This is a genomic window from Pseudomonas sp. RIT-To-2 (assembly GCF_029623465.1).
GTDB classification, from domain to species: Bacteria; Pseudomonadota; Gammaproteobacteria; order Pseudomonadales; family Pseudomonadaceae; genus Aquipseudomonas; species Aquipseudomonas silvicola.
In genome coordinates, this window is record NZ_JAPYKM010000026.1 from 1 (window position 1) to 55767 (window position 55767).

At 63.4% G+C, this 55767-nt stretch carries 54 protein-coding genes, 1 tRNA gene and 2 pseudogenes (1 of these 57 only partly in view); 29 read left to right on the forward strand and 28 right to left on the reverse strand.

Going from position 1 to position 55767, the window contains the following annotated elements; all coding sequences use genetic code 11:
• From QBK88_RS20930 to QBK88_RS20955, 6 genes are all read right to left on the reverse strand, one after another.
• Positions 1 to 1099: nitrilase-related carbon-nitrogen hydrolase (locus QBK88_RS20930; RefSeq protein ID WP_277963556.1), on the reverse strand; the 1099-nt coding region annotated here is incomplete at its 3' end.
• Positions 1100 to 1110: 11 nt separating this feature from the next.
• Complete coding sequence (locus QBK88_RS20935; RefSeq protein ID WP_277963557.1) at positions 1111 to 2592, reverse strand: cytosine permease; 1482 nt, start codon at positions 2590 to 2592, stop codon at positions 1111 to 1113.
• 94 nt (positions 2593 to 2686) lie between these two features.
• Positions 2687 to 3289, reverse strand: a complete 603-nt coding sequence (locus QBK88_RS20940) for an ANTAR domain-containing response regulator (RefSeq protein WP_268151152.1) — start codon at positions 3287 to 3289, stop codon at positions 2687 to 2689.
• 7 nt (positions 3290 to 3296) lie between these two features.
• On the reverse strand, positions 3297 to 4433 hold the full coding sequence (locus tag QBK88_RS20945; RefSeq protein WP_277963558.1) for a transporter substrate-binding domain-containing protein: 1137 nt from the start codon (positions 4431 to 4433) through the stop codon (positions 3297 to 3299).
• 371 nt (positions 4434 to 4804) lie between these two features.
• On the reverse strand, positions 4805 to 6910 hold the full coding sequence (locus QBK88_RS20950) for an EAL domain-containing protein (RefSeq protein ID WP_277963559.1): 2106 nt from the start codon (positions 6908 to 6910) through the stop codon (positions 4805 to 4807).
• A 124-nt stretch (positions 6911 to 7034) separates the two neighbouring features.
• Positions 7035 to 7637 carry a TetR/AcrR family transcriptional regulator gene (locus tag QBK88_RS20955; RefSeq protein WP_277963560.1) on the reverse strand — a complete coding sequence of 201 codons (603 nt, stop codon included), beginning with the start codon at positions 7635 to 7637 and terminating at the stop codon, positions 7035 to 7037.
• 88 nt (positions 7638 to 7725) lie between these two features.
• Between QBK88_RS20955 and QBK88_RS20960 the strand changes: the two genes are divergently transcribed.
• Both QBK88_RS20960 and QBK88_RS20965 read left to right on the forward strand, forming a co-directional pair.
• Positions 7726 to 8322, forward strand: a complete 597-nt coding sequence (locus tag QBK88_RS20960) for an NAD(P)H-dependent oxidoreductase (RefSeq protein WP_277963561.1) — start codon at positions 7726 to 7728, stop codon at positions 8320 to 8322.
• A 620-nt stretch (positions 8323 to 8942) separates the two neighbouring features.
• The gene (locus QBK88_RS20965) at positions 8943 to 9590 is read left to right on the forward strand and encodes a histidine phosphatase family protein (protein WP_277963562.1); all 648 of its coding nucleotides are present in this window, start codon (positions 8943 to 8945) and stop codon (positions 9588 to 9590) included.
• On the opposite strand, the gene QBK88_RS20970 is transcribed toward QBK88_RS20965, so the two are convergent.
• Positions 9569 to 10582, reverse strand: coding sequence for a GntR family transcriptional regulator (locus QBK88_RS20970; protein ID WP_277963563.1), 1014 nt, complete (start codon positions 10580 to 10582; stop codon positions 9569 to 9571). The genes QBK88_RS20965 and QBK88_RS20970 overlap by 22 nt on opposite strands.
• A 309-nt stretch (positions 10583 to 10891) precedes the next feature.
• On the opposite strand from QBK88_RS20970, the gene QBK88_RS20975 reads away from it, so the two are divergent.
• The 8 genes from QBK88_RS20975 (at position 10892) to QBK88_RS21010 (ending at position 18693) form a co-directional block, all read left to right on the forward strand.
• Positions 10892 to 12250, forward strand: a complete 1359-nt coding sequence (locus QBK88_RS20975) for an amidase (protein WP_277963564.1) — start codon at positions 10892 to 10894, stop codon at positions 12248 to 12250.
• An 86-nt stretch (positions 12251 to 12336) separates the two neighbouring features.
• A complete protein-coding gene (locus QBK88_RS20980) occupies positions 12337 to 13218 on the forward strand; it encodes a polysaccharide deacetylase family protein (RefSeq protein ID WP_277963565.1) in 882 nt (293 codons plus the stop codon).
• Between the two features lie 24 nt (positions 13219 to 13242).
• On the forward strand, positions 13243 to 14601 hold the full coding sequence (locus QBK88_RS20985) for an MFS transporter (RefSeq protein ID WP_268151143.1): 1359 nt from the start codon (positions 13243 to 13245) through the stop codon (positions 14599 to 14601).
• Between the two features lie 13 nt (positions 14602 to 14614).
• Positions 14615 to 15388 (forward strand): SDR family oxidoreductase, encoded by a 774-nt coding sequence (locus QBK88_RS20990; protein ID WP_277963566.1) that lies wholly within the window; start codon positions 14615 to 14617, stop codon positions 15386 to 15388.
• 6 nt (positions 15389 to 15394) lie between these two features.
• Positions 15395 to 16168, forward strand: coding sequence for an SDR family NAD(P)-dependent oxidoreductase (locus QBK88_RS20995; protein ID WP_277963567.1), 774 nt, complete (start codon positions 15395 to 15397; stop codon positions 16166 to 16168).
• Between the two features lie 58 nt (positions 16169 to 16226).
• A complete protein-coding gene (locus tag QBK88_RS21000; protein ID WP_277963568.1) occupies positions 16227 to 16526 on the forward strand; it encodes a hypothetical protein in 300 nt (99 codons plus the stop codon).
• On the forward strand, positions 16523 to 17512 hold the full coding sequence (locus QBK88_RS21005) for a CobW family GTP-binding protein (protein ID WP_277963569.1): 990 nt from the start codon (positions 16523 to 16525) through the stop codon (positions 17510 to 17512). The genes QBK88_RS21000 and QBK88_RS21005 overlap by 4 nt, the downstream gene beginning before the upstream one ends.
• Positions 17509 to 18693 carry an extracellular solute-binding protein gene (locus tag QBK88_RS21010; protein ID WP_277963570.1) on the forward strand — a complete coding sequence of 395 codons (1185 nt, stop codon included), beginning with the start codon at positions 17509 to 17511 and terminating at the stop codon, positions 18691 to 18693. Before QBK88_RS21005 ends, QBK88_RS21010 begins: the two co-directional genes overlap by 4 nt.
• A gap of 31 nt (positions 18694 to 18724) precedes the next feature.
• Here the strand turns inward: QBK88_RS21010 and QBK88_RS21015 are convergent, their stop codons facing one another.
• Positions 18725 to 19627, reverse strand: coding sequence for a LysR family transcriptional regulator (locus QBK88_RS21015; protein WP_268151131.1), 903 nt, complete (start codon positions 19625 to 19627; stop codon positions 18725 to 18727).
• A 106-nt stretch (positions 19628 to 19733) separates the two neighbouring features.
• Here QBK88_RS21015 and QBK88_RS21020 point away from each other — a divergent pair, with 106 nt between their 5' ends.
• Together QBK88_RS21020 and QBK88_RS21025 are read left to right on the forward strand one after the other, a co-directional pair.
• The gene (locus QBK88_RS21020; RefSeq protein WP_277963571.1) at positions 19734 to 20717 is read left to right on the forward strand and encodes an aldo/keto reductase; all 984 of its coding nucleotides are present in this window, start codon (positions 19734 to 19736) and stop codon (positions 20715 to 20717) included.
• A 197-nt stretch (positions 20718 to 20914) separates the two neighbouring features.
• The gene (locus QBK88_RS21025; protein WP_277963572.1) at positions 20915 to 21688 is read left to right on the forward strand and encodes a carboxymuconolactone decarboxylase family protein; all 774 of its coding nucleotides are present in this window, start codon (positions 20915 to 20917) and stop codon (positions 21686 to 21688) included.
• 90 nt (positions 21689 to 21778) lie between these two features.
• Here the strand turns inward: QBK88_RS21025 and QBK88_RS21030 are convergent, their stop codons facing one another.
• A complete protein-coding gene (locus tag QBK88_RS21030; RefSeq protein ID WP_277963573.1) occupies positions 21779 to 22114 on the reverse strand; it encodes a hypothetical protein in 336 nt (111 codons plus the stop codon).
• Between the two features lie 272 nt (positions 22115 to 22386).
• On the opposite strand from QBK88_RS21030, the gene QBK88_RS21035 reads away from it, so the two are divergent.
• The 4 genes from QBK88_RS21035 to QBK88_RS21050 all read left to right on the forward strand — a co-directional run bounded on the left by QBK88_RS21035 (position 22387) and on the right by QBK88_RS21050 (position 25907).
• A complete protein-coding gene (locus QBK88_RS21035) occupies positions 22387 to 23007 on the forward strand; it encodes a transglycosylase SLT domain-containing protein (protein ID WP_277963574.1) in 621 nt (206 codons plus the stop codon).
• Between the two features lie 245 nt (positions 23008 to 23252).
• Positions 23253 to 24251 carry a DUF1852 domain-containing protein gene (locus QBK88_RS21040; RefSeq protein ID WP_277963575.1) on the forward strand — a complete coding sequence of 333 codons (999 nt, stop codon included), beginning with the start codon at positions 23253 to 23255 and terminating at the stop codon, positions 24249 to 24251.
• Positions 24248 to 25276, forward strand: coding sequence for a methionine synthase (locus QBK88_RS21045; RefSeq protein WP_277963576.1), 1029 nt, complete (start codon positions 24248 to 24250; stop codon positions 25274 to 25276). The genes QBK88_RS21040 and QBK88_RS21045 overlap by 4 nt, the downstream gene beginning before the upstream one ends.
• 328 nt (positions 25277 to 25604) lie before the next feature.
• The gene (locus QBK88_RS21050; protein WP_277963577.1) at positions 25605 to 25907 is read left to right on the forward strand and encodes a hypothetical protein; all 303 of its coding nucleotides are present in this window, start codon (positions 25605 to 25607) and stop codon (positions 25905 to 25907) included.
• 14 nt (positions 25908 to 25921) lie between these two features.
• Here the strand turns inward: QBK88_RS21050 and QBK88_RS21055 are convergent, their stop codons facing one another.
• Complete coding sequence (locus QBK88_RS21055) at positions 25922 to 26344, reverse strand: hypothetical protein (protein WP_268151116.1); 423 nt, start codon at positions 26342 to 26344, stop codon at positions 25922 to 25924.
• Between the two features lie 260 nt (positions 26345 to 26604).
• Here QBK88_RS21055 and QBK88_RS21060 point away from each other — a divergent pair, with 260 nt between their 5' ends.
• Positions 26605 to 27072, forward strand: a complete 468-nt coding sequence (locus QBK88_RS21060; protein WP_277963578.1) for a DUF1203 domain-containing protein — start codon at positions 26605 to 26607, stop codon at positions 27070 to 27072.
• A 77-nt stretch (positions 27073 to 27149) separates the two neighbouring features.
• Here the strand turns inward: QBK88_RS21060 and fabI are convergent, their stop codons facing one another.
• The 7 genes and pseudogenes from fabI to araD1 form a co-directional block, all read right to left on the reverse strand.
• Positions 27150 to 27944: an enoyl-ACP reductase FabI gene (fabI, locus tag QBK88_RS21065; RefSeq protein ID WP_277963579.1), complete on the reverse strand. Its 795-nt coding sequence runs from the start codon at positions 27942 to 27944 to the stop codon at positions 27150 to 27152.
• A 289-nt stretch (positions 27945 to 28233) separates the two neighbouring features.
• A complete protein-coding gene (locus QBK88_RS21070) occupies positions 28234 to 28971 on the reverse strand; it encodes an NUDIX domain-containing protein (RefSeq protein ID WP_277963580.1) in 738 nt (245 codons plus the stop codon).
• Positions 28972 to 29275: 304 nt separating this feature from the next.
• Positions 29276 to 30086, reverse strand: a pseudogene (locus QBK88_RS21075) (transposase); the annotation flags it as partial.
• Positions 30087 to 31667: an aldehyde dehydrogenase (NADP(+)) gene (locus QBK88_RS21080; RefSeq protein WP_445764974.1), complete on the reverse strand. Its 1581-nt coding sequence runs from the start codon at positions 31665 to 31667 to the stop codon at positions 30087 to 30089.
• 33 nt (positions 31668 to 31700) lie between these two features.
• Positions 31701 to 33254 carry an altronate dehydratase family protein gene (locus QBK88_RS21085; protein WP_277963581.1) on the reverse strand — a complete coding sequence of 518 codons (1554 nt, stop codon included), beginning with the start codon at positions 33252 to 33254 and terminating at the stop codon, positions 31701 to 31703.
• A gap of 30 nt (positions 33255 to 33284) precedes the next feature.
• Positions 33285 to 34598, reverse strand: a complete 1314-nt coding sequence (locus tag QBK88_RS21090) for an MFS transporter (RefSeq protein WP_268151106.1) — start codon at positions 34596 to 34598, stop codon at positions 33285 to 33287.
• A 71-nt stretch (positions 34599 to 34669) separates the two neighbouring features.
• Positions 34670 to 35668, reverse strand: a complete 999-nt coding sequence (gene araD1, locus QBK88_RS21095) for an AraD1 family protein (RefSeq protein ID WP_277963582.1) — start codon at positions 35666 to 35668, stop codon at positions 34670 to 34672.
• 129 nt (positions 35669 to 35797) lie between these two features.
• Between araD1 and QBK88_RS21100 the strand changes: the two genes are divergently transcribed.
• Positions 35798 to 36721: a LysR family transcriptional regulator gene (locus QBK88_RS21100; protein ID WP_277963583.1), complete on the forward strand. Its 924-nt coding sequence runs from the start codon at positions 35798 to 35800 to the stop codon at positions 36719 to 36721.
• Between the two features lie 96 nt (positions 36722 to 36817).
• On the opposite strand, the gene QBK88_RS21105 is transcribed toward QBK88_RS21100, so the two are convergent.
• From QBK88_RS21105 to QBK88_RS21125, 5 genes are read right to left on the reverse strand one after another with little or no spacing between them, the layout of a single operon-like run.
• Positions 36818 to 37729 carry an SMP-30/gluconolactonase/LRE family protein gene (locus tag QBK88_RS21105; RefSeq protein WP_268151100.1) on the reverse strand — a complete coding sequence of 304 codons (912 nt, stop codon included), beginning with the start codon at positions 37727 to 37729 and terminating at the stop codon, positions 36818 to 36820.
• Positions 37730 to 37743: 14 nt separating this feature from the next.
• Positions 37744 to 38700 (reverse strand): ABC transporter permease, encoded by a 957-nt coding sequence (locus tag QBK88_RS21110; RefSeq protein ID WP_277963584.1) that lies wholly within the window; start codon positions 38698 to 38700, stop codon positions 37744 to 37746.
• Positions 38697 to 39695: an ABC transporter permease gene (locus tag QBK88_RS21115; protein WP_268151096.1), complete on the reverse strand. Its 999-nt coding sequence runs from the start codon at positions 39693 to 39695 to the stop codon at positions 38697 to 38699. The genes QBK88_RS21110 and QBK88_RS21115 overlap by 4 nt, the downstream gene beginning before the upstream one ends.
• Positions 39692 to 41143 carry a sugar ABC transporter ATP-binding protein gene (locus QBK88_RS21120; protein ID WP_277963585.1) on the reverse strand — a complete coding sequence of 484 codons (1452 nt, stop codon included), beginning with the start codon at positions 41141 to 41143 and terminating at the stop codon, positions 39692 to 39694. Before QBK88_RS21120 ends, QBK88_RS21115 begins: the two co-directional genes overlap by 4 nt.
• A gap of 12 nt (positions 41144 to 41155) precedes the next feature.
• On the reverse strand, positions 41156 to 42178 hold the full coding sequence (locus QBK88_RS21125) for an ABC transporter substrate-binding protein (protein WP_268151092.1): 1023 nt from the start codon (positions 42176 to 42178) through the stop codon (positions 41156 to 41158).
• Between the two features lie 242 nt (positions 42179 to 42420).
• On the opposite strand from QBK88_RS21125, the gene QBK88_RS21130 reads away from it, so the two are divergent.
• The 3 genes and pseudogenes from QBK88_RS21130 to QBK88_RS21140 form a co-directional block, all read left to right on the forward strand.
• Positions 42421 to 43656 (forward strand): GAF domain-containing sensor histidine kinase, encoded by a 1236-nt coding sequence (locus QBK88_RS21130; RefSeq protein WP_277963586.1) that lies wholly within the window; start codon positions 42421 to 42423, stop codon positions 43654 to 43656.
• 16 nt (positions 43657 to 43672) lie between these two features.
• Positions 43673 to 44410 (forward strand): response regulator transcription factor, encoded by a 738-nt coding sequence (locus tag QBK88_RS21135; protein WP_277963587.1) that lies wholly within the window; start codon positions 43673 to 43675, stop codon positions 44408 to 44410.
• 358 nt (positions 44411 to 44768) lie between these two features.
• Positions 44769 to 44945: pseudogene (locus QBK88_RS21140) on the forward strand (IS3 family transposase); the annotation flags it as partial.
• On the opposite strand, the gene QBK88_RS21145 reads toward QBK88_RS21140, so the two are convergent.
• Entirely contained in the window at positions 44876 to 45106 is a 231-nt protein-coding gene (locus QBK88_RS21145) for a hypothetical protein (RefSeq protein WP_277963588.1), read from the reverse strand. The pseudogene QBK88_RS21140 and the gene QBK88_RS21145 overlap by 70 nt on opposite strands.
• 273 nt (positions 45107 to 45379) lie before the next feature.
• Positions 45380 to 45467 (reverse strand) — tRNA-Ser (locus QBK88_RS21150).
• A gap of 134 nt (positions 45468 to 45601) precedes the next feature.
• On the opposite strand from QBK88_RS21150, the gene QBK88_RS21155 reads away from it, so the two are divergent.
• The 8 genes from QBK88_RS21155 to QBK88_RS21190 all read left to right on the forward strand — a co-directional run bounded on the left by QBK88_RS21155 (position 45602) and on the right by QBK88_RS21190 (position 51437).
• On the forward strand, positions 45602 to 46273 hold the full coding sequence (locus tag QBK88_RS21155; protein WP_158156940.1) for a Bax inhibitor-1/YccA family protein: 672 nt from the start codon (positions 45602 to 45604) through the stop codon (positions 46271 to 46273).
• Positions 46274 to 46544: 271 nt separating this feature from the next.
• Entirely contained in the window at positions 46545 to 47918 is a 1374-nt protein-coding gene (locus QBK88_RS21160) for a uracil-xanthine permease family protein (protein ID WP_277963589.1), read from the forward strand.
• Positions 47919 to 47988: 70 nt separating this feature from the next.
• On the forward strand, positions 47989 to 48381 hold the full coding sequence (gene tusD / locus QBK88_RS21165; RefSeq protein WP_268150861.1) for a sulfurtransferase complex subunit TusD: 393 nt from the start codon (positions 47989 to 47991) through the stop codon (positions 48379 to 48381).
• Between the two features lies 1 nt (position 48382).
• The gene (gene tusC, locus QBK88_RS21170; RefSeq protein ID WP_277963590.1) at positions 48383 to 48742 is read left to right on the forward strand and encodes a sulfurtransferase complex subunit TusC; all 360 of its coding nucleotides are present in this window, start codon (positions 48383 to 48385) and stop codon (positions 48740 to 48742) included.
• Entirely contained in the window at positions 48742 to 49014 is a 273-nt protein-coding gene (gene tusB, locus QBK88_RS21175; protein ID WP_158156932.1) for a sulfurtransferase complex subunit TusB, read from the forward strand. The genes tusC and tusB overlap by 1 nt, the downstream gene beginning before the upstream one ends.
• Positions 49011 to 49346, forward strand: coding sequence for a TusE/DsrC/DsvC family sulfur relay protein (locus QBK88_RS21180; protein WP_268150854.1), 336 nt, complete (start codon positions 49011 to 49013; stop codon positions 49344 to 49346). The genes tusB and QBK88_RS21180 overlap by 4 nt, the downstream gene beginning before the upstream one ends.
• Positions 49343 to 50344 carry a glycosyl transferase family protein gene (locus tag QBK88_RS21185; RefSeq protein WP_277963591.1) on the forward strand — a complete coding sequence of 334 codons (1002 nt, stop codon included), beginning with the start codon at positions 49343 to 49345 and terminating at the stop codon, positions 50342 to 50344. Before QBK88_RS21180 ends, QBK88_RS21185 begins: the two co-directional genes overlap by 4 nt.
• A 94-nt stretch (positions 50345 to 50438) precedes the next feature.
• Positions 50439 to 51437, forward strand: coding sequence for a glutathione S-transferase family protein (locus QBK88_RS21190; RefSeq protein WP_277963592.1), 999 nt, complete (start codon positions 50439 to 50441; stop codon positions 51435 to 51437).
• A gap of 72 nt (positions 51438 to 51509) precedes the next feature.
• Here the strand turns inward: QBK88_RS21190 and cysG are convergent, their stop codons facing one another.
• The 4 genes from cysG to lolA form a co-directional block, all read right to left on the reverse strand.
• Entirely contained in the window at positions 51510 to 52904 is a 1395-nt protein-coding gene (gene cysG, locus QBK88_RS21195) for a siroheme synthase CysG (RefSeq protein WP_268150848.1), read from the reverse strand.
• The gene (gene serS / locus QBK88_RS21200) at positions 52905 to 54185 is read right to left on the reverse strand and encodes a serine--tRNA ligase (protein ID WP_268150846.1); all 1281 of its coding nucleotides are present in this window, start codon (positions 54183 to 54185) and stop codon (positions 52905 to 52907) included.
• A gap of 129 nt (positions 54186 to 54314) precedes the next feature.
• Positions 54315 to 55640, reverse strand: a complete 1326-nt coding sequence (locus QBK88_RS21205) for a replication-associated recombination protein A (RefSeq protein ID WP_277963593.1) — start codon at positions 55638 to 55640, stop codon at positions 54315 to 54317.
• 18 nt (positions 55641 to 55658) lie between these two features.
• On the reverse strand, positions 55659 to 55767 hold the 3' portion of the coding sequence (gene lolA, locus QBK88_RS21210) for an outer membrane lipoprotein chaperone LolA (RefSeq protein ID WP_268150843.1). 515 nt of this gene lie beyond the right edge of the window; 109 of the gene's 624 nt are visible here — the last part of the coding sequence; its start codon lies off the right edge, out of view; its stop codon occupies positions 55659 to 55661.

Here is a 55767-nt window from a genome sequence, read left to right on the forward strand (position 1 = left end):
CCGCTACCAGGTGGACTCGCAGCTCTATGGCCAGGTTCAGCAACGCGCGGACCTCGGGGCCATCCACTGCCAGTGCGCTGGTGTCATCGACATAACCGCCACTGAGCGACAGCTCTGGAAAAACCACCAACTCAGCACCCTGGGCCTTGGCGGCCTGAGCCTGCTCGGTGATGGCACGCAGATTCGCGGCGGTATCGCGGCCTGGCGCGAACTGCCCCACTGCAACAGCGGACACCTTGCCCCTGGCCCGCGGCGACAGGCCGTACAGGCCGAAGAAATCCAGCGGGTTCCAGGCGTAGGCCGGCTGCGCCAGTTCTTTGTACAACGCCGGCCGACGCGCTGCCATTAGCGTGGGCTGGCGGTCACGCACGCGCGCCAGGTCCAGTTTGCCAAACAGCAGACCGTCGCCTTTATCGAGGATGCCCTGCACATGGCCATCGGGCTCGATCACACAGGTGCCACCGCTGAATTGCACACCGCGCTCCTGGCCCCAGCGGTTACTTTCCACCAGGTAGCAACCGTTTTCGAACGCACGGTTGATCCAGTAAGGCGCCGGCGTGCGCTCAGCCAGCCAGTTGCTGACGTGGCAGATCACGTCTGCACCGCCCAGGCCTGCCACCCGGGCGGTTTCCAGAAAGTGGATGTCCATGCAGATCAGCAGCGCGATGCGGCCAATGGGGGTGTCGAACACCTGGTGGCCCAGGTCACCGGACGCGGCCCATTTCGGTTCGCTGATGTAGGGGTGAGTCTTGCGGTGCTTGCCGACCACGCCCTGGGGGCCGATCAGCACGGCGGCGTTGTAGTAGAGGTCGTCCACCGGGTCGACCTCGGGCATGCCGATGACGATGTGGCAACCGTACTGCCGCGCCAGGCGGGCAAAGCGTTCGGTGGTAGGGCCCGGAATGGTCTCCACGTAGGGCGCTACTTCCTCGCGGTCCTGCCAGCAGTAGCCAGTGGTGCCCATTTCCGGGGTGACGATCAGTTGCGCACCGGCGCGGGCAGCCTCCTCCACCCATTCACTGAGGCGGTCCAGGTTGCGGGGTTTCTCGAACAGGGTGGGTTCGAATTGCACGGCAGCGACATTGAGCAGGTTATTCATGGTTGGCTTCCTCAGGCAGCAGTCGAACGGGTGAGCGGCTGCGGGCCGCTGTAGGTGTGGGACGGTTGCCATTGGGTGGCCATGTCCTGGGGAAAGCTGCTGAAGTAGTAGCGGCCACGGGTCATCAGGCTGAGCGCTACGTGCAGCACCGGGCCCACCAGCATGGCGATGAAAGACGCGTAGTACATGGGGTAGGCGCCGAGGATGCCTGCGGCGCCGATGGCCACGGCGATCAGCAGGCTGAACACGCCGCAGGGGTTCCAGGAACGCAGGTGCTCACGGCGGAACTCGACGAAGTCACTGGGCGCCAGGTTCAGCATTTTGCGGCACACCAGGTAGTCGGCGAGGATGATGAACACCCAGGTGTTGGTGAGAATGCCGGTGATGGCCAGGAAGGTACCGGTGTACTGCAGCACGTTGAACACGTAGAACACCACGCCCACGAGCCACACCACCAGCATCCACCACTGGCGACCGGGGCGGTAGTTGAGGGTCATGTCCATGGTGTTGGACAGGGCGATGGAACCCGAATAGAGGTTCATCACGTTGATGCGGATTTGCGTGACGATGGCGAAGATTACCCCGATCAGGCCCAGCACCGTGGGGAAGATGAAGCCGGGGTCCATGGCCTGGGCGAAGGCGTCGCCCTGGGTGATGTGTGGAATCAGGGTATACGCCAGATAGGCACCGCTGAGCATCACCGCAACGATCGGCAGCAGCATGCCCAGCATGATGGTGGCCGTGCCCTTGTGGCTGATGGTCGGCTTGGCGAAGCGGCCATAGTCAGTGGCCATCAGGCCCTGGAACACGATCTGCCCGTTGGCCATGTTCATCACCATCCACAAGGCGGTGGCGCTATCCTGGCTGTGGGGCATCCAGCCAGCCGGGCCCACGGCGTCATAGTTGTGGGTGAGCTGGTACAGGCAGAAGGCGAACAACACCACGAAAATCGGCACGCCCCAGGTCTGCAGGAACTGCATGGACGACATGCCCTTCCAGGCGAACAACACGGTCACCAGGCCAATGCCGGCGAAGATCGCCACCCCGGCCAGCGAGCCGACCTCCACCCCCGCGTAGTGGGCGATGGCATGGGAGACGATAGTGCCCTCGAACAGAAAGTAGAAAATGAAGTTCACCGCGTAGATCAGCGAGGTGAACGCCGAGCCCATGTAGCCAAAGCCCAGCCCGCGGGTCAGCAGGCTCAGGGACAACCCTTCCTTGGCCGCAAGCTTCATCACGCAGGCGCCGATGAGGGTGGCGAACACCACCATGTACAGGATGGGAATGAGGATCTTCGGCCAGCCCACCTGGTAGCTCATGTCGGCGCCCAGGCTGAACCAGAACATGGCGGTGGAGTTGCCCAGCAGCACCAGGATGATCGCCGGGATGGGCCAGCGGTAGCGGCTGGGCACGCGGCCCACCGCGTAGTCTTCCACGGCTTCGGCTTCGGTGATGTCCTGGGGGCCCTGGAACCAGTCTTTCAATTTGCTCATGGGGTAAACCTCGTTTTTCGGGCGTGCGAAGGCCCGGACCGCGGCTGGCCGCGATGGAGTGTGTGGGGTCAATCAAAGGGGTGACGCGTGGGTATCAGGGGGGCGCGCGTTCGGGGCTGTCGTTGTCGATGATCTGCTGGGCAACCACGTCCATGCTGCAGCGCTGGGCCATGGCGTCTCGCTGGATGCGCTGGTGCGCCTGAGGCTCGCTGAAGCCGTGGCGGGCCATCAGCAGGGTCTTGGCCATGGAGATGCGCGACACCGCGGACTGGCGAATTTCCAGTTTGCGGATCTCCGCCAGCATGGCCACGCGCCGGCGCCAGAACGAGCGCGCGATCAGCAGTTGGGTGAGCAGGCCGAAGGGTTTCAGCGGCCGTTCGATGACCGCCGCGGGCTGGCTGAGCAGCACCAGTTGCAGCATCGAGGGGTTTTCATAGCCGACGATGGCGATGATCGGCGGGGCTTGTTCATCCAGGCTGTCCACCAGGCGCTCGATGGCCTTGCGCTGGTCCAGCTCGATGGACAGCAGCACGACGTCGACGCCCGGGGGCAGGCGTTCGGGCACCGGCCATTGTTGCTGCACCTCGCAGCCGATACGTTGCAGGTGGCCCAGCACGATCTGCGCTTCCGTGTCCTGCGGGTGCAATACCAGCACGCGCAGGCCCTTGAGTTCACCCAGCAGGTTGGCAGTGGTCATGGCCGCCTCACTCGTTGCCGTCGAGCAACAGTTCGATCAGGTACGGGCTGGGGTGCTCCTGCTGTTCAGCCTGTTCCAGTACCTCGAAGCGGCCGTTGGCATCAATGCGCGCCAGCCGTGGCCACAGCCAGGTGTGGTGGTTCTCGGCGTCGATGCGCACCGGGCCTTGCGGAGCCTCGAAGGTCGAACCGGCCAGGGCCGCGCGCAGGGCATCGAGGTTGTTCGGCTGCGCCTTGCGCGCCGCCTGGGCGTAGAGGTGAACCTGAAAATACGCCGCTTCCGCGCCTGCGGTGATCGGTGCATCGGCGCCATGGCGCTGACGATAGCGGCTCACGAACTGACGGCTCAGCGGCGTGTCCACCGTGTCGAACCAGGGCGCGGCGCAGATGTGCCCGGCACTCACGTGCGCGGGCATCATCGCCACTTCGGCTTCGGTGGTCGACAGGCTGATGATGGGCTGCCGCGCCGGGTCGAAACCGGCTTCGTGGTAGGCGCCGTACAGGGCCGGAATATCGCCGCCCACCACCGTCGAATAGATCACGTCCGGGAGGGTTTCACGCACCCGCGCCATGACCTGGCGGCAGGCGTCGAGACCGGCGCCAAAGGGCAGGTAGATCTCGTCGACGACTTCCCCACCGGCCTGCTCGAACAGGTCACGCATGATGCGGTTGGACTCGACCGGGTACACGTAGGGCACGCCGACGAACAGCACACGGCGGCCAAAATGCTTCAACGCGTGGCGGGCCAGTTGCAGGGAATTCTGGTTCGGTGCGGCGCCGGTGTAGTACACAAAGGGGGAATATTCGAAACCTTCATATAAGGTTGGGTAGAACAGCAACCGGCGGCGGCTCTCTACTACCGGTAACACTGCCTTGCGGGTGCTGGACATATGTGTGCCGAACAGCACCTGCACGCCATGGCGGTCACATAACTCCAGAGCGGCCTGGCGATAGCTTTCCGGGGTGGCGCCAATGGGCAGGCTGACCGCCTCAAGGGGCACACCGTTGATACCGCCCTGTTCGTTGACTTCATCAATGGCCAGCAGGGTCGCCTGGGCTTGGGTGGCCTCCACGGCGGCGGTCATGCAGGTACTGGAAAACAGCAGGCCGACCTTCAGGGTGGCGGGTCGCGGGGATGCGGGCATCGGGGGTCTCCGTCATACCAGTCAACGGTGCCCAAGCGTTGCGCGGCAGGCGCACGCAGGCGGAAAGCGACCAGTATGGGGAATGGAACCGGGCAGGAACATGCCTGATTCAAAACCGACGACGTTGTCGGCAAACGAGGTGTCGGCACCGGCGAGGAATATCTGCATCGTTGGAGATATTCAGCCTGGCGGAGCAGGCCGGGTGCGTCGATGGGAATTGAAAAGCAAGTTGCGGGCCAACAGCCTCGCAGCCCCGCCTGCAAGGACAGTTGCGGCTACTTGGTTTGTGGGCGCCGGGCCCACGCGCATCCAAATGGTGCGCGCCCGCACCGGCACGCCCGAATCGGGACCACGCCTGTCGAGCAGCGGCGCTAAGCGCTCGCTGGCAAACCGGCGCCGGCGCTGCGCCGCTGGTTCGCGGGTGCCGGGCGGCCAAAGTAGTAGCCCTGGAAATGCGAGCAGCCTTCCTTGATCAACTGCTCCATCTGCTCGGCCGTCTCGACGCCCTCGGCAGTGGTCTTGATCAGCAGGCTGTTGCTCATACCGGTAATGGCCCGGATGATTGCCAGGGCCTCCTTGCTGTTCTTCATTTCGCGCACGAACGACATGTCGATCTTGATCCGGTCGAACGGAAACGAGCGCAGATACCCCAGCGACGAATACCCCGTGCCGAAGTCGTCGAGCGATATGGCCACGCCCAGTGCCTTGAGTGCCCGCAGGGTGTCCAGGTTGCCTTCGTTGTCCTCCAGCAGCACCGACTCGGTAATTTCCAGCTCAAGGCGCGCCGGCTCAAGCCCGGCATCACTGAGCGCCAGCGCCACGGCATCCACCAGGCCCGGGTTCTTGAACTGCACCGGCGACAGGTTCACCGCCACGGTCTGCGGCGTGCCCCACGTGGCGGCCTCCTTGCAGGCCAGGTTCAGCGCGCGGTTACCCACTTCATGGATCAAGCCCGTCTCTTCCGCCATGGTGATGAAGTCCATGGGCATGATGGTGCCCTTGGTGGGGTGCTGCCAACGCAACAGCGCCTCGTACCCTGAAACCTCGTCGCCACCGTGGGTCACGATCGGCTGGTAATGCAACTGCAGATGCCCCAGGTGCAGTGCCGTGCGCAGGTCAGTCTCCAGGGTGCGGCGGTGGCGGGCCGCTTCGTCGAGTTGAAACTTGAAGCGCTCGAAGCGGTTGCGGCCATTGCGCTTGGCTTCATACAACGCCATGTCGGCATAGCCCATCAGTTGCTCCGGACTGTCCTGGTCCTGCGGGGACAATGCGATACCTACGCTTACCCCCACCGAGCAGCTATGGCCATCAATCAGAAATGGCGGCCGTACGGCCTGGATCAGGCGCTGCGCCATCAACTCGGCCGCCTCCGCTGTCTCCAGTTCAGGAAGAATCACGGCGTACTCATCCCCGCCCAGGCGGGCCAGGGTGTCGACCTCCCGCAGTTCCATTTCCAGGCGGCTGCTCAACGCCCGCAGCAACTTGTCGCCAATACCATGGCCAAGCGAATCGTTGACGTTCTTGAAGTCGTCCAGGTCCAGGCACAGCGTGGCGGTGATCCTGCCCGAGCCCTCAGCCTGCAGCAGCGCTTCCTTGAGCTTCTGATGAAACAGTACTCGGTTCGGCAACCCGGTCAGTGCATCGTGGTGGGCCATGTGATGGATCCGCGCATTGGCCTCCAACTCCACCGTGACGTCCTCCGCCACGAACAGCACGTATTCCGAAGCATTGCCGGGGTCCTGGTTGAGTACCGTGCGGCTTCTGAGCGTGCGAGGCCCGCGGTTGGTGCCGACCAGCGCCTCGACCGTCTTGATGGCGCCTAAGCTCAGGTCCTGGCCCATCTGCTGTTCGATGTACGCTGCGGTATCCGCCGACAGTGCCTCGCTCATCAATTGGCCCACCATGCTGGCTCCGTTGGGCACGAACAACGCCTCGGCCTGATGGTTCGCCAGGAGGATGCGGTTGGTCTGCACGTCCTTGACGATGACACTGGCCGGAATATTGGAAATCACCGAATCCAGGAACTGCGACAGCGAAGCCATCTCGGCGCTGTACTGCTCGGCACGCACATTGGCCTCAAGCAGTTGCAGCTCTTTCTCGCGCCGCTCGGTGATATCGCGCGTGACCTTGGCGAAGCCGATCATCTGGCCGTCGTCATCGTGAATGGCGTCGATGACCACATGCGTCCAGAAATGCGAACCATCCTTGCGCTGCCGCACGCCCTCGGCCTGGAAGCGCCCCTCGCGCCGCGCCGTTTCAAGGCCATGGGCGGGCATCCCCGCCGCCCGGTCTTCTGGGGTATAGAACAGCGAAAAATGCTGGCCGACGATCTCAGCCGCCTTGTAGCCCTTGGCGCGTTCAGCGCCCGGGTTCCAGTTCGTCACGATGCCTTCTGGCGAAAGCATGTAGATCGCGTAGTCCACGACGCTCTGCACGAGCAGGCGGTACATGGCATCGGAGGCGTCGGTGAACTGCATCTGCGGGTCTCGAGCGGGATCGGAGGGGCCTGACTAATTGATGGCATTATGCCGTCTCGCGCAACGACAGGGTATTGCCCAAAAGTACCGGTCGAGGGCGCTACAGCGGGGAGGCCAGCCCTCCTCACCTGCACACGATGGAAATGATCACCGCCATCAGTTCGTCCTTGGCCTCCTCGGGGGAAATCTCCCCCCCGGCCGCTGCGGCTGAAAGTGCCTCAGCCGCCCCCAGCAGCACAAGCAGGCTTGCCACTGCCAGTTGCCCACCTGCCACGAACGGCGCCAGCCAGGCGCGGAGTTTGCCCAGAAACACGGATTCATATTCACGCTTGGTCGCTTGCAATTCCGGGGTGCTGGCCAACGCTGCGATTACCCCGGGTATTTCACGCCCCTGCACCAACACACAATCGACGTAGGCCGAGGCGATGCCCCTGGCTTTATCCGGCAATGTCGTGGCGCACGCCTCTATCGCCGCATCCATCACGGTCGTCTGGCGCTCATCGAAGTCGCGATACAGCGCCGCCAGCAACGCGGGGCGCGTTGGGAAATGGTCGTACACCACCGGTTTGGTGACCCCAGCCCGCTCCGCCAGCCGCCCCAGCGTCAATGCGTCGGAGCCCTCTTCCCCCACCAATTTCCAGGCAACGTCCAGTAGTTGCCGCCGGCGCTCTTCCCTGCCCAGACGACGTCGCGGCTTGGGTCCATCGGCAGTCTCAGTCATTGACATCGCTATATACCATTAGTAAGTTATACACAACCTACTAAAAGTATATCGCCAGCCCGCAGCACCCGACAATCAACTGGAGACACGCCTGATGCACACACTCATCGTCACCGCACACCCCGAGTCCGAGTCGCTGACGCACGCCGTTGCTTCGCGGGTCGCCAAAGGCATTCAAGGAAGAAACCATGCTCACACCTTCGAGTTCGCCCACCTGGCTCAGGAGGGGTTCGACCCGCGCTTCACCGAGGCAGACCTGGCCGTGCACCGCCACAAGGCCTCGCCGATACCGGATGTACAACGGGAACAGGCACGAATAGAGCGCGCCGACGCGTTGGTGCTGGTGTACCCGGTGTACTGGTGGTCGATGCCGGCGCTGCTCAAGGGCTGGATCGACCGCGTGTTCAGCAACGGCTGGGCGTTCGACTTCAGCCCGCAGGACGCACTGATCAAGCAGTTGGGGCACCTGCGTGTCTATCTGCTCGGCGTGGGTGGGGCTGACGCATCCACGTATGAGCGGCATGGATATGGTGCGGCGATGAAGACCCAAATCGATCATGGGATTTTTAACTATTGCGGCGCGCCGGTGGTGGGCGCTGAGTTGCTGCTCGACAGTGAGAGTGCGGGAGCGTCGCAGGCGCTGGAAGCGGCAGAGGCGTTGGGGGGTAGGTTGAGCGTGGCAGTTTCATAGACCGCAATTGGCCGGGGCAACCGCCACGGTGGCGCATGGCGGGCTCGGCTTGAGCGCTCGCTTGCCTCCACCTTCGACAAAAAACAATTGCTCTACAAGCACCCTGCCGCCCTGCAGCCCCTGTCTTTTGTAGGCGCTCATCCTGCGATATACCTGATACTGTGCGCCGTTCGTGACGGTGCCAGCTCCGTTGCAGGTGGCGCGCGTGCCGTTGCAGGACCGGGCGCAAGCTCGGGAAGCGGATAACGCGCTCGATCTGGCGGCCCTTCTCGAGCTTCGCCTGGTCGTGCAGGGTTGCCACGGCCCTGCAGCGGACCTGGCCGCGTCACAGGCGCCATGCAGTAACAGGCATACCGCCTATAGCAGCTGCGGCTTTCGCGCTCTGGCCTGGTCCGCTTGCCACAGGCAGCGCATGTCATTGAGGGGAACATCAGCAACGCGCCGAGCCAGGCAACGTGGCCTGCAGGAGGGAGGGCTTTGAAGAACCACACCAGGGAGTCAGGCATGGTAGCCAGGCTGCTGTCAGGATCTGCACGAAGTATACGGTTTCGGTTCAGAATCGTCTGTGGCAGCTGGCTTGCCAGCGAACGTCCAGACACGGCCAAAAGACAAGGAAGCCCATGAAACATATCAGACTGATTCGCCACGGGGAAAGCGCCGCAAACGCCGGTGCCCCTAGCCAGGATCACGCCAGCATTCCCCTCACCGCCAAGGGGCGCGAACAGGCGCTAGGCGTGGCGGGGTCTTTCGCCCAGGCTCCCGAACTGATCGTCACCTCGCCGTTCTCCCGGGCCCAAGCCACCGCGCGCGCGACTGTGGCGGTATTCCCCGGCTCCCCACTCGAGACATGGCCCGTTCAGGAGTTCACTTACCTGGCACCTGCGAAGTGCATGAATACCACCGTGGCGGACCGGCGACGATGGGTCGAGGACTATTGGTTGAAGGCGGCGCCGGCTCATGTCGACGGCGCCGGGGCCGAGTCGTTTGCCGAATTCATCGCGCGTGCGCAATCGCTGCTGGCGCGCCTCGCCGAGCATCCGGCCGACGACGTCGCGGTGTTCTCACACGGGCAGTTCATCAATGCCGTCGCCTGGTTGCTCGAACGCCGCCCGGCCGAGCTCGACAGCGATGCCATGGGTGACTGGCGTGCGTATGACATCGCACACCCCGTGGAGAACGGTGGGGGGTGCCAGCTATTCAGTATCGCTGGCGAGCCGGCCTGGGCGCTGGGCACCCGTTCAGCGTTTCAACTGAGCCGAGTCAGATAAGGAGGCAACTCCGGCTCCGGCAACACCGACAGCACCTTCAGCCGTTGCAGCGTCCGCTCGCGGGCGCGCAGCAGGTGGTCACGCAGGCTCAGCGCCGCTGAATCGACGTTGCCATGCAACAGCGACTCGATCACCAGCCGGTGCTCCACCAGGGTGGCTTCGTCGACACCCAGGCCCAAGGCGTCGTTGAAGATGCGGCTGACGTTCATGGGGCTCTGATAGAGCTGAATCAGCGCCGCCATCTTGCGGTTGCGCAGCCCGGCCAGGCAGCACACGTGCAGGTCGTGTTCCAGTTTTTCAACCCCGGCAGCCGTGGCCTGGGTCGGTGCCTGCTGCAACTGGTTGATGTGCTCCAGCATGGCCAGCAACGCCTCACGGCTCAGGCCCGATGCGGTCTGCTGCAGGGCCTGGGGCTCCAGCAACGCGCGCAGTTCGTAGTCGTCGGTGATTTCCCGTGCGGTCAACGGCCCGGCCAGCCACTGCCCGTAGGGTTCCTTCTCAACCAGGCCACGGTCACGCAAGCGCATCAGCGCCTCACGCACCACGCTGCGGCTGACGCCGAAATGCTCGGCCGCCGCGTGCTCGTCCAGCCGATAGTGCCCGAACACCATCACAGTCGATACGCACGTGGCGATCTCATCGTAGACCCGCTCGCTGAGCGGGCGCAGGTCAATCAGGTCCTCGCCCGACTCCAGACCCAGCAATTGCCGCGTCAGGGTGACGCGCACTGGCGGCAGGTCCAGCCCCTGTGGGTTGATCAGGTAGCCACGGCCCTCGAAGCGGCGCACCAGGCCCTCTTCGCACAGCAGCGCCAGTGCCTGGCGCACAGGCACGCGGCTGGTGGCGAACAGCTCGGCCAAGGGGGCTTCCAGCAACACCAAGCCCGGCGCGGCGCGGCCCTGCAGGATGGCGTCACGCAAGGCACTGCGAATCAGCCCATAACGCGGGGCACTGCGGCTCTCTTCGGTTACAAGGTCGTCGGCGACCAACATCAGCGGCATTTCCTTTCAAGGGCCTGGAAAAAATTCTCTCACACCTGGCCTTGGGTGTGGGGCGGTTGCGCAGGCACCAAAGTGGGGCCATTTACCCGCACGTGTTACTTTTTCGCTCACAAATGGATATTTAAAAAATAGATCCATTTTTAGGTCTCGACTCCCCCTGCCCCTTTGAACGTATCAAGAACGCCTTTGCTTGTGCATTCTGCGTGCCTGATCTGCTGGTTGGCATGATGCATGCTTCATAAAAATGTATTGATATCGCAAATGTACATTTTTAATGAAGCCCTGTTTTAGGAGCCGTTCATGAACGACCTTCACGCCCCGCTCGATGGGTCCACCCTCGCCGCAGCCTATGCCGACGGCACCCGAGACCCTGTCGACGTGTTCGAGGCAGCCGCCGAAAGGGCTCAGGACAGCGACGCGGTCTTCACTGCCCTGACGCTGGACCGGGGCCGCCGCGAAGCCCACGCCTCCCGTGCGCGCTGGCAGGCCGGTGCGCCGCTGTCCGCCCTGGACGGCGTGCCCATGGCGTGGAAGGACCTGTTCGACATGGCCGGCACGGTCACCACCGCAGGCGCCGCGTTTCGTCGCAACGCCGCCCCCGCGGCACACGATGCCACGCTCGTGCAACGCTTGACCCAGGCAGGGCTGGTCAGCGTGGGCAAGACCAACCTCAGCGAACTGGCCTATTCGGGGCTGGGCCTGAACCCCCATTTCGGCACCCCCACCCTGCCCGGCCACTCGGGTGAAGCCCGGGTGCCAGGCGGTTCGTCTTCGGGCTCGGCCATTGCCGTTGCCACCGCGATCGTGCCGATCGCCATGGGCACCGACACCGCGGGGTCGATCCGCATTCCGGCCGCCTTCAATGGCCTGGTGGGTTACCGCAGCAGCCGCCAGCGCTACAGCGCACACGGCGTGTTCAGCCTGGCCCGCAGCCTCGACGCCTTGGGGCCGATCACCCGCAGCGTGCGCGATGCGCTGGCTATCGACCAGCTCCTGACAGGTGGCCCAGCGGTGCAACCGGCGGACCTGCGCAACCTGCACTTGCGTGTCGACGATACAACCCTGAACGACCCGCGCGTGGACGCCGCCGTCAGGGACAACCTGCTTCATTGCCTGCAGCGGCTAGGCCAAGCCGGGGCGCGCATCGACCGTCGCCCGGTGCACGCCTGGCAAGCGACCCTGGACTGCATCGCCGAACACGGCTGGCTGGGCGCTGCCGAGGCCTTTGCCCGCCATGAGGCGCTGCTCGACAGCCCCGAGGCCGAACAACTCGACCCACGGGTACGCAAGCGCCTGGAAGCGGCACGCACGCTGCCCGCCAGCGTGCAACTGCACCTTTACGAACGTCGCGCCCTGTTGCAGGCACGGCTCAAGGCAGAGCTGGACGGCGCCCTGCTGGTGACGCCTACCGTGGCCCACGTGGCGCCACTGCTGGCGCCCCTGGCCCAGGACGATGTGCTGTTCGCCAGCACCAACCTGGCCACGTTGCGCCTGACCATGGCCGGCAGCCTGCTGGACATGCCCGGCATCGCCCTGCCCAGCGGCGTCGACCGCGCCGGGCTGGCCACCAGTTGGCTGCTGGCCGGGTGCAGCGGTGACGACACCCCGGTACTGCGCGCGGCCCTGGCCGTGGAACAGCTGTTCGCCCACCCCGCCTGACCCGCTTCATTCAGACGGCTTCTTTCAGGGGCGCCGGGGGCCCGGCCCAAGCGCTCATCCGTTGTCACCGGGAGGAGGATGTACCCATGGCTAAAGAGATTCTGGTATCGATCGGCGTGGACGTTGACGCCGTCGCCGGCTGGTTGGGTTCGTATGGCGGCGAGGATTCGCCGGACGATATCTCCCGCGGCCTGTTCGCCGGTGAAGTGGGCGCCCCGCGCCTGCTCAACCTGTTCAGGAAGTACGACCTGCGCACCACGTGGTTCATCCCCGGGCACTCGGTGGAAACCTTCCCCAAGGAAATGAAAGCCGTCGCCGACGCGGGCCACGAGGTGGGCATCCATGGCTACAGCCATGAAAACCCCATCGCCATGACCGCCGAGCAGGAAGAAATCGTCCTGGACAAGTCCATTGCGCTGATCACCGAACTGACCGGTCGCCGCCCCACCGGGTACGTCGCACCGTGGTGGGAATTCAGCCGCGTCACCAACGAACTGCTGCTCAAGAAAGGCATCAAGTACGACCACAGCCTGATGCACAACGACTTCACTCCCTACTACGTGCGCGTGGGTGACGAGTGGACCAAGATCGACTACAGCCAGCACCCCGACACCTGGATGAAACCGCTGGTGCGTGGCCAGGAAACCGACCTGGTGGAGATCCCGGCCAACTGGTACCTGGATGACCTGCCCCCGATGATGTTCATCAAGAAATCACCCAACAGCCACGGCTTCGTCAACCCGCGCCACCTGGAAGAAATGTGGCGCGACCAGTTCGACTGGGTATACCGCGAGCACGACTACGCCGTGTTTCCCATCACCATTCACCCTGATGTGTCCGGGCGCCCCCAGGTGCTTCTGATGCTCGAACGCTTCATCGAGCACATGCAAGGCCATGCCGGCGTGCGCTTCGTGACCATGGACGAGATTGCCGACGACTTCATCAAACGCCACCCCCGCCAGCGCTGATCTTTATCCCGCCGAGGATTGACCATGACTACGCCCACCGCCGTTTTCGCACCTGAGCAGGTGCCTGCCGCCGAATGGAAGCCACAGTACCTGACGTCAGGAGATGTCAAATACGCCACCTGGATCGCGTTCTTCGCGTGGGTGTTCGCGGTGTATGACTTCATCCTGTTCGGCACGCTGTTGCCGGTGATGGGTGAGCACTTCAGCTGGAACCAGGCTACCCAGGCAGAGATTGCCACCTGGGTAGCCCTGGGCGGTGCCGTGGTGGCCTTCGCCATCGGCCCGGTGGTGGACCGCCTGGGCCGCCGCAGCGGCATCATTTTTACCGTCACCGGTTCTGCCCTGTGCTCGTTGCTGACCGCCTTTACCGCAGGTGTGGGCAAGGGCGGCCTGATTGCCGTGCGCTCGGTGGCAGGCCTTGGCTATGCCGAGGAAGGGGTCAACGCCACGTACCTGACCGAGATCTACGCGGCCTCCACCGACCCGAAGCTGGTCAAGCGTCGCGGGTTCATCTACAGCCTGGTGCAAAGTGGCTGGCCGGTCGGCGCCCTGATCGCCGCTGGCTTGACCGCCCTGCTGCTGCCCAGCATTGGCTGGCAAGGGTGCTTCGTCTTCGCCGCCATCCCGGCGTTCGTGGTGGCGATCCTGGCTCGCAGGCTCAAGGAAAGCCCGCAGTTCCAGCTGCACCTGCGCATCGCCCACCTGCGCAAGGCCGGCGAAGACGCCCAGGCACAAGCCCTGGCCAAGGCCTACGGTATTGATTACCAGGAACACGCCAAGGCCGGTGTCGGCGCGGCGTTCCGCGGCCAGGCCCTGCGGGCCACGCTGGTACTGAGCGTGGCACTGTTGCTCAACTGGTCCGCCATCCAGGTGTTCAGCGTGCTGGGCACCTCGGTGATCGTCAGCGTGCACAACGTGTCATTCCAGAACTCCCTGTGGATTCTGGTGCTGTCCAACCTGGTGGGCTTTTGCGGCTACCTGTTCCACGGCTGGCTGGGCGACCGCATCGGCCGGCGCAACACCGTGGCCCTGGGCTGGATGTGCGGCGGCGTGGCCTTCGCGGCCATGATCTATGGCCCCAGCGACCTGGTCACCGTGGTCACGCTGTACAGCGTTGGCCTGTTCTTCCTCAACGGCCCTTATTCGGCGTTGCTGTTCTTCATGAGCGAAAGCTTCCCCACCAGCATCCGTGCCACGGGCGGTGCCATCGTCCATGCCATGGGGCCCATCGGTGCCGTGGTCGCTGGCCTGGGCATCACCGGCGTGCTGACGGGCGGTGGCCAATGGGGCAGCGCCGCCATCTGGTTCGGTGCGGTGCCCTGCTTCCTGTCCGGCCTGGTGATGTTGGCCGCGCGCCACGTCAGCCCTGAAAGTGTCAAGTAAACTGGAGTTGCACATGACTGCTGTCGATACTTCCCCCGTAGCCTTCATTACCGGTGCCGCCAGCGGCATCGGCCAGGCCCTGGCCGTGGCCTATGCCCAGCGCGGCGTGCGCGTGGTGGGCGGGTATTTCCCGGGCGACCCACATGACCCCCAGCACACCGCCAGCCGCGTCGCCCAGGTGGGTGGCGAGTGCATCATGCTGGCGCTGGACGTGACCTCTACCGAATCGGTAGACGCTGCGGCAGCGCAAGCCGTGGAGCAGTTCGGGCGCCTGGACTATGCCGTGGCCAACGCCGGGCTGCTGCGAGCCGCACCGCTGCTGGAGATGACTGATGAACGCTGGAACGAGTTGCTCAATGTCGACCTCACCGGTGTGATGCGCACCTTCCGCGCGGCCTCGCGCTACATGGGCGACGGCGGCGCCATGGTGGCCATCTCGTCCATCGCCGGCGGTGTCTACGGGTGGCAGGACCATGCCCACTACGCCGCCGCCAAGGCCGGCGTACCGGGCCTGTGCCGCTCGCTGGCGGTGGAACTGGCGCCGCGCGGCATTCGTTGCAACGCCGTGATTCCCGGCCTGATCGAAACGCCGCAATCACTGGACGCAAAAAACTCGCTGGGCCCCGAGGGCCTGGCCAAGGCCGCCCGCGCCATCCCCCTGGGGCGTGTGGGGCGCGCCGATGAAGTGGCCGCCCTGGTGGCCTTCCTGACCTCGTCCGACGCCAGTTACCTGACCGGGCAAAGCATTGTCATCGACGGTGGCCTCACCGTTCGCTGGCCGGAGTAAGCCGTGATGCAAGACACCCTCAGAACCCTCGCCCGCCCACTGGCCGGGCGGCGCGCCGTGATCACCGGCGCGGCCAGCGGCATCGGTGCGGCCATCGCCCGGGCCTATGCAGAAGCGGGCGCCAGGCTGGTGCTGGGCGACCGCAACGGCCCGGCCTTGGAGCGCGTGGCCCTGGAGTGCCGCGCCCTGGGCACCGACGTGGTGACCTGCGTGGCCGACGTCGGCACCCGCACCGGCGCCCAGGCCGGCGTCGACCGTTGCGTGGACGCCTTCGGCGGCATCGATATTCTGGTCAACAATGCCGGCATGCTCACCCAGGCGCCCTGCGTGGACCTGACCCAGGACATGTGGGACGACATGCTGCGCGTGGACCTGACCAGCGTGTTCATCGCCAGCCAACGGGCCCTGCCCGCCATGTTGGCGCAGCGCTGGGGGCGCATTATCAATGTCGCTTCGCAACTGGGTATCAAGGGCGGCGCTGAACTGACCCACTACGCGGCGGCGAAAGCTGGCGTGATCGGCTTCACCAAGTCGCTGGCACTGGAAGTGTCCAAACACAACGTGCTGGTCAATGCCATCGCGCCCGGGCCCATCACCACCGCGCTGGTGGATGACCTGAGCCAGGACTGGAAAACCGCCAAGGCCCGCGAGCTGCCCCTGGGCCGCTTCGGCCTGGCCGAAGAAGTGGCGCCCGTTGCCGTGCTGCTGGCCTCGGAGCCGGGCGGCAACCTGTTCGTCGGCCAGACCCTGGGCCCCAATTCGGGCGACGTGATGCCCTGACGGTGCATCGAACCGGCCGGCCCGACCCGGGCCGGCCCTTTGCAAGAAGGCGAACATCATGTGTGGACTGTGCGGGCTGCTGGGCGAAGACATTCACTGGAGCGACCCCCTGAGCGCCGAACTGCCGCGCCGCCGTGAACGGCTGCAACGCATCACGGCCATCAACCGCGTGCTGGCACCGTTCCGGTTGAACGTGTGCGACTTCCAGGGCTCTGCCTACCTGGTACAGGGCCCCACCGGCCGCCAGGAACTGGCCAGCGGCCTGGACGAACTGTGGGGCAAGGCCCACGCCATCATCGGGCGCCCTCTCGACCCGCTGGACCCGCGCCTGCTGCAGCACCTGGAGGCCGCGTCATGAGCATCCCCCTGACCGTCATCACCGGTTTTCTCGGCAGCGGCAAAACCACCCTGCTCAAGCGCCTGCTCGCCGACCAGGACCTGAGCGACACCGCTGTGCTGATCAACGAATTCGGCGAAGTGGGCCTGGACCACCTGCTGGTCGAAGACCTGGCGCCGGACACCGTGCTGCTGCCCAACGGCTGCGTGTGCTGCTCCATTCGCGGTGACCTCAAGGCCGCCCTGCTGAACCTCGAGGTACGCCAGCGCCGCGGCGAGTTGCCGGTGCTGCGCCGCGTACTGCTGGAAACCACCGGCCTGGCCGACCCCGCGCCTATCCTGGCGACACTGGCCAAGGACGCCAACCTGCGCGGCCACTTTCACCTGGGCCAGATGATTACCCTGGTGGACGCCGAGCATGCCGCGCTGCAACAGCGCCTGCACCCCGAATGGCTGGCACAGGTCGCCGCCGCCGACCACCTGCTGATCAGCAAGGACGACCGCGTCGACGCGACGGTACTGGCGCAGGTACAGGAACGCCTGAGCCGAATCAACGGCGGGGCCCCGGTCCAGCTCGCCCGCACCTTGAGCGGCGCTGACCCGTTGCTGCGCAGCCAGGGGCCACGGGGCGAGGCCATCGCCAGCGAACTGGCGCGCTGGACGCTGTTCCAGCCTGTGGACGCGCACCACCACGCTGAAGCACAGGTGTGCTGCCTGAGCTTCGACGCCCCCCTGGACTGGTTGACCTTCGGTGTGTGGCTGTCGATGCTGCTAAGATGCCACGGCGAACGAATCCTGCGCGTCAAGGGCATCCTGGAAGTGATCAACAGCGAACATCCCATTGTCATTCACGGTGTGCAGCACTGCCTGCACGCCCCCGTCCACCTGGCCTGCTGGCCCGCAGGCCCGCGCACCTCGCGCCTGGTGTTCATCGTGCGGGGCGTGGACACCGGCTTGCTGCGCCGTTCGTTCGCCGCCTTTCTCGGCCAGCCACGGGTGGCCGCATGAGCGAGCCGGTTACCCTGCGCGTGCTGGGCACTTCAGTGACCCTGCTGGAGTCGATTCGCCAGCGCGCCGAGCAAGAGCTGGGGGTGCGCATCGTCTACCAGATTCACGACGTGCAACAGGCACAGCGCATCGCGGTGATGCAACCCGACAGCTACGACCTGTACGACCAATGGTTCCACAACGTCGACCTGGTGTGGCCGGCACGAGCCATCCAGCCCATCGACACCCGCCGCCTGGCGCTGTGGGAAGAGATCAACGACCTGCCCAAGCGCGGCCGGCTCAACCCCGATGACCGCCTGGCCACCGGCAGCCTGCCGTGCGACCGTCTGTTCGTGCAGCACGACGGCAGCCTGGGCAAGCGCGCCACCGACCTGATCAGCATGTTGCCCCTGACCCACAACGCCGACAGTTTCGCCTACCGCCCCCAGCACCTTCCGGCCGGGCTGGCCATGGCGGACGAGAGCTGGGCATGGCTGGTGGACGAGTCCTGGTGCGGGCGCATCGCCCTGCAAAGCGATGCGTCCATCGGTGCCCTCGATGCCGCGCTGGCCGTCCAGGCATCAGGCCTGGCCCGGTTCGACAACATCGGCAACCTGGCGCTGGAAGAAATAGACCAACTGGCGAAAATCCTCATCGACAAACAGCGCCATGGCCATTTCGCCGCCTTCTGGTCAGACGGCCAGGAGGCCGGCGAGCTGATGCTGCAACCGCGCATCGACATTCAGAGCCTGTGGTCACCCACGCTGATGCAACTGCACCGCGCCGGTATCGAGTACCGCTTGGCCGTGCCCAGGGAAGGCTACCGAGCCTGGTTCGGCGGGCTGTCACTGTCCCGCTGCGCCCAGGGGCGTGTGCGCGATGCCGCCTATGCCTACCTCAACTGGTGGCTGGCGGGTTGGCCGGGCGCGGTAATGGCCCGCCAAGGGTTCTATATTTCCAACCCCCTGCGTGCCCGCGACCATTTGAGCGCCGCGGAGTGGGACTACTGGTACGACGGCAAGCCGGCACGCGAAGAGCTGATGGGCAGCGACGGCTTGCCGCTGATCGACGCCGGCGCCTGCCGTGAAGGCGGCTCCTACGCCGAGCGCATGGGGCACATCAGCGTGTGGAACTCGGTCATGGACGAGCACAATTACCTGGTGCGTCGGTGGGCCGACTTCCTGCGCGCGGGCAAAGCCTGACCCGCACCCACGTTCGCCGCGGCGCGGGCCCCTACGCCTGCTGCCGCGTCCACTCGCGCACGGCTTCGGCAAACAGCCGCAAGGCCATGGGTGGGTGGCGGTTCGCCGGGTAGTAAAGGCATGCTCCCGGGTAATAGGGCCCCCAGTCGGGTAACAGGTGCACCAGGCGCCTGGCCTGCAGGTGCTCGACCACCTGGTCCAGGGGCACCCAGGCGATGCCAATGCCGCCCAGCGCGGCCTCGACCATCAGGTTGATGTTGTCCAGGGTCATGGGGCCATCCACGTCGATACTCGCCGAGTGCCCCAAGTGGTCAAGGTCCCAACGGAACAAGGTGCCGCTGGCGAAGCGAAACCGGATGCAGCGGTGCGCCTTGAGGTCATGGGGCGCCTTGGGCTCAGGGTGCCGCGCCAGATAATCGGGTGAAGCCACCGCGGCGAAGCGGATATCCGGGCCGAAGCGCACCGCCACCATGTCCCGAGGCACGTCGTCGTACAGCCGGATGCCGGCGTCGAAGCCGTCCGCGACGATGTCCACCAGGCGGCTGTCCACGCTGCATTCGATATGGATACGCGGGTGTTCCAGCAGAAACGCTGGCATCACCTGCCGAATCAGCAGCTTGAACGACGACTCCGATGCACTCAGGCGTATCGAGCCCGAAGGCGTGTTGCGCTCGGAGGTAACGTCGTTCACTGCACACTCCAGATCCCCCAGCAACGGCTGCACACGGCGATACAGCTGTTCGCCGGCCTCCGTCAACGCCACTGAGCGGGTGGTGCGGTTGAACAGCCGCAATTCCAACCGCGCTTCAAGCCCACGCATGGAATGGCTGAGCGCGGAAGGCGACACGCCCATCGCCCTGGCCGCGCCACTGAAGCTGCGCTGCTCGGCAATGGCGACAAAGGCCGTCAATTCAGGCAACCCGGCACGAATCATTGGTGAATTCTCCTCAACACCCCATGAACCCATTTGCCAATTGTTGAGATTGGCACAGGAATCTAAAGTGTACCTGCCATCTACATTCTTGCGAAGGAGACGAAGCATGCAACAGCGTCAGCTCGGTAAAAGTGGTTTGCAGGTCTCGGCCCTGGGGCTGGGTTGCATGGGCCTGAGTTTCGCCTACGGCCCCGCCCTTGAACACAACGCCGCCGTCAAGCTGCTTCGCGCGGCCTTTGACCAGGGGGTGAATTTCTTCGACACCGCCGAAGCCTATGGCCCCTACAGCAATGAAACCCTGTTGGGCGAAGCCTTGGCACCGGTGCGTGACCAGGTGGTGATCGCCACCAAGTTCGGCTTCAGGAACGGTATGCCCGCGCAAGGGCTGGACAGCCACCCCGACACCATCAGGGCCGTGGTCGAGGCTTCGCTGAAACGGCTTGGGACTGACCGTATCGAGCTGCTGTACCAGCACCGCGTCGACCCTCAGGTGCCGGTTGAAGAAGTGGCGGGGGCGGTCAAGCAACTGGTTCAGGAAGGCAAGGTGCTGCATTTCGGCATGTCCGAAGCCGGCGCCGATGCCATACGTCGTGCCCACGCGGTGCTGCCGGTCGCGGCTCTGCAGAGTGAATATTCGCTGTGGTGGCGTGAGCCCGAAGAACAGATCCTGCCCGTGCTGGAAGAACTCGGGATCGGTTTCGTTCCCTTCAGCCCCTTGGGCAAAGGCTTCCTGACCGGGGCCATTGATGCGCACACCCAGTTCGCCGCCGATGATTTCCGCAACGTGGTGCCCCGCTTCAGCGAAGAAAACCGCACAGCCAATGCCCGGCTGGTCGAGGTACTCGGCGCGATCGCCGATGGCAAGGGCGCGACCCGAGCCCAGGTCGCCCTGGCGTGGCTGTTGGCCCAAAAGCCCTGGATCGTGCCTATTCCGGGCACGACCAAACCGCACCGCCTGGCTGAAAACAACGGGGCCGCCAGCCTCGACCTGAGCAGCGACGACCTGGCCGCCATCGCCACGGCCCTGGCACAGATCCAGGTCGTGGGGGATCGCTACCCGGCCCACCTGCAGAAGAACGTGAACCGCTGAGTTCGCCCCTGCCGTGTCACCACGTTGATGAGCAACACTCATCACTACATGCTGTTTGCGGCTATTAATCTACCGGCCCGCGTTGCCTACCATGGGCCGGTGCCCGCGCCTGAAGAAGCCTGATCGGCATTCACGTCAGCGCACGCAGGGGCCGACCTTGCGCCCGGGGCCGTCCAATTTTCTGCTGGGAGTGCACCATGAAACTGCTGACCGCGACCACCTTCGCCACCCTGCTCTGCTCCGCCGCCGTGGGCGCCGACCAGGCACAGGCACGGCCCGATCCCAAGCCTTCGTCCGACGTGCTGGAAATAACCCCGCAACTGTACCGCTACACCACTGAGCTGCTGTTCGGCGAAGTGTGGAAACGCGAGGCACTGTCCCCTCGCGACCGCAGCCTGGTGACCGTGGCCGCGCTGGTCGCCAGCGGCCAGTTCCCACAACTGCAGGGGCACATCCGGCTAGGCCTGGACAATGGCCTCACGCCCGGCGAGATCACCGCGCTGATCACCCACCTGGCGTTCTATTCCGGCTGGCCTAACGCGATGTCTGCGGTGGGCGTGGCCAAGCAGGTATTCACGGAGCGACACCTGGGTGCCGAGCAGGTAACGCCGGCGCCCGGCGCGCCGCTCACCCTGGACCCGGAGAGCGAAAGCAAACGCCGCGCCGCCGTCCAGGCCGGTGTCGGTGACGTGGCCCCTGAACTGGCCCGTTACACCAACGAAATACTGTTCGGGCAGGTGTGGCGTGACAGCAGCCTGACACCCCGAGACCGCAGCCTGGTGACCGTGGCGGCGCTTGTCGCCCAAGGCCAGGCAGCGCAACTGCCCTTCCACCTCAACCGCGCCATGGACAACGGGCTCACCCGGGAACAGGCGGCTGAGGTGGTGACGCACCTGGCGTTTTACGTGGGGTGGCCGAAAGCGATGTCGGCGGTGCCGGTGCTCAAGGAAGTGTTTGCGGGGCGGGCCTGACGCTTCAGCGGGTGCGAGACCGGTAGCAGCCGTGAGGCCGCGTCGGCCTTCATGCGGTGTGCCTGGCAACGCGCGAGTACATGTGTTGGCTTAGCGCCGATGATGATGGCGGCGTTCCCACTCATGACGACGCTCCGCCTCCCGGCGTGCCTGCTCCCGCCGCCAGCGCTCCCGGCGAATCTGCTCCTGACGGGACTGCCAGTGGCCGTCGCGCCGGTAGTGGTCGTCATAGGCCAACTCGGTTGACTGCTGGCTGCCCAGGCTCAGCAAACCTGGCCATGGGTTGGCCGCGCCCGGAGTCTTCCCCGCAGGGCCTTGAAAGAGCGACGGGGCCAGCGGCGCCTGCATTGGCGAGGCGCAGGCAGTCCCTGCTGCCGCCAACGAAAGCACCGCTGCGAGCACGATGGAGGGGCTGTAGAATTTCATAAGTCAGGTAGGTCTCTGATAAGCCGTTGAATCCGAATCGGCCTCGCGGCTGCGGCGCCAACTGTGTCAGTTTCGACAAAAATCTCATCAGGTAGACCACGACCGGCAGAAAAGTTCTACGGACAATGAAAAATTATTCATTATTTTCAATAAGTTGCCTGTTTGCGGGGCGTTGCGGCCTGGGCGTTGAAGCAATCGCGTGATGACATATCGGCATCAGTCCCCCCGAGTGCGTAAAATGTCGGCTTTTTCGCGTATCGGACAGGTGCCCATTGAGCGCAGGCAGAACCGCAGGACTTTTGTTACTCACCGCCTTGCTGGCCGCATGCAGCACGTCACCACCGCGCACGCCCGATGACATCTGCGGCATCTTTCGGGAGAAGGATGATTGGTACGACGCCGCCAAAGTCACCCAACAGCGCTGGGGCGTGCCGATCCAGGTGCCGTTCGCGATCATGTATCAGGAGTCAGGCTTCCACCAGGACGCCAAGGCGCCGCGCAAATACCTGTTGTGGATCATCCCATGGGGGCGCGTCACCACGGCCGCAGGGTACGCGCAGGCCAAGGATGAAGGCTGGAACGATTACCGCAAAAGTACTGGCCGCAGCGGCGCCAGCCGTCAGGACTTCGACGACGCCATCGACTTTGTCGGCTGGTACATGGACAAGACCTACACCATCAACGGCGTGTCGAAATACGATGCGTATGACCAGTACCTGAACTACCACGAGGGCTGGGGTGGATATCGGCAGCGAACCTATGCCAGCAAGGCGTGGTTGCCGCACGTGGCGGGCAAGGTGCAGGCCCGGTCGCAGATGTATGCGCAGCAATACGCGGGGTGCAGGAATGATCTGGAGCGTGGGTTCTGGAGTCGGTTGTGGCACTGGTTGTGATGACTGGCTAATACACCTTTCTCTCCTGGCGATCATGGCCTGACTGCGCGATATCCAACTTGAGTCACGCCGTGACGCCCGCATGAAGATGACTAAAGGTTCTGTGAAATCAATTCACTAGCGCTTGTTCGATAGCCCCCCATATGATGCTGCTCAATAACAGTGCAGATACTCATTGACCAAAACCGGCAAAAGGGAAAACAGAGCGCACTGACAAACAGAATCGATTAGAGCACCCGACCACCATGAGCAATGACTTCGCCTTCACCATCAGGCGTATTCGTTTCGACGAACATTACACGCCATCGGACAATACCCGAATCACGACCAACTTTGCCAACTTGGCGAGAGGAAGCAGGCGCCAGGAGAATTTACGCAACACCCTGGAAATGATCAACAATCGCTTCAATGCCCTGGCGCAGTGGGACAACCCCGCCGGCGATCGTTACACGGTCGAGCTTGACATCATCTCCGTCGAGATGAATATCGACTTCGACAGCAGCGCCAATGCCCTCCCGCTGATCGAGATATTGAAAACAACGGTCATTGACCGAAAAACCAGCGAACGCATTGACGGTATTGTCGGAAACAATTTTTCCTCTTACGTTCGGGACTACGACTTCAGCGTGCTCTTGCCAGGCCACAACCAGGGCCGGTCCGCCTTCAGTACCCCGGACGATTTCGGCGACCTTCATGGCAAGCTGTTCCAGTGCTTCGTAGCCTCGAGCGCCTACAGAGATCACTTCAAAAAACCGCCCGTTATCTGCCTGAGTGTTTCCAGCAGCAAGGTCTACCATCGGACTGAAAACCAGCACCCTGTACTGGGTGTCGAATACCAGCAGGGTGAATACTCGCTGACGGATGAATACTTCAGGAAAATGGGCTTGAAGGTTCGCTATTTCATGCCTGCGAATAGTGCTGCGCCCCTGGCTTTTTATTTTACCGGTGACTTGCTCGGCGACTACACCAACCTTGAACTCATCAGCACCATCAGCACGATGGATACGTTCCAGAAAATTTACCGCCCCGAGATCTACAACGCGAATTCCGCAGCAGGAAAATCCTACCAGCCAAGCTTGAAGCATCAGGATTATTCACTGACCCGAATTGTCTATGACCGAGAAGAGCGCAGCCGCCTGGCCATGGAGCAAGGGGCGTTCGCCGAGAAACACTTCATCAAGCCATACCAGGCGCGCCTGATGGCGCTTTTTGGTCAACTGCATACACAAGGCCATGCATCATGAAAAAACTGCTACCCACTTCAACGGCCGGCAGCCTCCCCAAACCCGCCTGGCTGGCACAGCCAGAGACACTCTGGTCGCCCTGGAAACTGCAGGGCGATGAATGGGTCGAGGGAAAACACGATGCATTGCGGCTGTCGCTGCAAGAGCAACAGCAGGCAGGTATCGATATCGTCAGCGACGGTGAGCAAACACGCCAACACTTTGTCACCACGTTTATCGAACACCTGAGCGGCGTCGATTTCGAGAAGCGTGAGACCGTCAGGATCCGTGATCGCTACGATGCCAGCGTGCCCACCGTCGTGGGCGCGGTGGCTCGCCAGAAACCCGTGTTCGTTGAAGACGCCACGTTTCTGCGCCAGCAAACCCGGCAACCCATCAAATGGGCACTGCCGGGTCCCATGACGATGATTGATACGCTTCATGACAACCACTATAAAAGCCGCGAAAAACTGGCATGGGAATTCGCCAGGATTCTCAATGAGGAAGCCAGGGAACTGGAAGCTGCGGGCGTTGATATCATCCAGTTTGACGAGCCCGCCTTCAACGTCTTCTTCGACGAGGTGAATGATTGGGGCGTGGCCACCCTGGAGCGGGCAATCGAAGGCCTCAAATGCGAAACGGCGGTACATATCTGCTATGGCTACGGCATCAAGGCCAATACCGACTGGAAAAAGACGCTGGGGGCCGAGTGGCGCCAGTATGAAGAGGCGTTCCCCAGGCTGCAGAAATCCAGCATCGATATCGTCTCGCTGGAGTGTCACAACTCGCGGGTGCCAATGGACCTGATTGAACTCATTCGTGGCAAGAAAGTGATGGTAGGGGCCATTGACGTGGCAACCCACACTATCGAAACACCTGAGGAAGTCGCCAACACCCTGCGAAAGGCGCTTCAGTTTGTGGACGCCGACAAGCTCTACCCGTGCACAAACTGTGGCATGGCCCCGTTGCCTCGGCGGGTGGCAAGGGGCAAGTTGAATGCGTTGAGTGCTGGTGCGGAGATTGTGCGCAGGGAGCTTCAGGGGTAAGCGGCGACAAGCCAGGGGGCCGAGTACCTTTTCGAGCAAAGCGGCCCACGATCCGGCCGTTTTGTTTCAACCAGTCAACCATAGGCCCCATGATTTCTTCGGTACTTGGCACCGTCAGAAAGCCTCGGTAACCCGCGTCTGGATGTGGGCTTCATGGAGCGCAGCTGGGTCATTGACTGCATTCTATACTGGTAGCAGTATCCGCAAAGCATGTCGCAGACAAACTAGTTCTTCGCAGCTCTAAGCTGGCATATACTGAAAAAGTGTCTACGCTCCATCTGCCAATTGGCATCGAGATGAATCTACCACAGGTAAACGGAGGTACTTCATGGAAAAAGTAGAACTTGCCATCAGTGTTGCGGGACTTGTACTGATGTACTTCGCGATCGAAGGAAAACGCCTTCAAGATCTTAAGGTTCGTCTGATCTGGATGGGCGTAGCAATAATGATGTATGGCTATGCCCAGAATCTTTACACCATGGCGAGAATTACCAGACCAATGACCATTGAGCGCATGATAGCTCTAAACGCATCAGCTCTTGGTATGATTCTACTGCTCTGCATCGCCGTATTTCTCAAGCTACACCTTCGCAAAGCGCTTGCCAAAAACCGCGACTGGGCCGGCAAGTGATGCAACGATTTTTCCTAAAACGACTCACATGTCCCGAAGAACACGCCGTCATCGATCATAAAGTTGAATGGCTTGCTGTTGCCCTCAACGAACTCCATCACATTCAAAGCTGTGATTGTTGTTCCAGGCATTCCTTGGTCAGCGCTAAGCATCGACACGACCTTGAAGGAATTTTCACGGTTACCTCGATCAATTACGGTTGGCTGAGCGTTAGCCGAATTTTTCAGCACACCAACGGTGATCCCTGACATTCGATCTACCGTGAATTGTTTCCCCACGAAATTCTCGCTGAGGATTTTGTAAGTTGGCCCGCTATCTCCTTGGGCCTGAGAGAAACGCTCAATCGTGCATCTGTAGTCGTTACCGGCTTGCGAAGCATCCGCATTGCTCATAAGCAGCACGAGAAGTGAGCAAGTAATCTTTAGACGGTCTCTCATGGCTACTTTCCTTACTGATCATTTGCCAAGGTTGAGGCCTGCATTTGTGATCGCTACGACCCCTTTTTTTTCAACGTTCCTGGATCATCAGAAATCACACTGTAATGACCTGGTGGGATATCGCTTGTGAGCGTCCCGCCACACTGTAACAATCCCCGAGCACCACCTGAGCCCCAGCCGGCAGCTAATTGAGCAAGAAACGGATAGTGCGATCCGCAGGTAGTGCGTTTCCATGCGGTTGCAACCGACTGGAGAAGCGCATGACCTACCGTATAATAGGCCTTTCCCCCAAACCCTTTCAGGCAATGTTCTACCTTCCGGAGCGCGACTTGGCCGCGCTGGGCGTCATACGCTACCAAGTCGACAGCTACCCCGGTTTCCCGGACCGTATCGAATTGAAAGACGCCGAGATAGGCGAGACCGTGCTGTTGCTCAACCATGTTTGCCAGCCGGCCAATACGCCTTACCGAGCTTCACACGCGATCTTCGTCCGGGAAGGCGCAATGCGGGCTTACGACGCGGTTGACCAAGTCCCTGAGTCGATGCGGATTCGAATGTTGTCGCTGCGAGCTTATGCGCAGAGCGGCATGATGATTGACGCTGAAGTAGTCGCCGGCACAGCGATTGAGACGATCATTGCGCGGATGTTTGCCGACTCGCAGGTCAGCTACATCCACGTTCACCATGCCAGACAAGGGTGCTATTGCGCACGGATAGATCGTGCTTGACTCCGATCAGGTTTTGCGCCGCGCGGGGGCTCGACCGAGGGCATCCTTACCTGCACATTGAGCACTCGGCCAAGCCGTCACTCGCCTAGATCACCCATGGCCGTGGTATTGAAGCCACCGTCCACATACAGAATCTCGCCACTGATACCCGACGCCAGGTCCGAGCACAGGAATGCGCCGGCGTTACCCACTTCCTCGATGGTCACGTTACGACGCAGTGGTGTCTGGGCTTCGTTAGCGGCCAGCATTTTGCGGAAGTTCTTGATGCCGGAGGCGGCGAGGGTGCGTATCGGGCCGGCCGATACAGCGTTCACACGGGTGCCCTGCGGGCCAAGGCTGGCGGCCAGGTAGCGGACACCGGCCTCCAGGCTGGCCTTTGCCATGCCCATGACGTTGTAGTTGGGCATGGTGCGCTCTGCGCCCAGGTAGGACAGGGTCAGCAAGCTGCCGTTGCGGCCTTCCATCATGGCGCGTCCGGCCTTGGCCAGGGCGATGAAACTGTAGGCGCTAATGTCGTGGGCGATGCGGAATCCGTCGCGGGTAGTGGCTTGGGTGAAGTCGCCTTCCAGTTGGTCGCCGGGCGCGAAGCCCACGGAGTGCACGATGCAGTCCAGACCGTTCCACTGCTGCCCGAGCTTGTTGAATACGTCCGCGATATCCGCATCACTGGCCACGTCGCAGGGGAAACACAGCGAGGCGTCGGAGCCCCATTCGCTGGCAAACTCTTCCACGCGCGCCTTGAGCTTTTCATTCTGGTAAGTGAAAGCCAGTTCGGCCCCTTCACGATGCATCGCAGCTGCGATACCCGAGGCGATGGACAACTTGCTGGCCACGCCAACGATCAGAACGCGCTTGCCTGTAAGAAAACCCATTTGTTGCTCCTTGATTTACGACAGTCCTTTACCGCCCCGCTGCGTTCCCGTAGGGGATGAACAGGGCGCATTTGGCTATCCGACGAAGCAAATGGATGTCGGGTTACATTTTGCTGGCAGGGGTATCTGGGGGAGCGATGGCCGTTGGCCGATTACGGTCGGTCAACCTTTGCACCTCGTCGCTGCCGAGCAGGTGAGTTCGGTCTGATGCTCACGCATAGACGGCGCTCATGCGATCACACAGTAAGTAGTGTTTGGGCGCAAGTCTAAAAGGGGCTTTTGGGATCGCTCAGCCCGCCGCCGTGAAGATTTCTTGTTTTTTGTGCATCCCAGTGTTTGAAGAATACTCGGTGCAGACTAGCCCTTGGCTGAACGCCACGTCGCTGACCAGCTGCCGGTTGGACAGGCTGTTGCCAAAATCTTCAAGGTAAGCTGGCAGCGCTACCCATTTCGCTTCTTCGATCTCGTCGGTGTCCTGGATGTCGATACGCTGCGTCAAAGGTGTCATGCGACAAATAAAGTGAATGTTCGATTTGCCAAATTGATAGGGGTGTTTGGTGGTAAAGGCCACGATGGAGTCGAACTTCGTTTCAATTCCCGTCTCCTCCAGCACTTCACGCACGATCGAGTCCTGAATTCGCTCGGCATCGTCTACATGGCCCCCCGGTAGCTTGAACCCGGTAGTACCTCGTTCCCTTATGACCAGTAGCTCCCCGGCATTGTTGATGACGATGGCCCCGGCGCCTACGGTATGCGTGGGTATAAAGGGCACGAATGCTTGATTAACGTGTCGGCGCACCAGGGTCAACTGATCGGCCAGGCAGCTATGGAAGGAGAACCCGACGGCGGTAAAGGCCGGAATGGCTTGGGCCTTGCTGATCGGCAGTGTGATCCAGGCCAGGGCCAGGCCCTCGTGCTCGATTACGGCAACCAACTCCTCGACCGCATCCCACAAGGTTTGCGGGTCGTCCGGGAGCGAAGCAGCGTCGACGATGATGCCGTTGAATCTGTCTCGTTCGAAGTCCACGTTGCACCTTTGGGTTGGTCGATTTGGAGAGATTGTAATGAGCCGGGAGCTGGTTTACGAATGATGGATTCGTTCCATGGAATGCCTCGCTCCGAAGGGGCTATATGAAACGATCAAAACCGTTTTCGGCCGGCTGGTATCGACTGATTCTGTTGAAAAAGTCGGATTTTCAGCTGGCCTGAACTCAAGCACGACCACTATTGGAGAACCTACTCACCACATTAAGTGGATTCTCAGCTCTTCGTTGACCTTTGCTGCGCTGTTATTGGGTTGATTTGAGGTTTTTTGCTTCGTGCAGGCGCACCTATCCCGTGGCAGGCCCTTGAGATGTAAAGTTGGCCAGCCGTCGTAGGTTATGCACCACAGCGGCCAGCGTGAACTCATCAGTCGCGCCACTCATGCCACGTAATCTCAGGCGATCCAATTTCAGGATGCGTTTGAGGTGGGCAAACAACATTTCGACCTTTACGTTCGTGGCGGGAGCGCACGTACGCAGGTGTCGCAGCGATTCGCCGAGCCACATCGCGCGCGGCCTCATAGACGCTGCGAGCGATCTTGCGGATCGCAGTATTCGGGCAGCACTTGGCTTTCATCGGACAGGCAACGCAGTGGGTCTGCCGGGATCGTAAGATAATGGTGTTGTCTTTGGTGACGTGCGAACGCTCGTTCTTGAAGGCTCGCCATTCACTACGTAATGCATTGCCGGCCGGACAGAGGTATTCCTCAGCCTCTTCATTCCAGTGGAAATTGTTGCTCGAAAAACTATCGTTCTTGCGCTCGGTTTTGTCCCACACCGGCACATGCGGCTCGATGTCCTTTTCCTCTACCATCCAGGCCAACATCGGCGCGGTTCCGTAAGCGGTGTCACCAATAAGGCGTTCCGGCTTGATGTCGAACTGCGCCTCGACCCGGTCAATCATGATCTAGGTGCTCTCGACCTCAGCCGTGCGATGAGCCGGTGTAGGTTCCACATCCACGATGACACCGTGCTCAGTATCGATCAGATAATTCGTGGAGGAAGCGTAGAACGCTGGGCCACCTGGAGCTGCGGTCCAGCGGGCTTGAGGATCAGTCAGCGATAGACGCTTCGGTAGCGTTTCGGCCAGAGCCTCCTTCTACACGGCTGCTCGACTGGGCAGCCCATTGACTAACCGATAGATTTGCAAGGGATTGGCGTCCTTCAACGCATCGGGCAGCAGATGGTCCGGGTAGTTCTGGTAGCACACAGGCCGCAGGAAGCGATCGATCGCTGCCGTGCCCACAGAGGTGCCGCGCGCATCCGAGGTGGCCGGATACGGCCCGCCATGTACCATGGCATCACACACCTCGACGCCCGTGGGGTAGCCGTTGATCAGCAGCCGCCCGGCCTTCTGCTCCAGCACCGGCACCAGGGCTGCGAACCGCTCAAGGTCTGCCGGCTCGGCAATAAGCGTGGCCGTGAGCTGCCCCTGCAAGTGGTTGAGCGCCAGGGCCAGTTGCGCCTCGTCGGCCACTTCCAGCACCACCGTGGCCGGCCCGAACACCTCTTCCTGCAGCACCGGATCCTGGTTCAGCAACAGCTCCACGTCAGCCTTGAACAGCCGCGGCCCCGCCTGGCGTCCGGCCTGCGGCTCGCCTGCCAGCAGGGTCACGCCGGGTGTGCCTGCGAGGCGCTCGATGCCGTGGCGGTAGCTGTCCAGACCGCCGGCGTTGAGCAGCGTCTGCGGCGCTTGTTCGCAGAAGAACTGCACCAGCGCCGCGGTGAAAGCGCTAAACGCCGGGGAGCGGATACCTACCACCAAACCGGGGCTGGTGCAGAACTGCCCTGCGCCCAGCATCACCGAGGCGCCCAGTTCTCGGGCGATGCTTGCGCCCCGCGCTGCCAGGGCCTGGGGCAGCACCACCACCGGGTTGATGCTCGACATCTCGGCGAACACCGGAATCGGTTGCGGGCGCGCCGCCGCCATGTCGCACAAGGCGCGGCCGCCGGCCAGCGATCCGGTGAAACCGACCGCCTGAATGGCTGGGTGCTTGACCAGCGCGGCGCCCACGCCGGCGCCATGGATCATGTTGAACACCCCCGCCGGCATGGCGGTGCGTTCAGCGGCGCGAATAATGGCCAGCGCCACGCAATCGGCGGTCGCCATGTGCCCGCCGTGGGCCTTGAACACCACCGGGCAGCCAGCGGCCAGCGCCGCCGCGGTGTCGCCGCCTGCGGTGGAGAACGCCAAGGGGAAGTTACTGGCTCCGAACACCGCCACCGGGCCCACGCCCAGGCGGCACTGGCGCAGGTCCACGCGCGGCAACGGCTGGCGCTCCGGCATCGCGTGGTCGATGCGCGCGCCATAAAAGTCGCCGCGCCGCAGCACACTGGCGAACAGCCGCAACTGGCCGCTGGTGCGTGCGCGTTCGCCCTGGATGCGCGCGGCCGGCAGTGCGGTCTCGCGGCCCACCAAGGCAATGAAGTCCTCGCCCAGGGCATCCAGTTCGCTGGCGATGGCGTCGAGGAACTGCGCGCGGCGCTCGGCTGGCAACTGTCGGTAAGGTGTGAAGGCGATCGCAGCGGCTTGCGCGGCGGCGTCCACCTCGGCTTCGGTGCTCTGGAAAAAACGGTAAGGCAACGGCTCGCCGGTGTGGGCGTCCAGGCTCTGCAGCAGCGTATTGCCCTGCTGGCTGCGCTGGCCGCCGATAAAGCTGTGGCCGGTCATCTGGGTCATGGTGCGGATTCCTTGAAAAAGCTGGCAGCGGGTTCAGGTGATGGCGCCGATCTGCCACGGCACGAATTCGTTCTGGCCATAGCCGTGCTGCTCGCTCTTGCTGCGCTCGCCCGACGCGATGCGCAGCATGAGCCGGTAGATATGTTCGCCGCGCTCCTCGATGGTCATGCTGCCGTCGGCAATGCCGCCGCAATTGACGTCCATGTCCTCTTCCTGGTTTTCCCACAGCCGCGTGTTTGTGGCCAGCTTGATCGACGGCGACGGCGCGCAGCCATAGGCCGAGCCGCGGCCAGTGGTAAAGGCAATCAAATTGGCGCCACCCGCCACCTGGCCGGTAGCCGAGATGGGGTCGTAGCCGGGAGTGTCCATGAACACCAGGCCATGGGCAGTGACGGTTTGCGCGTACTCGTATACATCCACCAGGTCCGAGGAGCCGGCCTTGGCCACCGCGCCCAGGGATTTCTCCAGGATGGTGGTCAGGCCACCAGCCTTGTTGCCGGCCGAGGGGTTGTTGTTCAACTGCGCGTTCATGCGTTCGCAGTAGGCTTCCCACCAGTGAATGCGCTCGATGAGCTTTTCGCCCACCGCGCGGCTCACGGCGCGACGGGTCAGCAGGTGCTCGGCGCCGTACACCTCCGGGGTCTCCGACAGGATCGCGGTACCGCCGGCGGCCACCAGGCGGTCCACCGCGTTGCCCAGCGCCGGGTTGGCAGTGATGCCCGAATAGCCATCGGAGCCGCCGCACTGCAGGCCGATGATCAGGTGCTTGGTGCTGACCGGCTCACGCTCGACGCGGTTGGCCTCGGCTAGCAGCGACTTGACCTGCTCGATCCCGCTGGCAATGGTCTTCGAGGTGCCCCCGGTGCCCTGGATGGTGAAGGTGCGCAGGGTGTTGTTGCGCTCCAGGCCCTGGGCCGCCAGCAGGTCGGGGATCTGGTTGGTCTCGCAGCCCAGGCCAATCATCAGCACGGCGGCGAAGTTGGGGTGGATGGCATAGCCGCCCAGCGTGCGGCGCAGCATGGCCAGCGCCTCGCCGCCCGGGTCCACGGCACAGCCGAAGCTGTGGGTCAACGCCACCACGCCGTCGACGTTCGGGTAGGCAGCCAGCGCCTCGGGGTGAATGTCGCGACGGAAATGGTCGGCGATCGCCTTGGCGACGGTGGCCGAGCAGTTCACCGAGGTGAGGATGCCAATGTAATTGCGCGTGGCCACGCGGCCGTCTTCGCGCACGATGCCCATGAACGTGTCTTCGCGGCGTTCGCAGACGCCCAAGGCATCGACACCGAAGGCGTAGTCGCGGGAAAAGTCACCCATGGCCAGGTTGTGCACGTGCACGTGCTGGCCGGCGGCGATCGGCTGGCTGGCGAAGCCGATGATCTGGCCGTAGCGCCGCAGTGGCTGGCCGGCCTCGATGTCGCGAGCGGCAATCTTGTGCCCGGACGGGATCGGTTCCTTCACCACCAGGCCTTCCACGGCCAGCTCAAGGCCCAGGGGCAGCGGCTGGCGGGCAATCAGTACATCGTCCAGCGGGTTCAGGCGAATCACGGCATTGGCAACGCTGTTGCCTGTTTTTGTTATGAGTTCCATGGAGTTAACCCTTCTCAATTTACGGCGAATTCAAGCGAAACCACGTTCGCGGTAGTCGATGACGGCGGAGAACAGCACCAAGCCCATGGCCATTACCACGAAGAAGATCAGGGCCAGAAAATACGATCCGGTGAACTGCACGATCAGTCCGATGAGGATAGGGACGATTACCCCGACCATGTTGCCGCAGAAGTTCATGCTGCCACCCAGCACGCCCGCCTTGGACTTGCCGCCCAGAATGGCCGGCAGACACCAGTACATGCCGCACCATCGCAGGAAGAACAACGCCACACACAGCAGGGTGATGACCGTACCCGCGTCAGGGATGTAGGCCACCAGCAGGATGCACATGGCGGTGACTGCGGCGGCGCTGCCGAACAGCGTGCGCATGACGCGGTTGGGTTCGCCGCCGGCGCTTTTCCATTTGTCCGCGAGCCAGCCCCCGAAGAGCTCGCCAATGAACCCGCACATGAAGATCAGAAAGGTGGCGCCGCCCATGGCCTTGATGTCCAGGTTGTGTACCTTATGCAGGTAGCTGGGCATCCAGGTCAGCAGGCCGTAGAACACGCTGTTGTAGCAGGCATAGCCGGCGAACATCGCCAGCACCGAGCGGCTTTTGAGCAGTTCCTTGAGCACGGCGGCACGCTCGCCGTGGGTGCGCTTGGCTTGCGCATTGGCTTCGGTGATGTAGGCCAGTTCTGCCTCGTTGACCTTGGGGTGCTCGGCCGGGCTGTTGCGGATATACCACCAGGCCCACACGCCTACCAGCATGGTACCGACGCCGGCAATGAAGAAGGCGATGCGCCAGGACTCGAACCAAGTGATCAGCGCAGCAATGATGATGGCGCCCATCGCGGTGCCCAGGGGAGCACCGCCGTCCACCAGGGTGGCGCCCCGGCCCCGTTCATTGGGGGTAAGCCAGGCGCCGTTGAGCTTGGCGCCGGCGGGCATGATCGGCGACTCGGCCACCCCCAGGCCAATGCGGGTGGCCAGCAGCATCATCCAGCTGTGGGCGCCGCCGGCGATGGCCTGGAAGAAACCCCAGCCCACGGTGGCGACGCCAACGATATTGCGCACCTGGAAGCGGTCCAGCAGCATGCCGCCGGGGATCTGCATCAGCGCGTAGGACCAGAAGAAGGCGCTGAGCATCAGGCCTTCAAGGGCCGGGGTCATTTCGAATTCGGTGGAAATCAGCGGCATGGCCACCGACAACGATGCACGGTCGATGTAGTTGATGGCCGACAGCAGCAACAGGATCAGAAAGATGCGCCAGCGCACGGTGGTGGCTCCGGTGCTGGTGGCGGCCGCTGGCAGCGGCATGACCCGTTCGGTCTTGGTGTTCATACGCTTCTCGCTTTTTATGATTGTTATCAGGCAGCAATGGGGTCGCCCGCAGCGGCGACCCGCGAGAACTTCTAGAGCGCAGTGATTGTGCCGGCGGCCAGCTCGCGCTCGCCGGCTTGTATTCCATTGACCAACGGCCGTCCGAATTCGCCCATGCTGATCTCGAATTCATCACCTAACTGGGTGTGCACGTTATCGGCCACCGACAGCGTCGCGGTGCCGAAGAAGTGCACGTGCACGTCGCCCGGGCGCAGGAACTGCGCGTACTTGAAGTGGTGGTATTCAAGGTTTTCCAGGCTGTGGCACATGTTGTCCTCGCCGCTGAGAAACTCTTTTTCCCACAGCACCTGGCCGTTGCGACGGATGCGGCTGGTGCCGGTGAGGTGGGCCGGCAGCTCGCCTATTCGCAGCTCCGGGCCGTAGCTGCAGTTGCGCAGCTTGGAATGGGCCAGGTACAGGTAGTTGCGGCGCTCCATCACGTGGTCGGAGAATTCGTTGCCCAGGGCGAAGCCCACGCGGTAAGGCTTGCCGTCGCCGCCTACTACGTACAGGCCGGTCAGCTCGGGTTCCTCGCCGGCGTCTTCGGCGAACGGTGGCTTGTTGAACGCCTCGCCAGGGCGCACCACGATCGAGCCGTCGCCCTTGTAGAACCACTCCGGCTGCACGCCGACGGTCCCGGGGGCCGGGCGCCCGCCGTCGATGCCCCACTGGAAGATGCGCGCGGTGTCGGTCAGCGCGGCTTCGTCCTGGATGTTCTGCTGGTGCATCTTGTCGCGCGTCGAGGCGCTGCCCAGGTGGGTGAGCCCGGTGCCGCTGACCAGGCAGTGCGCCGGGTCTTCGTGGTCCAGGGGCGGCAACACGCGCCGCTTTGCCAACAGCTGCGTGTAACTGTGCGGCGAGGCGTCGGTGCCACGGGCGTGCACTTCTGCCACCAGGCTGCAGCCATGGGCGATGGCGTCAAGCGCCAGTTCACGGGTGGTAGAGGTGTTGCGTACCACTTGGATCGAGTCCCCTTCGATCACGCCGACGAAGCGCTGGTGAGGTCCGGTTTCGAATTGAATCAGCCGCATGCTGTGGTCTCCGCTGTTATTTTTATGCAGGGTGCGTTGAGCACCGCGTTGGCATCACTTTAATTTCGCCACAGGTTGTTGCCTAATGAGAGCTGCTGATCCACCGATAACTTTTAGTGATCTCCCACCATGTTGCCGTCCCTCGCCACCATCAATTCGCGCCTGCGCCTCAAACAGCTTCGGCTGCTGATTGCGCTGGATGACTATGGCTCGCTGCACAAGGCCGCGGAAGCGGTGGCCATCACCCAGCCGGGCGCCACCAAGGCGCTGCATGAAATCGAGTCCACCCTCGGCACGCCGCTGTTCGAGCGCACCAGCAAGGGCCTGGAGCCCAATGACCTGGGGCGCTGCGTGATTCGCTATGCGCGGCTGATTCATACCGACGTGGCGCACCTGCGCGAAGAGCTGCTGGGCATCATGCAGGGCCACGGCGGGCGCCTGTCGGTGGGCGTGATCATGGGCGCGGTGCCGGCGTTGGTGGAGTCGCTGGCACGCCTGCGGGCGCGCCAGCCGCAGTTGTCGGTGGAAATTGTCGAGGACACCAGCGCGCGGCTGCTATCGTTGCTCGATGAAGGCCGCCTGGACATGGCGCTGTGCCGTACCAGCGTCAGCAAGAACCCGGCGCTGTATGACTGCCGATCACGCGAACAGGAGCCGCTGATTGTGGTGGCCAACCCCGCCCACGCATTTGCCACGCGCGACACGGTCAGCCTGGATGAGCTGGCGGCGTCACGCTGGGTGGTGTTCCCGGTGAACATGCCCATGCGCCTGACCCTGGAGCGCGAATTCCGCGAAGCGGGCCTGGCCTTCCCTACCTATTCCATCGAGACGTCATCCACCTTCACCACCCTGTCGTTGTTGCTGCAGGACCCCAACCTTGTGGCAGTGATGCCCGAGGACGTGGCGCAGATGGCCGTGGACTTCGGCATGCTGGTGCACCTGCCCTATGCGCTGACCTCGCGCAGCGAGCCGTATGAGATCGTTACCCGCCACGGCGTGGGCCTGCCCGCCCCGGCGCGCTTGTTGATTGAAGAGCTTGCTCCCGGATCGTAGCCGCTGCCGCAGGCTGCGCTGGCCCTCAACCACGCTGGAGATCTCCAGTGACCATAATGGCCAGCGCAGCCTGGCGGCAGCGGCTACACCGCGTTGCTACGGGTATTGCGCGCCGGCCACCGCTACGTGAATCAGGTACAGCGAGGTATTGGCGGTGATGAACAGCCGGTTGCGCCGTGGCCCGCCAAAGGTCAGGTTGGCGACCTTCTCGGGTAGCAGGATCTTGCCCAGCAAGGTGCCCTGGGCGTCGAAACACTGGATGCCATCACCGGCGCTGGTCCAGATGTTGCCCTGCACGTCCACCCTCAGGCCGTCGGGAATGCCCGGTTCGATCTGCGCCAGCACCCGCGACTTGCCCAGCCAGCGGCCGTCCACCACCTCCATGGCGCGAATATGATGCGGCGCTGCGGGGTCGTGGGTGCGCGCCGAATCGGCGATGTACAGCGTCTGGCCATCCGGCGCGAACGCCAGGCCGTTGGGCTGCACGAAATCGTCGGCCACACACACCACCTCGCCGCTGTGCGGGTCGATGCGGTAAACGTTGCGCCCGGCCTGCTCGGGCTCGGCCTGGTAGCCCTCGTAGTCGCTGAGGATGCCGTAGGTGGGGTCGGTGAACCACACCCCGCCGTCGCGGTGCACCACCACGTCGTTGGGCGAGTTCAGGCGCTTGCCGTCGAAGGCATCGGCCAGCACCGTGATCGTGCCGTCCGGTTCGGTGCGGGTGACGCGGCGGGTGCCGTGCTCGCAGGTCACCAGGCGGCCCTGCTGGTCGCGGGTGTTGCCATTGGCGAAGTTGGAGGCCGCGCGATACACCGACACCCCCTGCTCCGGCGTCCAGCGCAGGATCCGCTGGTTGGGGATGTCACTCCACAGCAGGTAGCCGCCATCGTTGAACCACACCGGCCCCTCGGCCCAGCGGCAGCCGTCATACAGACGCTCCAGCTGGGTGTTGGGCAGGGTCAGGTTGCGAAAGCGCGGGTCGGCGTATTCGTAGATGTCTTCAATCATTCTGCAATCCTTGGTCACAGGGCGCGCTTGCGGCCGCTGACGGCGGCAATCACCGCGATAATGATCACGCCGGTGAGAATCATCCGTACCCCGGCGCTGGCGCCGAAGGTGTTGAGCATGCTCACCAGCAAATAAAGGAACAGCGCCGCGCCCCACAGCCCGGGCACGTTGGAGAAACCGCCGGCCACCGAGGTGCCGCCGATCACCACCACGGCAATCGAGGCCAGCAGGTACTCGTCGCCCATGCTCAGCGACGCGCCGCCGGAAAAACCCGCCAGCAGCAGCCCGCACAGGCTGGCGAACACCGCGCTCAGCACGTAGGTGGCAAAGCGCACGCGCTCCACGCGCACCCCGGCCAGCTCGGCGGCGCGGGCGTTCTGGCCGATGGCCAGGGTCCAGCGCCCGTACCGGGTGCGAGTGAGTAAATAGCCGCCCAGCACCGCCAGCAGCACCACGAAAATCGCCAGGTACGGCACCCCCAGCACATGCCCGGTGGTGAACTGGTAGAAGCCGTCCGGCGGCGCGATGCGCACGCTGCGCCCGTAGGCGATGGCCAGCGATTGCAGGAGAAAACTGGCCGACAGGGTGGCAATGATCGGCGGAATGCGCAGCAAGCGGATCAGCGCGTAGTTGCCACAGCCCACCAGCACGCCCAGCGCCAGTACCCCGGCGATGCCCAGGGCAATGTTCAGATCCTGCCCCGCCATCAACTTCATGCCCACGGCACCGCTCAAGGCAATGTTGGCCGGGATCGACAGGTCGATGTTGCCCGGCCCCGTGGTGATCACGAACATCTGCCCCAGGCCGACGATCACGAAGAACGCCGAGAAACTCAACGCCCCCGACACCAGCGCGCCAGCGCCTTCGCCACGGGTAAACGCCAGGGTGGCGAGCCACACCAGCAGCGCGGCCAGGAACGCCCACAGCCAGGGCTTGCCCAGCAGCCGATTGAAACCAGTGGCGGTAGTCATGCGGGGCGAGCCTCCAGGCGGTTGACGGCGGTGCGCAGGGCCAGCACCAGGATCAGGATCGCGCCCTGGGCGCCGATCTGCCAATCGGGAGAAATGCGGATGAACGACAGCAACGAACCGGCCAGCACCAACGTCAGCGCGCCCATTACCGCGCCGATCGGCGACACCCGGCCGCCGACGAACTCGCCGCCGCCCAAAATGACCCCCGCGATCGACAGCAAGGTGTAGCGCAGCGCCATACTGGCATCGGCCGACGTGGTCAGGCCCACCAGGAACAGGCCCGACAGCACGCCGAAGCTGCCCGCCAGCGCATACAGGGTGACCTTGATGCGCAACAGCGACCAGCCGGCCTTGGCGATGGCCAGGGGGTTGCCGCCAGCGCCGCGCAGCACCACGCCGAGGGTGGAGCGCATCAGGAACGCATGCACCGACACCGCTAGCACCGCGCAGACGATGATGGCGAAGGGAACCAGCGGCGTGCGGATCTTCACCAGCGCCTGCAGCCACTGCGGGGCGCTGCCGCCCGGCGCGGGCAGCAGCAACACCGCCGCGCCGCCCCAGATGAACGACATGCCCAGGGTGACGACAATAGCGGGCAACTGGCGGATATGGACCAGCGCCCCCAGCAACGCATACACCACCACGCACGCTACCAGCGCCAGGCAACCGAGCAGCGGATGCTGATTGAGCAAGGTGGCGGCCACGCAGGCGACGAAGCTGATGAAGCTGCCCAGAGACAGGTCGAGGTCGTTGACGGTGATGATCAGCATCTGCGCGATGGTGGCCAGGGCAATTGGCACCGCCAGGTTGAGCATCAGGTTCATGCCCATGTAGCTCATGGCCCGCGGCTGCATGATGAAAATGGTGGCCAGCAGCACCACCAGTGACAGCCCGGGCAATGCACTGCGCAACAGCCGCGCGCGGTTCACCGCGGCGGGCGCTGCCTGTGCTTGCACGGCGTGGCCTTTCAAGGGCAAGGGATGGGGCGCATTCATGCCACGGCCTCCTGGAACGAGCTGCGCAGCACCTGCGCCTCGCTCAATTCATCACGTGGGAAGTCAGCCACCACCTGGCCGTCGCGGAACACATAGATGTGGTCGCAATAGTCCAGCTCTTCAAGCTCGGTGGTGTACCAGATGAAAGTGCGGCCGCGCGCGGCTTCCTCCTGCACGATGGCGTACACCTCGCGCTTGGTACCCACGTCGACGCCGCGCATGGGGTCGTCCATCAGAATCAGGGCACTGTCGGAGGCCAGCGCCCGGGCGAACAGGGCCTTCTGCTGGTTGCCGCCGGACAGCGACAGGATCGGGTTGGCCATGTCGGGGGTGCGAATGCCCATGCGTTGCTGCCAGCGGGCGGCCATGGCCTGCTCGGCGTGCGGGTCCAGCAGCACGCCGCGCTTGAGCGCCGCCAGCGAGCTGATGGTGATGTTCTGGGCAATCGACCACAGCGCGAATACCCCGTCGGTCTGCCGGTCCCCGGCCACCAGGGCCACCGGCAGGCCCTGGGCAACGCGCTGGCGCAGCACCTGGATCAGCAACTGGCTTTGCCCCTGCCCGGCCAGGCCAGCCAACCCGACGATTTCACCGGCATGGGCGGCTATGTGGCGGCCATCGATTTGCCGCGTTGGACGCTGGTTGACCACCGCGGCCTGCTCGCGCTTGGACACGAAAGCGCCCGTGCCGGCATGGGCCTTGGCGCCGCTGCCCATGCACTCGACCAGTGAGGCATGGTCGAAGGCGCTAGCGGCACGCACCTCCACCATTTGGCCGTCGCTCATCACCGCGATACGGTCGCAGGTGGCAAGCATCTCGCCAAGGATGTGGCTGATCAGCACCACGCAACCACCGCCCGCCACGTAGCGACGCACGTGGGCCAGCAACTGCCCGGCCACCCGTGCGTCCAGGGACGAGGTGGGTTCATCGAGGATCACCAGCGCCAGGTGCTCACCCGCCACACAGAAGGCACGGGCGATTTCCACCATCTGCCGCTGGCCGATGGGCAAGTCGGCCACCACCTCGTCGGCGCCGATGCCATGGCCGGGGAAAATGCTGTCAAGGCTGGCGCCGATCAACGCCGCCGCCTTGCGCCGCCAGCCAAAGCCCCGCAGGCCGGGGCACATCAGCCGGGTGTTTTCCGCCACGCTCAGGTTGGGGCACAGCGACAGTTCCTGGAACACGCAGCGAATGCCATGCTGTCGGGCCACCTGCACGCAATAGCCGGCGCGCACGTCTTGGCCGGCCATGCGCACGGCGCCGGCATCGGCCGCCAGGGTGCCGGCCAGCACCTGCATCAAGGTGCTCTTGCCGGCGCCGTTGTGGCCAATCAGGCCCAGGCACTCCCCGGGGTAAAACTGCAGGTCCACGTTGCTCAGCGCGCGCACCGCGCCAAAGGTCTTGCCCACGCCCTGCAGGCTGACCAGGGCCGCTTGATTGGCTTGCATCGCGGGTCTCCTTTAGCGGGCAGTCGGGCTGGTCAGCTTGGCTACGTCGCCGACGCTGTAGGCCTGGCTGACGATGCCGCCTTTTTCCACGCCCTTGAGCGAGGATTCCAGCGTGTCCTGGGTAACGCTCAGCGCCGGCGACAGCAGGTCATGGGGCAACTGTTTGCCATCCAGCAGCTGCTGGGCCACCCAGAACGCCAGGCTGCTGATGCTCGGGGCGCTGGAGATGGAGAAGCTCTCGTAACCGTTGGCGTCCTTCTGTTTCTTCCACCACGACAGCTCTTCCTCGCGGTTGCCGAAGATGATCACCGGCGCCGGGCGGCCGGCCGCGCTGAACGCCTGGGCGACGCCAAAGCCATCATCGCCCTGGGTGACCACCGCATCGATCTTCGGCAGGCTGGGCAATATGCCGGCCACGGCCTTCTGCGCAGCGGTCTGCGACCAATTGCCGTTCACCGAGCCGATGATCTTCAGCTGCGGGTACTGGGCGGCGCCGGCGCTGATGCCCGAATGAATCAGCTCGTCCACCGACACCCCGGCCAGGCCGCGCACTTCCAACACGTTGGCGCCTTGCGGGAAGTGTTTGGCCAGGTAGTCCATGGCCTGCTGGCCGCTTTGCTTGAAGTCCATGGAAATGCGGTAGGCGCAGGGTTCGGTGACTACGCCGTCGAACGAGACGACGATAATGCCGGCGTCGCAGGCCTGCTTCACCGCGCCGTTGAGCGCGGTAGGTGATGCGGCGTCGATGACGATGGCGCTGTAGCCCTGCAGGATCAGGTTCTGGATTTGCGCGGCCTGTTCGGTGGCCTGGTTCTCGCCGGTGGTGAACGAGTCCGCGCCGGCAATGGTGCCCGCCTTCACCGCCTGTTCGCTTGTTTGCTGCCAGCTGGCGAGCATGCCCTGGCGCCAGGAATTGCCGGCGTAGTTGTTGGACAAGGCGATGGTTTTATCGGCCGTGGCGGCCTGTGCGAGCATGAACGGCGTGACCAGCAATGCAGTGGACAGCAGCGCTGAGCGCAGCGGGTGACGTTTCATGATTTTACCCTTGTTATTGTTGTGGGTATCAGGCCGCCGAAGGCTTCGGTCGTGCCGGTCTTACTGAGACTGCGCCCCCAGTCTGCCCTGGCGGCCAGGGCCTGTCCGGGGGCGTTGCTGCATACTTGACACCCTTTGCGCGCACATTACTTGCGGGATCCCGCAAAAGGTTGGCGCAAGCCTGCAGGCCACTTTCAGTCATACTCAGGCAAGGCTTCCCATAACAACAAAGGCCGACCACCATGGCGCCACGCGCACCCATTGCCGCCGAAAACGTGCTGCATCACTTCCTTGGCATCTCCCGGGCCCTGGCCGGGCGCCTGGATTTCCAGTCGATGATCGATGCCGTTTCCGAGGAAATCCGCCACATCCTGCCCCACGACCACCTGGACGTGAGCCTGCTGCTGGACAACCACAGCCACCTGTCCGCCTACGAGACCGGCGTGCACACCGCCTGGGGCGACTTCGCCAACCATCCGTTGCCCATTGCCCAAAGCCCCATTCGCGCGCTGCTGCGCGGCGACGAGACCTACATCCTCAGCGACGACGCCATGAACGATGCGCGCTTTCAGTTTCCCGGCGCCATCAACCACCCGATCTTCGACGCGCGCCTGCGCAGCCGCCTGCACGTGCCGTTGCGGGCCCGCGGCGAGGTGATTGGTGCGCTCAGCTGCTCGACGCACACCGCCAACTTCTACACCCTCGACGACGTGCGCCACACCCAGCACGTGGCTGACCTGCTGGCGTCCTACCTGTATGCCCTGCACCAGACCGAGCAGGCTAAACAGTTGGCCATCACCGAGGCGCAGGTTCGCGCCCGCGAGGAAGGCCTGCGCCTGGGCGTGCTACGCCTGACTGAAGAACTGGAGAACGAACGCCAGCGCATCGGCATGGACCTGCACGACCAGACCCTGGCCGACATGACACGCCTGTACCGGCGCATCGGCCGCCTGCAACTGCACGGCACTGCCAGCGGCGAAGAGCTGGCGCAACTGGGCGGCGCGCTGCAGGACAGCATGCAGGAGCTGCGCTCGATCATCGACGCGGTAAAGCCCACGGTACTGCAGCTGTTCGGCTTCGAGGAGGGCCTGGAAGACCTGCTGCTGCGCAGTGTGCGCAACAGCGGCCTGGACATTGCCACCCACCTGCGTGACAGCACCGATGGCCTTGCCAACCGCCTGGCCGAGCCGCAGCAGATCGCCCTGTTCCGCATCATTCAGGAAGCCGTGAACAACGCCATCAAGCACGCTGCGCCGCAGTCCATCGCCGTGGACATCACCACCACCGACAGCCACCTGCACCTGACCATCCTCGACGATGGCTTAGGGCTGGACGGTGCCGGCCCACTGCAGAGCAGCGGTTTGAAAAACATTCAGGTGCGGGCGCAACTGCTCAGCGCCCAGGTGCACATCGGCAGGGGCCCGGGCAACAAGGGCACCTGCGTGAAAATCAGCCTGCCGCTGCCGGCCCACGCCTGAACAGGAGCCCTGCCCCATGGATATTCTGCTGATAGAAGACGACCCGGTGCACCGCGCCTTCCTCAAGGAAGTGATCGAGGTGGCGCTGCCCGAATGCTCGCGGCTGATGGAGGCCGAGGACGGCCACGTGGGCGAGCGCCTGGCCGGCGAGTTTGCCATTACCTCGGTGGTGATGGACCTGCAGATGCCGCGCTGCACCGGCGTGGAAGCCGCCCGCTCGATCTGGCGCCAGCGCCCGGAAACCTCGATCATGTTCTGGTCCAACTACGCCGACGAAGCCTACGTGCGCGGCATCTCGCGCATCGTCCCCGAGGGCGCCGCCTACGGCTATATCCTCAAGACCGCCTCCGAAGACCGCCTGCGCCTGGCTCTGCGCAGCCTGTTCATCGAACAGCAATGCGTGATAGACCGCGAGGTGCGCGGCGTGCAGCAGAAAAGCCAGAACCATGTGCTGGGCCTGACCGACGCCGAGTACGAGGTGCTGCAGGACATCGCCCTGGGCCTCACCGACCGCATCATCGGCCAGCGCCGCAACCTGTCGCTACGCAGCGTGCAGAACCGCCTGCAGCAACTGTACGAAAAACTGGGCGTGCGCCAGCCCAATGAGGACATTGACAGCCAGCCGGCCTTCAACCTGCGCGCCCGCGCGGTGCACATGGCGCTGCTGCGCAAGCTGCTGAACCGCACGGCGTTGGAGCAGGCAGAGATAGAGTTGCAGGAGTGGTTGAAGGACCCGCGGCAGAGTTTTCGATAAAAAGCCTGCTGAAGGGTGAACCAGTGTCTGAAAATCTGTCAGCGCACCTTTCCGGCAACTAGATGAACGACTGAGGACAGGCAACCGCCGTCAGTAAACACTAGCTAACATGTGCTCCTTGCCCGCAATGCCGCCCTGCCCTGAAAAGCCGGCCTGTATCGGCAACGGGAAGCGCCTCGCCTTGCAGGCTGGGGTCCACGGAAGGCGGTGGTGCAGTAGCGCGAGGCAACCGAGAACATTTGCTAGGTGGTCCATTGCACAGACGACGTATAAATCGACATAACCCCAGTACAGGCAATGGTTCGCGAGGATTCAGACTGGGTCAGGGGCCTCTCGGCATTTAGGTCAATTCAGCATCAGCGCCAACACGGAGTGGATACCGACGGTGGGCTACATGAGCGCGTCACGGGCCCACCAGGATATCGGTCGGTTCATGATGCAGCGGTACAACGGGCAAAGGCCGCATCAGTTCAACGATGGGTTACCGGCTGCGGTCGCTGAGGAAAAACTTGACGCAGTGTCCGGGATCAGTTGACCACTACACTCTATAGCCGCGTCAAACAACGGCTGGCCACGCAGCGCCAAACTGAATCCTTGCGCGTCGTAGACCAGCTTCTGCAGCTTCAAATTCGAGATTTCACCAGCATCCCCTTCCAACTCAAGAAAGTAATGGGCTACATCTTCAAGGTCGGGCATGCGCGCCCCCTCATGATTAGCGTCGTGCGGCCATCAAAATGACGCCCGGGACAAGATAGGTCAACCAAACGAGGCGGGGTTTTTCTCGACATTTCATGTCGGAACAAGAGGGAACTATGATCACTGCGCATCAGCACTCGTCAGCTCCGGCCGCCCCTTCACTGCGCCATGACAGCGACCATTTTCGCTGACGCCGTACCAGGGACGGCAAGGCATTGCCAAACCCCAGAAACGAAAAAGCCCTGAATAATCAGGGCTCTAACGAAGAATGTGTGGCGGAAGCGTAGAGATTCGAACTCTAGGATAGTTGCCCATCGACGGTTTTCAAGACCGTTGCCTTAAACCACTCGGCCACGCTTCCAGCTATGTTGCGGCGTGCATAATACCCGAATGAAACACACTGTCAAACTCTCTTCATGGCCCCGCGCTGCAGGTCTGTTATGATCTTTGCATCTGAACGTTTCAAACCCGGTTTCAACCCAAAGGAGTCTCGCCATGCGCGAACAGGATTACGCAGTCAATAGCAGGCAGCAGGCCGACCAGCTAGAGGTCAGCAAGGTCCTGCGCAATACGTACGGTTTGCTGGCCATGACCCTGGCCTTCAGCGCCGTGACCGCCTATGTGGCGCAGCAGATGAACGTGCGCTACCCGAACATTTTCGTGGTGCTGATAGGCTTCTACGGGCTGTTCTTCCTCACAACCAAGTTGCGTGATTCGGCGTGGGGCCTGGTGTCCACCTTCGCCCTGACCGGTTTCATGGGTTACCTGCTGGGCCCTATCCTGAACCGTTACCTGCACATGCAGGGCGGCGCCGAGGTGGTGAGTTCGGCGTTTGCCATGACGGCGCTGGTGTTCGGCGGTCTGTCGGCCTACGTGCTGATCACCCGCAAGGACATGAGCTTCCTGGGTGGCTTCATCACCGCGGGCTTCTTCGTGCTGCTGGGTGCGACGCTGGCGGGGCTGTTCTTCCAGATCAGCGGGCTGCAACTGGCAATCAGCGCGGGCTTCGTGCTGTTCTCGTCGGCGTGCATCCTGTTCCAGACCAGCGCGATCATTCAGGGTGGTGAGCGCAACTACATCATGGCGACCATCAGCCTGTATGTATCGATCTACAACCTGTTTGTCAGCTTGCTGCAGTTGTTTGGCCTGATGGGTCGTGATGACTGATTGAGTGACGAGTGAGAAAAAGCCCGCTTCGGCGGGCTTTTTTGTGGAAGAAGGATTTCAGGGGGAGGTTGCTGGCTCTCTGTGGGACCGGGCGCAAGCTCGGGAAGCAGACCACGCGGTGGGTCTGGGGGTGCTCGGTGGATGGTTCCCGAGCTTCGCCCGGTCCTACCGGGGCGTGGGGGAAACGGCGGGATTTGCCGGTTATCGCGGGTAGTGGCCTTGTGGCGTGCTTGTCCGTAGAATTGCGCTCTTTTTTTCCAAGGCACCTGCCATGACCGTACAGCAACAGCCCTCCCCGCCCGACCACCAGGACCTGGTGCTGGGCCTGGAAGACCGGCCCCGCCCCTTGATCGCGCTGCTGGCGGCCTTGCAGCACTTGCTGGCGATCATTGTTCCGATCGTGACGCCCGGGCTGTTGATCTGTCAGGCGTTGGGGGTGTCGCCCCATGACACCAACCTGATCGTGTCGATGTCGCTGGTCATTTCCGGTATCGCGACCTTTGTCCAGTGCAAGCGCTTCGGGCCATTTGGCGCAGGCTTGCTGATTGTGCAGGGCACCAGTTTCAACTTTGTCGGGCCGTTGATTGCCGGCGGGGCCTTTATGGTCAAGCAGGGCACGCCGGTGGAAGGCGTGATGGCGGCGATTTTCGGCGTGGTGATCGCCGGGTCGTTCGTGGAAATGGGTATTTCGCGGATCTTGCCGTTCGTGAAGCGGCTGATCACGCCGCTGGTGACCGGCATCGTGGTGCTGATGATCGGCCTGACACTGATCAAGGTTGGCCTGATCAGCATGGGGGGTGGTTTCTCGGCGATGGCCAACGGCACCTTCGCCAACGGCGACAACCTGCTGCTGTCGGGTGTGGTGCTGGCGATCATCGTGGTGCTGAACCGCTTGCCAGTGGTGTGGATGCGCAGTTGCGCCATCGTCATCGCGCTGGCGGTGGGCTATGCGCTGGCGGGCTACATGGGCCGTTTGAACTTCACCGGCATGCATGAGGCGGCGGTGTTTCAGGTACCGGTGCCGTTGCATTTCGGCCTGGGCTTTTCCTGGGCGCTGTTCATTCCGATGCTGGTGATTTACCTGGTGACGTCGCTGGAGTCCATTGGTGACGTGACGGCCACCAGCAAGGTGTCGCGCCAACCGGTGGAAGGCCCGGTGTGGATGCAGCGTATCAAGGGCGGGGTGCTGGTGAACGGTGCCAACTCGCTGTTGGCCGGTATTTTCAATACCTTCCCCAGTTCCATTTTCGCCCAGAATAACGGCGTGATTCAGCTGACCGGTATCGCCAGCCGCCACATTGGTGTGTGGATCGCGGGCATGCTGGTGATTTTAGGGCTGTTCCCGACGGTGGCCGGGGTGATCCAGGCGGTGCCGGAGCCGGTGCTGGGTGGCGCGGCCATGGTGATGTTCGGCGCCGTGGCGGCGTCGGGCATCAATATTCTGGCGAGTATCCACCTGGACCGTCGTGCGTTGCTGATTATCGCGGTGTCCCTGGCCTTGGGCCTGGGCGTGGCGCAGGTACCGGAGTTCCTGGCCCACATGCCGTCGGCGCTGCGCAATGTGCTGGAGTCGGGCGTGGCCACCGGCGGTATCTGTGCGCTGGTGCTGAACTGGTTCCTGCCTGAGGCACGCGACGGCCGTTGAGGCGCGTGCGGCGGGCTTTTTTGGCGGCCAGGCTTTATCATTCCGGCAGATTTGCTGATAGAGCCGCGCCATGAAGTTCGCCATCGCTGTATTTTCCCCCGCCCATGCGCCCTCCTCGCGCCGCGCCCTGCGGTTTGCCGAAGCGGCGCTGGCGGGCGGCCATGAGATTGTCCGTCTGTTCTTCTACCAGGACGGGGTGCACAGCGCCTCGGGCAACGTGGTTGCCCCCCAGGATGAAACGGACATCGCCGCGCAGTGGCGCGCCTTCATTACCGAGCAGCAGCTGGATGCAGTGGTGTGCATCGCCGCGGCACTGCGCCGTGGCGTCCTCAATGAAGAAGAAGCGCAGCGCTGGAATCGTCCGGCCGCCAACCTGCCCGCGCCCTGGGAACTGTCCGGGCTGGGGCAATTGCATGAGGCCGCGCAGTTGGCCGACCGCCTTGTGACTTTCGGGGGGCAATAAGATGGCCAAGTCGCTGTTGATCATCAGCCGTCAGGCCCCCTGGTCGGGCCCAGGCCCACGCGAAGCGCTGGATATTGCCCTGGCCGGCGGAGCCTTCGACCTGCCGCTGGGCATGCTGTTTCTTGATGACGGGGTGTTTCAGTTGATGCCGGCGCAGGCGCCTGGCCAGGTGCAACAGAAAGACCTGACCGCCAACCTGCAGGCCCTGCCGATGTTTGGCGTGGATGAGTTGTTCGTGGCTGCCAGTAGCCTGCGTGCCCGCGGGCTGGGCAGCGCGCCGCTGAGCCTGGAGGCGCAGGTGCTGGAGGATGATGCCCTGGCCGCCCTTGTCGACCGTTTTGATCAGGTGATTACCCTCTGATGGCTACCTTGCATGTGTTGTCCCACTCCCCCTTCAGCGATCAGCGCCTGGCCAGTTGCCTGCGCGTGCTGGGGGCCCGCGATGGCGTGCTGCTGACCGGTGACGCGGTGTACGCACTGTTGAATGACGATCTGGCGCACCTGGCGGGCCGGCTCTACGCCCTGGAAGAAGATGTCAAGGCGCGGGCGCTCACCACCACGGCGCAGGTCGTGGACTACCCGGGCTTCGTGCAGCTTTCCATTGATTACGACAAGGTCAACACCTGGCTATGAGTGAACTGATTGTCGATGGCCACCCGATCGCCCTGGACCAGAACGGTTTTCTGGAAGACCTGACCGAGTGGTCCAAACCGGTGGCCGAAGCCTTGGCGGCGCGGGAAAGCATTGCCCTGACCCCTGAACACTGGGAGGTGCTGGAGGTATTGCGCCAGTTCTACCAGGAGTTTCAACTGTCGCCGGCCACGCGCCCCCTGATCAAGTACACGGCGCTGAAACTGGGCGCCGAGAAAGGCAACAGCCCGCACCTGAACCGCTTGTTCAATGGCACCCCCGCCAAACTCGCCGCCAAGCTGGCGGGCCTGCCCAAACCGACCAATTGCATATGACCGACTACCCTGCCCTGCTGCTGGAAACCCCTGCCGAGCACCCCTTCGCCCCCTTCGTTCGTGCCCTGGGCAAGGGCAAGCGCGGCGCTCGCAACCTGACCCGCGACGAGGCCCGCGAGGCCATGGGCATGTTGCTGGACGAGCAGGTCGAGGAAGCGCAGTTGGGCGCCTTCCTGATGCTGCTGCGCCACAAAGAGGAGAGTGCCGAGGAGTTGGCCGGTTTCACCGAGGCCTTGCGCGCTCGGCTCAAGCCTCCCCCGTTGACCGTGGACATTGATTGGCCGACCTACGCCGGCAAGAAGCGCCACCTGCCCTGGTACTTGCTGGCGGCCAAGTGCCTGGCCGGCAACGGTGTGCGCATTCTGATCCACGGTGGCGGCGCACACACCGCCGGGCGCCTGTATACCGAACAATTGCTGGGCACCGTCGGCATTCCCCTGGCCCGTGGCTGGGACGCGGTGGGCCGTGCCCTGGACAGCCATGGCCTGGCGTTCGCGCCGCTGGTGGACTGGGCGCCGCAGTTGCAGCGCATGATCGATCTGCGCAATACGTTGGGCCTGCGGTCGCCGATCCACTCCCTGGCGCGCATTCTCAACCCGCTGAGCGCCCGGTGTGGCCTTCAGAGCATCTTCCACCCTGGTTACCAGGCGGTGCACCGCGATGCCAGCGGCCTGTTGGGCGACCACGCTATCGTGGTGAAGGGCGATGGCGGCGAGATCGAAGTCAACCCGGACAGCCCCAGTCATCTGTATGGCACCACCGGCGGCCAGAGCTGGGACGAAGAGTGGCCGCAGCTCTCGGCCCAGCGCCACGTCAAGCCGGCCACCCTGGACCCGACGCACCTGCTGGCGGTATGGCGAGGCGATGCCGAGGACAGCTACGGCGAAATGGCGCTGATGTCGACCATGGCCTTGGCCTTGCGCGGCCTGGGCAAAAACCGTGATGACGCCTTTGCCACAGCGCGCCAGTACTGGGACGCCCGCGATAGATCGATCTAGCCGATAGATACCGCCGGGGTTTTGCGCTATTTATTCGAACTGCGGCCCGTACACTGGACTCCAACGCTTATGAAATCTGCCGGGAGTACAGGGTATGGGCTTGCTGATCGAAGGGCGCTGGCATGACCAGTGGTATGAAAGCAGCAAAGACGGTGCGTTCCAGCGTGAAGCCGCCAAGCGCCGCAACTGGGTGACCGCCGACGGTCGCCCGGGCCCCAGCGGCGAAGGCGGCTTCAAGGCCGAGGCCGGCCGTTACCACCTGTATGTTTCGCTGGCTTGCCCGTGGGCGCACCGCACTTTGATCGTGCGTCAGCTCAAGGGGCTTGAAAGCCTGATCGACGTGTCTGTGGTCAGCTGGCTGATGCGCGAGAACGGCTGGACCTTCGACACCTCCCTGGGCTCGACCGGCGACAAGCTCGACGGGTTTGCATTCATGCACCAGCGTTACACCTCGGAAACCCCGGATTACACCGGGCGCGTGACCGTGCCGGTGCTGTGGGACAAGCAACTCAAGCGGATTGTCAGCAATGAATCGGCGGAGATCATCCGCATGTTCAACAGCGCCTTCAACGAGCTGACTGGCAATACGTTGGACCTGTATCCGCAACCCTTGCGGCCGGCAATCGAGGCGCTGAACGAAGCGATCTACCCAGCGGTGAACAACGGCGTGTATCGCGCAGGCTTTGCCACGTCGCAGGCGGCCTATGAGCAGGCGTTCGATGAAGTGTTTGCCGAGCTGGATCGGTTGGAAGCCCTGCTGGGCCAAAAGCGCTACCTGGCGGGAGAGTATCTGACCGAGGCGGATGTGCGCTTGTTCACCACGATCATTCGCTTTGACGCGGTGTACCACGGGCACTTCAAGTGCAATTTGCGCCGTATTGTCGATTACCCGAACCTGTCGAACTGGCTGCGTGAGCTGTACCAGTGGCCAGGCGTGGCGCAGACGGTGGATTTCCAGCACATCAAGCATCATTACTATGGCAGCCATGCCACCATCAACCCGACGGGCATTGTGCCGAAGGGACCGGCGCAGAGTTTTGCCGCGCAGCATGACCGTGAGCGGTTGGCGGGGCGTGGGATTTTTGAGGGTTGAGAGGGGACGCGGCCTGGTGGCCGTTGCTACAGGAAAGCCATGTAGCAGCGCCCGCCAGGCCGCGTCAGGGCCTTACACCGTCCGCTGAGCGCCTTCGAACCACGCCAGTTTCTCGCGCAACTGCACTACTTCCCCCACGATGACCAGCGTCGGCGCATGCACTTCATGCTCCGCGACCAGCCGCGGCAGGTCGGCCAGGGTGCCAGTGAAGACGCGCTGGTTGACCGTGGTGCCTTGCTGTACCAGTGCTGCCGGGGTATCAGCGGCACGGCCATGGGCAATCAGTTGTTGGCAGATTATCGGCAAGCCCACCAGGCCCATGTAGAACACCAGGGTCTGGGCCGGCGCCACCAGGTCCGACCAGGGCAGGTCGCTGGTGCCGTCCTTGAGGTGGCCGGTGATGAAGCGTACCGACTGGGCATGGTCGCGATGGGTCAGCGGGATGCCGGCGTAAGCCGCACAACCACTGGCCGCGGTAATGCCCGGCACCACCTGGAACGGAATGCCATGGGCCGCCAATTCTTCGATTTCCTCTCCACCACGGCCGAAGATGAACGGGTCGCCCCCCTTGAGCCGCACCACGCGTTTGCCTTGCTTGGCCAGGGTCACCAATTGCTGGTTGATCTGGTCCTGGGGCACAGCGTGGTCCGCGCGGCGCTTGCCGACGTAGATGCGCTCGGCATCTCGGCGGCACAACTCGATGATGGCCGGGGCCACCAGGCGGTCATACAGCACCACGTCGGCCTGCTGCATCAGGCGCAAGGCCTTGAAGGTCAATAGGTCGGGGTCACCCGGGCCAGCACCCACCAGGTAGACTTCGCCAGGTGCATGGGGCGGCTGGCCGTGGATTTTCTCCACCAGCATCTTTTCCGCTTCGGCGCCCTGCCCCGCCAGCTGGCGGTCGGCGATCGGGCCCTGGAATACTTCTTCCCAGAACGCACGGCGTTGCTGCACGTCCGGGTACAGGCCTTTGACCTGGGCACGAAAGCGCGCCGCCAACCCGGCCAGTTCGCCATAAGCAGCAGGAATCCAGGCCTCCATCTTGGCGCGGATCAAGCGCGCCAGCACCGGGGCGTCACCGCCACTGGACACCGCCACCACCAGGGGTGAACGGTCGACAATGGCCGGGAAGATCACGCTGCACAGGGCTGGCGCGTCCACCACGTTGACTGGCACACAACGCGCCTTGGCGTCGGCAGACACCTGGGCGTTGAGGGCTTCGTCATCGGTGGCGGCGATGATCAGCTGGCAACCGTCCAGGTCGCTTTCCTGATAACCGCGCAGCACGGCTTCACCGCCGCTGCTCTGGAGCAATTCGCCCAGCTGGGTTTCGATCGCCGGGGCGACCACGCGCAGCAGCGCGCCGGCATCGGCCAGCAAACGCGACTTGCGCAAGGCGATCTCGCCCCCGCCCACGACCAGCACATGGCTGCCCTTGAGCTTGTGAAACAGCGGCAAAAACTCCATTTAGCCGATGACCTCAAGGCCGCCCATATAAGGCTTCAGCACGTCCGGCACACGGATGGAACCGTCAGCCTGCTGGTAGTTTTCCAGCACGGCCACCAGGGTACGGCCCACGGCCAGGCCCGAGCCGTTGAGGGTGTGCACCAGCTCCGGCTTGCCGGTTTCCGGGTTGCGGAAACGCGCCTGCATGCGGCGGGCCTGGAAATCACCGGTGTTGGAGCACGAGGAGATTTCGCGGTACTTGTCCTGGCTTGGAATCCACACTTCCAGGTCGTAGGTTTTCACCGCGCTGAAACCCATGTCGCCGGTGCACAGGGCCAGCACGCGGTAGGGCAGCTCCAGGGCCTGCAGCACGCGCTCGGCGTTGGCGGTCAGGCCTTCCAGGGCTTCCATGGATTTCGACGGCTCGACCACCTGCACCATCTCGACCTTGTCGAACTGGTGCTGGCGGATCATGCCGCGGGTGTCACGGCCCGATGCACCGGCTTCGCTGCGGAAGCACGGGGTGTGGGCGACCAGTTTCAATGGCAGTTGCTTGGCGTCGAGGATCTCGCCGGCAACGATGTTGGTCAGCGACACTTCAGCGGTCGGAATCAGGTACAGGTCGGCCTCGCCTTCGCGGCTGATCTTGAACAGGTCTTCCTCGAACTTGGGCAGTTGGCCAGTGCCTTTGAGCGCCGGGGCCTGTACCAGGTACGGGGTGTAGGCCTCTTCGTAACCGTGCTCGGTGACGTGCAGGTTGATCATGAACTGCGCCAGGGCGCGGTGCAGGCGGGCAATCGGGCCGCGCAGCAGGGCGAAACGGGCACCCGACAGCTTGGCGGCGGTTTCGAAGTCCAGCCAGCCGAACTTCTCGCCCAGGGCGACATGGTCTTTGACGTCAAAACCGAAGTCGGCCGGGGTGCCCCAGCGGCGCACTTCGACGTTGCCGTCTTCGTCTTCGCCTACCGGTACCGATTCGTGCGGCAGGTTGGGGATGCCCAGCACGATGGAGTCCAACTCGGCCTGCAGCTTGTCCAGCTCGGCCTTGCCTTCGGCCAGCTCGCCGGCCATGCGGTCGACGTCCGCCATCAGCGGCGCGATGTCTTCGCCGCGCTGCTTGGCCTGACCAATGGATTTGGAGCGGGCGTTACGCTCGGCCTGCAGTTGCTCGGTGCGGGTCTGTACGGTCTTGCGCTGGGCCTCCAGCGCTTCCAGGCGCGCCACGTCCAGGCTGTAGCCACGGGCTGCGAGGCGATCCGCGGTTTCGTGGAGCTTGGTACGCAAAATCAGGGGATCGAGCATGTCGGTCTCTCGTTATCAAATTAAGTCTTGGTCAGCCCATGTTACGGGCAGGACACCGGGCAGCCGACCATATTAGCGGCCAGCGTACCGGGATAGAAGGGCTGTTTCCAGTTGAGTGTTGCAGGTTTTTCAAGGCTTGCGGCGCTGACGCGGGCTCAGACGGTCCAGGTGGGCCAGGTGCTTGAGCTTCTCGCCGATCTTCAGTTCCAGGCCGCGGGGCACTGGCTGGTAATACGGCCGCGGTTCCAGCTGGTCGGGGAAGTAGTCTTCACCGGCGGCGTAGGCATCAGGCTCGTCGTGGGCGTAGCGGTATTCCTCACCGTAACCCAACTGCTTCATCAGCTTGGTCGGCGCGTTGCGCAGGTGCAGCGGCACCTCCATGGAACCGAACTCGGCCGCTTCGCGCATGGCCTGCTTGAAGCCCATGTATACGGCATTGCTCTTCGGCGCGCAGGCCAGGTAGACGATGGCCTGGGCCACGGCCAGCTCGCCCTCTGGGCTGCCAAGGCGCTCCTGTACGTCCCAGGCCGCCAGGCACAGGCTCAGGGCGCGGGGGTCGGCGTTGCCGATGTCTTCGCTGGCCATGCGCACCACGCGCCGTGCCACGTACAGCGGGTCGCAACCACCGTCCATCATGCGCGCGTACCAGTACAGGGCGCCGTCGGGGTTGGAGCCGCGAACGGACTTGTGCAGCGCCGATATCTGGTCGTAGAAAGCTTCGCCGCCCTTGTCGAAGCGCCGGCGGGTATCACCCAGCAGGCTTTGCAACAGGTCGGTGCCGATTTCCTCGCCGTCTTCGGCCAGGTCCGAAGCGTTCTCCAGCAGGTTGAGCATGCGCCGGCCATCGCCGTCGGCGGCCGCCAGCAGCATGGCGAAGGCTTCGTCGCCCAAGCGTAATTGACGCTTGCCCAGGCCACGCTCCTCGTTCAAGGCGCGGTCGACCAACCGGCGCAAAGCCGGCTCGTCGAGACTTTTCAGCACGTATACCCGCGCCCGCGACAGCAAGGCGTTGTTCAGTTCGAACGAAGGGTTTTCGGTGGTGGCGCCAATGAAGATCAGCGTGCCGTCTTCCACATAAGGCAGGAAGGCATCCTGCTGGGACTTGTTGAAACGGTGCACTTCGTCGACGAACAGAATGGTGCGACGGCCGTACTGGGCTGCCTGCTGCTTGGCCACTTCCACGGCCTGGCGAATCTCCTTGACCCCGGCCAGCACCGCCGAGACGGTCTCGAAATGGGCATCGGAGACTTCCGCCAATAGCCGCGCCAGCGTGGTCTTGCCCACCCCGGGCGGGCCCCAGAAAATCATCGAGTGCAGGGCGCCCTGCTCCAGTGCCTCGCGCAGCGGCTTGCCGCGCGCCAGCAGGTGCTCCTGGCCGACGTACTCGTTCAGGTTGCGGGCCCGCAGGCGGGCGGCCAGGGGCTGGGCGATGGGCTCGCTGCGAAACAGGTCCATGACGGCGCTGGGGTCCTCTTATTCCTGGATCACGTCGGTGCCCTTGGGCGCGACGAAGGTGAACTTGCTCTTGTCCACGGGGGCATTGGCCTTGACCGCGGTGAACAGGATGTTGGTGCGCTGGCCG

Bases quoted from the DNA above. Each gene is read 5' to 3' on its own strand.
- QBK88_RS21055 (WP_268151116.1), bottom strand. From the start codon at position 26,344: ATGAGAGACCGTCTAAAGATTACTTGCTCACTTCTCGTGCTGCTTATG.
- QBK88_RS21085 (WP_277963581.1), bottom strand. From the start codon at position 33,254: ATGGAACTCATAACAAAAACAGGCAACAGCGTTGCCAATGCCGTGATT.
- QBK88_RS20980 (WP_277963565.1), top strand. From the start codon at position 12,337: ATGGCTAAAGAGATTCTGGTATCGATCGGCGTGGACGTTGACGCCGTC.
- QBK88_RS21155 (WP_158156940.1), top strand. From the start codon at position 45,602: ATGCGCGAACAGGATTACGCAGTCAATAGCAGGCAGCAGGCCGACCAG.
- QBK88_RS21050 (WP_277963577.1), top strand. From the start codon at position 25,605: ATGGAAAAAGTAGAACTTGCCATCAGTGTTGCGGGACTTGTACTGATG.
- fabI (WP_277963579.1), bottom strand. From the start codon at position 27,944: ATGGGTTTTCTTACAGGCAAGCGCGTTCTGATCGTTGGCGTGGCCAGC.
- QBK88_RS21000 (WP_277963568.1), top strand. From the start codon at position 16,227: ATGTGTGGACTGTGCGGGCTGCTGGGCGAAGACATTCACTGGAGCGAC.
- QBK88_RS20965 (WP_277963562.1), top strand. From the start codon at position 8,943: ATGAAACATATCAGACTGATTCGCCACGGGGAAAGCGCCGCAAACGCC.
- QBK88_RS21005 (WP_277963569.1), top strand. From the start codon at position 16,523: ATGAGCATCCCCCTGACCGTCATCACCGGTTTTCTCGGCAGCGGCAAA.
- QBK88_RS21180 (WP_268150854.1), top strand. From the start codon at position 49,011: ATGAGTGAACTGATTGTCGATGGCCACCCGATCGCCCTGGACCAGAAC.
- tusD (WP_268150861.1), top strand. From the start codon at position 47,989: ATGAAGTTCGCCATCGCTGTATTTTCCCCCGCCCATGCGCCCTCCTCG.
- QBK88_RS20995 (WP_277963567.1), top strand. From the start codon at position 15,395: ATGCAAGACACCCTCAGAACCCTCGCCCGCCCACTGGCCGGGCGGCGC.
- QBK88_RS21190 (WP_277963592.1), top strand. From the start codon at position 50,439: ATGGGCTTGCTGATCGAAGGGCGCTGGCATGACCAGTGGTATGAAAGC.
- QBK88_RS21160 (WP_277963589.1), top strand. From the start codon at position 46,545: ATGACCGTACAGCAACAGCCCTCCCCGCCCGACCACCAGGACCTGGTG.
- QBK88_RS20935 (WP_277963557.1), bottom strand. From the start codon at position 2,592: ATGAGCAAATTGAAAGACTGGTTCCAGGGCCCCCAGGACATCACCGAA.
- QBK88_RS21145 (WP_277963588.1), bottom strand. From the start codon at position 45,106: ATGCCCGACCTTGAAGATGTAGCCCATTACTTTCTTGAGTTGGAAGGG.
- QBK88_RS20990 (WP_277963566.1), top strand. From the start codon at position 14,615: ATGACTGCTGTCGATACTTCCCCCGTAGCCTTCATTACCGGTGCCGCC.
- QBK88_RS20975 (WP_277963564.1), top strand. From the start codon at position 10,892: ATGAACGACCTTCACGCCCCGCTCGATGGGTCCACCCTCGCCGCAGCC.
- QBK88_RS21080 (WP_445764974.1), bottom strand. From the start codon at position 31,667: ATGACCCAGATGACCGGCCACAGCTTTATCGGCGGCCAGCGCAGCCAG.
- QBK88_RS21185 (WP_277963591.1), top strand. From the start codon at position 49,343: ATGACCGACTACCCTGCCCTGCTGCTGGAAACCCCTGCCGAGCACCCC.
- araD1 (WP_277963582.1), bottom strand. From the start codon at position 35,668: ATGCGGCTGATTCAATTCGAAACCGGACCTCACCAGCGCTTCGTCGGC.
- QBK88_RS21205 (WP_277963593.1), bottom strand. From the start codon at position 55,640: ATGGACCTGTTTCGCAGCGAGCCCATCGCCCAGCCCCTGGCCGCCCGC.
- QBK88_RS21110 (WP_277963584.1), bottom strand. From the start codon at position 38,700: ATGACTACCGCCACTGGTTTCAATCGGCTGCTGGGCAAGCCCTGGCTG.
- QBK88_RS20970 (WP_277963563.1), bottom strand. From the start codon at position 10,582: ATGTTGGTCGCCGACGACCTTGTAACCGAAGAGAGCCGCAGTGCCCCG.
- QBK88_RS20950 (WP_277963559.1), bottom strand. From the start codon at position 6,910: ATGCAGTTCACCGACGCCTCCGATGCCATGTACCGCCTGCTCGTGCAG.
- QBK88_RS21135 (WP_277963587.1), top strand. From the start codon at position 43,673: ATGGATATTCTGCTGATAGAAGACGACCCGGTGCACCGCGCCTTCCTC.
- QBK88_RS21040 (WP_277963575.1), top strand. From the start codon at position 23,253: ATGAGCAATGACTTCGCCTTCACCATCAGGCGTATTCGTTTCGACGAA.
- QBK88_RS20945 (WP_277963558.1), bottom strand. From the start codon at position 4,433: ATGCCCGCATCCCCGCGACCCGCCACCCTGAAGGTCGGCCTGCTGTTT.
- tusB (WP_158156932.1), top strand. From the start codon at position 48,742: ATGGCTACCTTGCATGTGTTGTCCCACTCCCCCTTCAGCGATCAGCGC.
- QBK88_RS21115 (WP_268151096.1), bottom strand. From the start codon at position 39,695: ATGAATGCGCCCCATCCCTTGCCCTTGAAAGGCCACGCCGTGCAAGCA.
- QBK88_RS20940 (WP_268151152.1), bottom strand. From the start codon at position 3,289: ATGACCACTGCCAACCTGCTGGGTGAACTCAAGGGCCTGCGCGTGCTG.
- QBK88_RS20985 (WP_268151143.1), top strand. From the start codon at position 13,243: ATGACTACGCCCACCGCCGTTTTCGCACCTGAGCAGGTGCCTGCCGCC.
- QBK88_RS21120 (WP_277963585.1), bottom strand. From the start codon at position 41,143: ATGCAAGCCAATCAAGCGGCCCTGGTCAGCCTGCAGGGCGTGGGCAAG.
- QBK88_RS21130 (WP_277963586.1), top strand. From the start codon at position 42,421: ATGGCGCCACGCGCACCCATTGCCGCCGAAAACGTGCTGCATCACTTC.
- QBK88_RS21010 (WP_277963570.1), top strand. From the start codon at position 17,509: ATGAGCGAGCCGGTTACCCTGCGCGTGCTGGGCACTTCAGTGACCCTG.
- QBK88_RS21100 (WP_277963583.1), top strand. From the start codon at position 35,798: ATGTTGCCGTCCCTCGCCACCATCAATTCGCGCCTGCGCCTCAAACAG.
- QBK88_RS21020 (WP_277963571.1), top strand. From the start codon at position 19,734: ATGCAACAGCGTCAGCTCGGTAAAAGTGGTTTGCAGGTCTCGGCCCTG.
- QBK88_RS21030 (WP_277963573.1), bottom strand. From the start codon at position 22,114: ATGAAATTCTACAGCCCCTCCATCGTGCTCGCAGCGGTGCTTTCGTTG.
- QBK88_RS21045 (WP_277963576.1), top strand. From the start codon at position 24,248: ATGAAAAAACTGCTACCCACTTCAACGGCCGGCAGCCTCCCCAAACCC.
- QBK88_RS21060 (WP_277963578.1), top strand. From the start codon at position 26,605: ATGACCTACCGTATAATAGGCCTTTCCCCCAAACCCTTTCAGGCAATG.
- cysG (WP_268150848.1), bottom strand. From the start codon at position 52,904: ATGGAGTTTTTGCCGCTGTTTCACAAGCTCAAGGGCAGCCATGTGCTG.
- tusC (WP_277963590.1), top strand. From the start codon at position 48,383: ATGGCCAAGTCGCTGTTGATCATCAGCCGTCAGGCCCCCTGGTCGGGC.
- QBK88_RS20955 (WP_277963560.1), bottom strand. From the start codon at position 7,637: ATGTCAATGACTGAGACTGCCGATGGACCCAAGCCGCGACGTCGTCTG.
- QBK88_RS21090 (WP_268151106.1), bottom strand. From the start codon at position 34,598: ATGAACACCAAGACCGAACGGGTCATGCCGCTGCCAGCGGCCGCCACC.
- QBK88_RS21015 (WP_268151131.1), bottom strand. From the start codon at position 19,627: ATGATTCGTGCCGGGTTGCCTGAATTGACGGCCTTTGTCGCCATTGCC.
- QBK88_RS21025 (WP_277963572.1), top strand. From the start codon at position 20,915: ATGAAACTGCTGACCGCGACCACCTTCGCCACCCTGCTCTGCTCCGCC.
- QBK88_RS21125 (WP_268151092.1), bottom strand. From the start codon at position 42,178: ATGAAACGTCACCCGCTGCGCTCAGCGCTGCTGTCCACTGCATTGCTG.
- QBK88_RS20960 (WP_277963561.1), top strand. From the start codon at position 7,726: ATGCACACACTCATCGTCACCGCACACCCCGAGTCCGAGTCGCTGACG.
- serS (WP_268150846.1), bottom strand. From the start codon at position 54,185: ATGCTCGATCCCCTGATTTTGCGTACCAAGCTCCACGAAACCGCGGAT.
- QBK88_RS21105 (WP_268151100.1), bottom strand. From the start codon at position 37,729: ATGATTGAAGACATCTACGAATACGCCGACCCGCGCTTTCGCAACCTG.